We start from the raw sequence: 57,671 nt of genomic DNA, 5'->3' as shown, positions 1-57,671 counted from the left end.
TAAACGTCTAGTTGAGTTACACGGTGGTAAATTAACAATAGATAGTACACTAGGAGAACACACTACAGTGCAAGTAATCCTACCCCTAATCTCTAAAGGGCTACTCCCTTGACCAAGAACCATTTAACATCTACCATTTACCATGGACTTTATTTCCTTAAGTTAGTAGCTATCCTAGGAGAAAGAATATTCTATATTATGGAATGACTTGGGTAGGTTATATGCTTAAACCAAGAAGTGGAGGTATTTTGTTAGTTGGGTTGTAATCAGCTTAACCGTTATGGCAGGACATAGTAAATGGGCAAATATTAAGCGTCAGAAAGCGAGGGTTGACGCAGTTAAAGGTAAGACCTTTGCTAAAATCTCTCGGGAGATTATAGTAGCTGCTCGCAATGGCATCCCGGATCCGGAGGGTAATTTTCAGCTCCGGCAAGCGGTGGAAAAGGCTAAGGCAGCAGGGATTCCTAATGAGAACATTGAAAGAGCGATCGCAAAAGGAGCCGGTACCCTAGGCAATGAGAGTGACAATCTCGAAGAGATTCGCTATGAGGGGTATGGTCCAGGAGGCATTGCTATCTTGATAGAAGCTTTTACTGATAATCGGAATCGGACAGCAGCTGACCTGCGCTCAGCATTTACTAAAAATGGTGGCAATCTGGGTGAAACAGGCTGCGTTAGTTGGATGTTTGAGCAAAATGGTGTCGTTACGCTTACGGGTGATATCACAGAAGACCATTTGTTTGAAGCATCCCTTGAAGGGGGAGCTCAAACTTATGAGTTGAACGAGGATTCCGAAGGTGTAACGGCTGAGGTATTTACAGAAGTTAGCAACCTGGAAAACCTGAGTCAAATTTTGAAAAATCAGGGCTTTGAGGTCAGTGAGGCGCAGTTGCGCTGGATTCCTAGTAATACGGTGGAAGTGACTGACCCAGATCTGGCGCGGACGCTTTTGAAATTAATGGATGCCCTGGAAGACTTGGAGGATGTACAAAATGTCACCGCCAATTTCGAGATGTCTGATCAGCTGATGTCCCTGAGCATGATCTAGCAGATAGAATATTATAGACCACTATAGGTGATTTTAAATGTTTCTATCTGCCAAGACAAAGCAAAAGCGAACAGATGACCAAAAGGTCGTAATGGCTAGATGCGCAGGCATCGCTCCCCCCCGATTGGGCAAGAGGAGGGTTTTAGCTAAGTCCGGTGCTTTGTCCCAGGATGGATACAAGCCAAACCATCTCATCTTCAAGCAGTTATTAAATAACCAGCCTCTCAAACTCACGTTCAAGAATGGGCAAACAGCTTGTGCTATTCAACTGGATCATTCTGTGGACTTGTCTGCTGCCCTGAACCAAATCGGTCTTCACGGCTCCCGTCCGGTTCTAGTGGTAGTCGGGGGGGCAAGTAATATGAGTGATATGAGTATGGCTCGTCTGCGCTTGTTGTTTGTCAATGTACTAGCTCCCATTGCTGAAACCCTGGGAGCATGTGTGGTGGATGGTGGTACCGATACTGGGGTAATGCAGATGATGGGGCAAGCTCGTGCTGAGATTGCTGGCACCTTTCCCTTAGTAGGTATTGCCCCAGTGGGCAAGATTGCGCTTCCTGATGCACCCCCCTCGTATTCTGGTGAAACATCACTGGAGCCACATCATACTCATTTTGTGCTGATTCCTGGGTCTACCTGGGGTGATGAATCCCCCTGGTTGGCTCGTATAGCTACTACCCTGGCAGACGGAAAGCCATCAGTCACAGTAATGGCTAACGGTGGGGCGATTACCTTGCTAGACTTATTTGAAAACAAGAAAGCTGGACGACCATTGGTAGTTCTTGGCGGCAGTGGTCGGTTGGCAGATGAAATTACTATGGCAGTAAGCTATCCAGAACAAGAAGCACGAGAATCTGTTACGGAACTATTACAACCAAATCACTTACAACAAAATCACTTGACCTGTTATGACCTCTCACAACCATTCAGTGAATTGACTAAAATCATCATGGAGGGACTGACGAGACAGTCAAGGTACACATTGACACTCCCCGTCCGCTGAAGAACGGGGATTCTTGGCTCTACGACTCGTCTTGCTATCCCTTGCCGGAGCCAGGAAAAGTAGAGGACAAATCTCCCCGAGCGTTTAGATCATTGACCTAGGTTTCGGTGTGCCCCACCGTACCTTTTTTATATGGATAGACAGATACTTTTTCTTATCTAATTTTTTCATAGACGTTAAAGCCGTTAGACCAAATTACGCAATACGTATCTAATACATATTTTTTACGTTGTCTACTTATGATTAGATAATACCTATCTAAATATTAGTTTATTACTTATGGTTTTATTATAGCACATGGAAAAGCCGTCCTACAAGGACGGGGCGCGATTACCCAAAATTTTTGGTAAAAAGCACATAGACTAAAGCACATAGACTGCACATAGACTGTCATGACGTCAGAAGTTGAGGCTACATACTCCCCTGGGCCAAGCCCAACCCTCAAACGTGCTTGGGAACGTCAGCGTACCTATAGCAAAAATGCCACAGGGGCTCAGAAACGTTTCTTTCTGCTGCGGATAGGAATTCTGGTATTGAGTGTGTTGGCTACTTTGCTAGCTGTGGTCCACTCAATGTTGGTAGAACGCCTCACTGAGTCACACCACACGGTCAAAGTGATTCACTACGTTCTTCTACTAGTGCCAATTGCTCTAAGTGTACTACTAGCAGGTGCAGTTAAGTTCGACAAAGGTGGCAATTGGATTCTGTTACGGGGTAGTGCCGAGGCAATTAAAAGGGAAATTTACTGTTACCGTGCGCAAGTTGGGGAATACAGTGATAACACGTCCCGGGATGCTAAGCTGGCACGTAAGGTCAAGGTGATTAGTCAAAGGCTAAAGGGAACCACAGTTCACCACACTAGTTTTAGCCCCTACGAGGGGGAACTTTCCCGCAGAAAACGCTCATCCTTAAGCAAAGACAAGAAAAGCAACGACAAGAAACGTCAGGAAGCTCAACAGCATAATCAAGACGATAAGTTTTCTGACCTAACCCCCGAAAACTACCTAGTCTGGCGAGTGGAAGACCAGTTTAAGTGGTACCGAAAGCGAACTAGGAAACTTGACATACAATTGCATGGCTACCAGTGGGGAGTATATATCTTGGGTGGTGTGGGTTCATTTCTGGTGGCGCTCGGTGAAGACACCTGGGTGGCGGTCACTACAGCCTTAGCTGCGGCATTTTCTAGTTTCCTGGAATTGAAACGGGTTGAGACAACGCTGATTGCCTACAACCAAGCAGCTGATGATTTGTACGATATAAGCACTTGGTGGCATGGTCTCTCAGACCAGGAAAAATTGGAGAAATTTGAGTTATTGGTGATCAGTACAGAGAAAACCATCCAAAGCGAAAATGTAGGTTGGGTGCAAGAGATGAATGATGCACTAGCAGAACTCTATGGTGAAACCGAGCAGTCGGAGGCTAAGGGAAAAAACCCATCTCCGTCTCAGAAAGTGGATACGAAATGATATCATTAATAACCTTGACAGGTTGGCTTTATTGTGGTAATCGTTCAGCCCATGGGCAGAGCATCTGAGGTGACACCTAAATCCTGACCATTGTTCACCTGCTCCCCATCCGTTACCCATCCGTTACCCATCCATTACCCATTCGTTGCCCCTATTTCCTTCTCACAACTCTTCAAGCTTGCTCGATTTACGAAATCCAGGGTGTTACAAGTGTAGTGTTAAGTAGATCTCCTCACTTAGACCCCTGGACAAATGACTACATTTTTCGATGCCTTCATCTCTTACGGACGTGCTGACAGCAAAGCCTTTGCTACTAAACTTGACGCTAGACTAACACAATTGGGCTTAACTGTCTGGTTTGACCAGAAGGACATTCCGCCTGCTGTCGATTGGCAGCATCAGATTGATAATGGCATTGAGAGAAATCATAACTTCATTTTTATCATTTCCCCCCATGCCGTTAATTCAAAATACTGCCTCAAAGAAATTGAACTGGCTATTAAATACAATAAACGCATTATTCCTTTAGTGCATGTTAAATCCCCTCGGGATAAAATTCCTACGATTATCCGTAAACTGAACTGGATCTATTTCCAAGATAAAATCAACGATTTTGAAGCCTCCTTTAAACAATTAATGAATTCCATCCGTAAGCATGCTGATTATGTAGAACAGCATACTCGGTTTTTAGTGAAAGCTCTGGAGTGGGACAGAAATCAACAACAAACTAACCACCTGTTAATCCAATCAGAACGGATTCAAGCTGAATTTTGGTTAAAGGTGCGGTTTCAAAAAGAGCAGGCTCCTTGTGTGCCAACGGATTTACATTGTGAGTTTATTTGTGAAAGCATCAAAAATGCCAATAATTTAATGACCCAAGTATTTATATCTTATTCTGATAAAGATAAAGATATCAAGGATAAAATTTGCCAAAATCTGATGCGGGAAGGAATCACAATTTGGAAACATGAAACTGATATTAAAACCGGTATAGACTTCCAAGCGGCAATTAACCAAGGAATCGAGGAAGCTGATAATCTCATTTACTTAATTTCACCCAATTCGATTCAATCAAAATACTGTCAGCAAGAACTTGAACACGCCTTTGCTCACAATAAACGGATTATATCCCTACTGATTGAATACACGGATATCGACCAAATTCCACCAAAAATTCGCTCATTACAATTCCTAGATTTTACTAAGTATAACAATGAAGCAAACTACCGCTTCATGGCTGCTCAATTATTAAAAGAATTAAATCAAGATGCTCTCTATTACGAAGAGCATAAGCTTTTGTTAGTCAAAGCGCTCAAATGGTTGAGCCAAAACCGCAATTCTAGCATTTTATTGCGGGGTCACAATTTAAACTATTACGAAAACTGGCTGAAAGTAAATCGGCAACGTGTCGAACATCCACCACTAGGATTACATCAAGAATTTATTGCTGCTAGCACGAATCAACCAAAGGAATCTTATTTAGACGTTTTTATTTCTTATTCCCGTACTGATTCAGATTTGGCTAGGAAGTTAAATGAGGCATTGCAGTTACAGGGTAAAACGACTTGGTTTGACCAAGAAAGTATTCCTCCGGGCAGTGATTTTCAGCAGGAAATATATCGGGGAATTGAACAGTCTGATAATTTCTTATTTATTATTTCCCCTGCTTCGGTAAATTCACCCTACTGTGCTGGGGAGGTAGACTATGCTCAGACATTAAATAAACGGTTTGTGACTGTGCTTTCTACACAGGTACCAGCAACAGTGCTACATCCTGGATTAGCTAGCATCCAGTGGATTGATTTCAATAGGCATCGAGGAGATTTTTATCCCAATTTCAGTGAATTGGTCAGAACCCTTGATACTGACCGAGAGCATGTGCGCAGTCACACCAAATGGTTGCAACGAGCTAGGGAATGGCAGCAGTCTCACCAAGATACAGATTTGCTGTTGCGTGGCAGCGAATTTTCTATTGCCCAACAATGGTTGCTTGATGCCGAGACCAATGATAAACAGCCGACTGCGACATCTTTACACAAGGAATATATTGCTAAAAGTCGGGATGCCATATCGATTTTGAGAAAACAGGAAAAGCGTCGATTAGTCATCTTACGGTTGTCCCTTACTTTGATGAGTGCAGCATTTGCAGCAGCTGTTGGCTTTGGCTTGGTTGCTTTCATGCAATGGAAACGAGCAGAAACGGTAAGCGTTGGTCACATTAATGCTCTGAGTCGATATTCACTGGCTCTGAGAAAATCACATCAGGAATTTGATGCCCTGATCGAAGCAATCAGGGCTGCACGGCAACTGCAAAAACAGAGACGCAGTGTAAAACCTGAAACTGAGAGTCTGGTTAGGACAGCATTGCACGGAGCAGTGTCTTGGGTTAGAGAATACAACCGTTTGGTAGGCCATGACAGTTGGGTGACTAGTGTTAGTTTTAGCCCTGACGGTAATCTGATTGCTTCTGCTAGTAAAGACCATACTGTCAAACTTTGGAGCCGCAACGGTAAGGCACTCCAAACCTTGAAGGGACATAACGGTACCGTTTGGAATGTGAGTTTCAGCCCAGATGGCAAGACTATTGCTACAGCTAGTCAGGATAAGACGGTCAAACTGTGGAGCTTAGACGGGAAAAACCTCAAAACGTTTAAAGGACATCAGCGTGGAGTGCGGAGCGTCAGTTTCAGTCCCGATGGCAGGATGCTGGCTACGGCTAGTAACGATAATACTGTCAAGCTGTGGAGCCTCAATGGCAAGCAACTCCAAACGTTTGAGGGGATTGCGGCTGGATATCGCAGCATCAGCTTTAGTCCGGATGGCAAAATTCTGGCTTCTGCTGGAAGTAACAACACTATCAAACTCTGGCACCTGGACGGCAGAAGTATGGCAACGTTCAAGGGGCATAAGGCTGAGGTTTATAGCGTCAGTTTCTCACCCCAAGGCAAGATGATTGCTTCTGCTAGTGAGGATAAGACTATCAAACTCTGGAGCCTTGATGGTCGGGAACTGAAGACTTTTCCAAAGAAATTAGCTGGAGTCAGAAGCGTCAGGTTCAGCCCGGATGGCAAAACCCTCGCCTCTGCTAGTCGGGATAAAAGCGTTAAACTCTGGAGCCTTGATGGCTCGGAACTCCAAACCTTGCGAGGGCATCAGGCTGGGGCTTATGACCTTAGCTTTAGCCCAGATGGCAAGACTCTGGCTAGTGCTAGTGAAGATAAAACGATTAAACTCTGGCGCTTAGATGCCAAAACACCTCGCACCTTCAAGGGTCATAGGAGTAATGTCTGGAGTGTTAGTTTTAGCCCAGATGGCAAAACCTTGGCTAGTGCTAGTGAAGATAAAACTGCTAAACTATGGCATTTAGATTATACCTGTAGCAAGCAAGGATTAGGGGAGAGAAGGTCTAGTAAAACTATCAATGTGCTGGATTTTTGTTTGACTCCAAATGTTCTAGAAAACCACAGGGATGCAGTTTTTAGTGTTAGTTTTAGCCCGGATGGCAAAACTATTGCTACGGGTAGCCGGGATAGTACGGTTAGACTTTGGAGTAAGGATGGTAAAAAAATCCAAACACTCCAGGGGCATCGGGCTCGAGTCTTTAGCGTTAGTTTCAGCCCTGACAGTCAGACTATTGTATCTGGCAGTTGGGATCAAGCTGTCAAGCTTTGGAGTTTTAAAGGAAGAGAAAGCCAAAACTTGAAAAAGCTTAGGGCTGCGGTTAGAAGTGTTAATTTTAGTCCCGATGGTCTGATGATTGCTGCTGGTAGTGATGATAATACTATCAAGCTTTGGAGTCGGGGAAATTTATGTAATGGTGAATTAAAATCAGCAAAATTAAAAGCAGCAAACTTAAAAGCAGCAGTTGGATCAGACCATAACACAAATTTTTTGCCTTTTTGCTTAACTCCTACTATCCTCAAAGGTCATGATGATGTGATCTGGAGTGTCAGTTTTAGTCCCGACAGTCAGATGCTTGTCTCTGGTAGTGAGGACGAAACGGTTAAACTTTGGAGTAGAGACGGTAAAGAAATCCGAACTCTCAAAGGGCATCAGGGTAAGGTGTTTAGCGTTAGTTTCAGCCCAGATGGCAAGATGATTGCTTCGGCTAGTGGTGACAAAACGGTTAAACTCTGGAATTTGAAGGGGCAAGAAATTGAAACTCTGATTGGACATAATGATGGCGTTTTTAGCCTCAGTTTCAGTCCCGATGGCAAAATCCTGGCTTCATCTGACTCCAGTGGCAATGTGATTATGTGGAATATGGATATAAGTTTAGATTTCAATGACCTTCTGAGTCGGGCTTGTGATTGGGTAGGGGATTATCTCAAGCACAATGCTGAAATCGATGAAAGCGATCGCACTCTTTGTTATGGCATTAAACCCAAATCAAAATAGATTGGATTAATCAAAGGCAAGAGCCAAGAGGCAAGAGTTGGGTGCATCTCAAACTCGTAAATCTATGAGTAAAGTAAGTGTGGGGAGTGTGGGAAGTGTGGGGAGGGTGGGGAGATAGGGAGATAGGGAGATAGGGAGATGGGGGATATTTTTATTAAGGGGAATTGTAATAACATGATCTTAGCATTCTATTATCCTGAGTGTTTTTGCATGCATTGAGATGCACCCCAACAGTTAATCAACTATAGAGAGATTTTGGGTAATTTTAAAACTCAATTGGGTATAGAAAGGGAGAGATACTTGTGGAAAAAGCATACACAAAAGACTTTAATTACTGGACACAACAAACAGCACAGCTGTTGCGAGAAGGTCGTTGGCAAGAGATTGACTTAGAAAATCTGATTGAGGAGGTTGAAGACTTGGGCAAGAGTGAAAGGCGGGGAATTACCAAAAAATTTGGGTAATCGCGCCCCGTCCTTATAGGACGGCTTTTTTTTAAATTAAGACTTGACGGTTTTCTCGCATCGTGTTAATATAGATGAATAAAAAAAAAATAATGTTCTAGATAAACATGATCTTAAAATAAGTAGATGATGTAAAAAATAAGCTAAGAGATAAGCCTATTGCATAATCAAATCTAACGATTTGGATATCTACGAAAACATCATAAGATCAAGAAAAAGTTTATCTAACTTGTTAACTAGATTAGGTACGGTGGGGCACACCGAAACCTGGGTCATAGACCAAGTACGCTTGTGAAGAGGAGACCTCTATTTTTTCTGGCTCCGGCCTGGTTAAACAAGTCACCCCGTTGAAGCAAGAATCCCCGTCCTTCCAGGGCGGGGAGTGTCAATAGCCAATTGATTCGCCTGCTGTTACATTTGCTCAAGTGGCAATACCAGCATCAGCGTCGCTCGGATAGCTGGCTGGATTCGATTACTGACGCATTGAAGATAGTCCGAGTCTCAGGAGCTATCCAGCCCAGCAGCTGGAACAAAGCTATCAGCGGGCTCGCCGTAAGGCAGCCCAGCAAACCGGAATGCCTGTTTCGGTTTTCCCAGAGGCTTGCCCCTATTCTCTTGAATTGGCCTTAGATCAGGATTGGTTACCAGAAGCTGAAAATTAAAGCCTATTTTATGATAAAATAGGGAATATTGAATTAATTGATATTGGGGTGAGTTAAACCATAACTTGGAATGAAAAAATCAAGGCACTAGAGGCATGGGTTGATAAATTGTAAAAGAATAACTCCTCATACAATTAAGCTGTGTTTTTAAAGTTAAGTTATCATGACCCTGATCAAAACTAAGCGCTTTAGCCTAGCTGACTATCATCGCTTGATTGATAATGGTTTTCTAACAGAAGATGACCGGGTGGAGTTGATTCGGGGAGAGTTAATACAAATGGTGGCGAAGGGTACCTCCCACTCGGTTTGCAACACTAAGTTATGGCGAGAGTTGGACAGACTAGTAGGCGACCGTGGGGTGGTACGGGGACAGGAACCAATCATCCTATCCAACGACAGTGAACCGGAACCGGATGTTGCGATCGCATGGGGTCAGGCGGATGACTACTTACCAAATCACCCTTATCCAAAGGATATATTGCTGGTTATTGAGGTGTCAGATTCAACCCTGGAGTATGACCAGACCGTAAAGCTCTCCTTATATTCAGAAAACCAAGTTCAGGATTACTGGATTGTTAACCTGGTGGCTGGTCAACTAGAGTGCTATACTCAGCCCTATCAAGATACTCAAAGAAATTTCGGCTATCGGGTCAAACGGGTGGTGTTGCCCAATGAAACGGTTACCATTCCTGGCCTTGGAGATTTGTTCCTAGAGTTAAGTCGTGTGTTTCCAGGTTGAACAAAATTGGATCAGTTGATGGGTTGATCTAAAAGCGTCAAAATGAAAAAGAGTATATATTCCTATTTACCGAGACACTTACTACTATAATTATGGCGCTGGAACTGCTGATTCAAACTACCTCAGCAACCCATCAAAGTTTTGATTACGACCTAGCCATTGTCGGGGGTGGCATTACTGGTTCTACCCTGGCCTGTGCGTTGAAACATTCTGGGTTGAGCGTATTACTCATAGAAGCAAAACCGAAGTCAGTGGCAGCTGCCAGGATACAAGCCTATGCTTTGTCTATCCTCTCAGGGCGTATTTTCGCAGGTATTGGGGTTTGGGATAAAATCCTGCCGCATATTAGCACATTTCGGCAGATCAAGCTTTCCGATGCGAACCATTCCGGTGTGGTAAATTTTCTCCCTTCAGATTTAGGTACCAACGCCCTAGGGTATGTGGGAGAACACCGTCCGGTTCTAACCTCGTTGCAAGAATTTTTGACAGATTGCCCCAATGTTGACTGGCTGTGTCCAGCAGAAGTAGTGGATGTAGACTATCAGGAGTCTGGGGTGGAGATTACTGTCAAGGAGGGTGATACTCAGCATCGCATTAGGACAAGGCTAGTGGTGGCGGCTGATGGAGCGCGATCGCAAATTCGGACTAAGGCTAGGATTACGACTCGTGGCTGGAAATACTGGCAATCTTGCGTCACTGCCCGGATTAAAACCGAAAAGCCCCATAATAATACGGCTTTTGAACGCTTCTGGCCTAGTGGTCCGATGGGGGTGCTGCCCTTATCAGAGAATCGCTGCCAGGTGGTGTGGACAGCACCCCATGCTGAAGCCAAAGCTTTAAAAGAACTAGACGAAGATCAGTTTCTAGCTAAGCTGGAATACTACACTGGTGGTCTGTTGGGTCGCTTGGAATTGGAATGCGATCGCTATTTGTTTCCAGTGCAATTGATGCAGAGCGATCGCTACATTCAGTCACGATTGGCACTAATTGGTGATGCTGCCCATTGTTGCCATCCTGTCGGTGGTCAAGGACTAAATCTCGGCATTCGCGATGCTGCTGCCCTTGCCCAAGTTTTGACTGAGGCACACCAAGCAGGGGAAGATATTGGAGCCATAGAGGTCCTTAAGCGCTATGAAAACTGGCGCAAGCAAGAGAATCTGGTCATATTAGGGTTTACCGATACCCTAGATCGGATGTTTTCCAACAACTGGTTACCAATAGTGGGGATACGCCGTCTCGGCCTATGGATGCTGCGCCGTATTCGTCCAGTCAAGATTTATGCTTTGAAGTTGATGACTGGTTTAAGGGGAAATATTCCTCAAGTTGCTCAACAATAGAGCAGTGACTCTCTTACTCAATTACTGCTAGAGAGCGCTGCGATCAGAATTCTGGTTAAGGGTTCTAAATCCGTTGGTACCCGGTAGAGAGTCAATTGTTGGGTGATTAATTTATCTTGACGGTGCAGAATACCAAACTGCCAGATTGTTCCAGTTGAAACGGCTCCAAATAGTTGTGGCTGTTGCTCAACCGATGCGCATTTCTCCCACTGATCGAGAGCGATCAGTTCGACTGCCATCTGAGTGAAACCATTGGTAAGATCCTCTTGCTTTGCCTCAACTACTAACAGATTAGTCGTTGTCCTCAGCAAATAGTCCAACGCGCCTTGAAGCTGATTGCTGACCTTGATTGAATACTCAATTCGCAATTGCGCCCTTGTGTAGTGAATTAAATCTGCCATCACAGGTGCAATTAACATCTCCCGCCGGGATTGTTCGTTGCTCAGATCCAGGTAAGGTAAGATTTCTTCGAGGCGTGATTGGCGCTCCTGCAATCGATCTAACTCACCCTGATATTGCCGCAAATCCAATAAGGTACGTTCTAGTGAATAGCCATATTCTGCCAAGATTTCATCCGTCGGAGTTTTGAGTTTGGCTATTTCACTGAAGCTATAAGAACGGTTGGGGTCGAGCAGAGGCATAGGATGGAAACCAGAAATCAGCAATTAAGGGGAAATATTCCTCAAGTGGCTCTACAATCAAGCATCGCTTAAGTCAATAGAACACTTCTTTCTAGTTTGGCTTACCTCGTCAAGCCAGTAAGACCTCGACAAAAATGTTTAGTTTCGTATAGCGTTGTCGAGGATTTACTTTTTGTGTGTTAACTGACTCGATATTTTGAGCCATAAACGTCTCGATCCGGAACAAGTTTATTGATAGTTTATGATTATCAATTCTAAATATAACACAGATAGAATGTTTTTTTCGTTAATCGTCAGATAAAATTTCAACAATCTTTACACTAACTAACCGCCACACCCCCTCACCCCATTACCAGTCAATATTTGTTATGGTATTGGTTCAAAAACTATTCATTGTAATTACCTAGACAGAAAAAAATATGGAAATTCGCGGAACCGATACACCACGGTTAGACTGGACTGGCGATGGCCTAGCCATTGGGTTATTTGAGGATGCTGTAGAGCTGACTGGTGATTTAGCCGAGTTGGATCAGAAACTGGCTGGTACGATCACAGAATTGATCGAGGAAACAGAATTTAAAGGTAGCGCTAATAGTTCTGCTGTCACCCGTGTGGGATCCGGTAGCCCAATCCGTAAAATTATCCTGGTAGGATTGGGTAAACCTGATGACCTGACGTTAGATACATTGCGCCGTGGGAGTGCCACAATTGCTCGGACTGCCAAACAGCAAAAGATTACAACTCTTGGAATTAGCCTACCCGTGGTTAATGATTACCCGGCAGCAACCGCACAAGGGATCACTGAGGGGATAATCCTGGCACTACACCAAGACAATCGCTTTAAGTCGGAATCGGAGGATAAGGGCGCAAAGCTGGAACAGATTGATTTACTGGCATTGGCTGGGCAAGAAGCAGGGATTGATAAGGCTCAGAAAATCTGTGAAGGAGTAATTTTGGCACGAGAGTTGGTGGCAGCACCAGCTAATCAGGTGACACCAATTAGTTTGGCTCAGACAGCAGAGGAGCTGGCATCAGAGTATGGTTTTTCCCTGGAAATCTTGGACAGGGAAGCCTGTGAAGAACTGGGAATGGGTGCTTTTCTTGGGGTTGCCAAAGCCTCAGATCTGCCTCCCAAGTTTATTCATATGACCTATAAACCTGATGGTACTCCAAAACGCAAATTAGCGATTGTGGGTAAGGGCTTAACCTTTGACTCCGGTGGCTTGAATCTTAAAGGTGCTGGTAGTGGCATCGAGACTATGAAAATGGATATGGGGGGGGCGGCGGCTACCTTGGGGACTGCTAAGGCAATTGGCCAGTTGAAGCCGGATGTCGAGGTTCACTTTATCAGTGCGGCCACGGAAAATATGATTAGTGGTCATGCCATGCACCCAGGGGATATTCTTACTGCTTCTAATGGTAAGACGATTGAGGTCAATAATACGGATGCCGAAGGAAGACTAACCCTAGCAGATGCTTTAGTGTTTGCGGAAAAATTAGAGGTGGATGCGATCGCAGATTTAGCTACCTTGACTGGTGCCTGTGTTGTAGCATTGGGAAATGATATTGCTGGTTTATGGACCACTGATGAAACAATAGCGCAACAGTTTAAAGATGCGGCAGAAGCGGCTGGTGAAAAATTATGGCAGATGCCCATGGAAGAGAAGTACTTTGAGGGATTAAAGTCTCAAATTGCTGATTTCAAAAATACTGGACCCCGTGCAGCTGGTTCGATTACGGCAGCCTTGTTCTTGAAGCAATTTGTTAAGGAAACGCCTTGGGTACATATCGATATTGCTGGAACAGTTTGGACTGATAAAGAAAATGGTTGTAATAATTCTGGTGCGACTGGCTTTCCAGTTCGTACTTTAGTGAATTGGGTATTGAGTGAGACTTAAGGTAATAGGTAATGGGGAATGGGTAATAAGTAATCGGTAACTGACCCAACTATACTTAATATCATTACTTAAGATCATTCCTTAGTTTAGCAACCCCCTAGTAAGGCACGGCGGAAATAAAGATACCTTTCAAAAAGAGCGAAACACTTATATAATAAGTATGCAATAATTTTGAATTTTAACTTCCGCCCAGCATTACTAGCTATGGGTTTTTAAGGAAAGCCATTGGCTGAGCTAGATAATTTTATGATTTTATGGAACAGGGAATAGGTAATAGTTAAAAACTCCTGTGTACCTGATAAGTATGGAAAACTCTATACATCGAATCGAAATGAAGTTTTAGCAATTGGTGAGCGCTTTTCACATAAACAAACTGGAATCAACTTGAAAAAAAACTCCCAAGGTTTTGGCTTGATATTTGCTAATTTCTCGCTTTCCATTAACGATGTCATCAACGGTTTTTTTAGAGCCAATAATTCCCACTAAATCCGCTGGTTTTATGTCTTTTTGATCCATTAAAAAAAGTAACATAGACTGAGGCTCAGATCTAATCCCTGGTGAGTAATAGTCTTGTTCAAATTTTTCAATTAATGTAATCAGCAATTCATAAATTTCATCTTCTTCTGGTGTTCGTTTAGGTCGGTGCATCAACTCTTCTACAAAAGCTAAAGCTTTTTCATTCTCTTCTTCTGTTTTAATCATTTTAGGTTGATATTTAATTAACAGTTTTTTTATGGCTTTTGATTAAAAGTAAGGGTCATTCTTCCAGTTATTATAGTCGTATTCTGCGTGATTCAGAATATACTTGATGTAAATTAAATGCTTTTCATAATCTATACTTACAATTAAGCGGTACTTATTCCCCTTAATATTAAAAACTGTAAAATTTCCTACTGCTTCAGCTTTTCTAAAAACTGATTGTACCTCAACTAAGTTAGACCAAGTAGCCTGATTGGCAATCTTATACCAGTTATCGAGAGCATCATGGCAATCAGCGTGTTTTTCACTAAATTCCCGCAAACGTCGATAGCTGATCACATGCATTTGATATCCTCTTTGGTGCCCTGAACCTAGACACAACTCTGATTTCCTGTCTTGATGCAAAGCGCGAGTGGGGGAAACCACGGCAAAGCGCGAGTGGGGGGAACCACGGCAGTCGCTCATGGGGGAAACCCCCAAGACCGCGCTGCCTCCCCAAGACCGCGCTGCCTCCCCAAGACCGTAATGGTGCGTTTTCCGCATTAAGAATGAAATTCGCCACGGGTCGCACCTCTGCATCGCTTTATTTTGAAACCAAAGGGAATAGAGCTATTCCAAGTTATGTTAACTAGCCCAATCAACTTTTGCGTAATCGGATTGCCTTGAATGGGACTGGTCTTGAACTGGGGCAATAAAAATGATTGATAACGCCCAAATTTATTAAACCTGGGAAATCCATATTATCTGGTGTTAAATGCTTCTATGGTCTTGTGCAGTGGTTTAATCACATCCTGAGTTACCTGAGAGTGAAATGCTTTTTGGGGCTTGAAGCTCGAAGACAGATAAAATTATTATTTTTAAGGCCACAGTAGTTCTGACTTTGAATACCAACCAATGATCAGCATATCACAATAATGGTCATGGTCACAGAGAACGTAGTGCGTTCGCGAAGCGTGGCCTACGGCCAATCGCGAAGCGTGACATGCACGGGCTTTGCCCGACGCTGCGCGAACGGTCAATCGCATTTTGGGAAGTCTGTAGGGTGGGCATTGCTGGGCAAATCCCAAACCACTTCCAACGAAGCCTAGCCACCAATGCCCACCAACTAAGGTTTTTCATTCCCAACTGTTTGAGCCATGGTTTGAACCATCTCAGGCCAATGGGGTGCTTGTCACCATCAGCTAACCGTAAGTGATAGGTTAAAACAGAAGCCATCATTCTCCCAATTGACACTTGAAACCCCACTCTAGTTACTGGCAACTGCGACCTTACCTTCGTTCCCAACGCTTAACTCTGGCTCAGACATTGGTTTGTACATTAGTATTCACCGTCTGCTGGCCCCTACTCCTTTGGCTATCTGAGCCCTTTTTTGCTGTGGTCGGACAGGGAAAACTGGTCAGGAGTCTTCAGCTAGCTGGGTTAGCTGCTGTTGTATTTCTGACCCAGAAAATAGCGCAGTACTGTTTATATACCCTATCAGCAAAAGCTTCACTACAGATTGCCCTCCATTTACGCCAAAACGTTTTTAACCATTTGCAGCGCCTCAGTATTGGTTACTTTGAAGCTGCTAGAACTGGTGACCTTACCTACCGACTCACCGAAGATCTCGATCGGATTGGGGAGGTGATTTACAAAATTGTTCGTGATTTTATTCCTTGTGTCTTGCAACTGATTGTAGTACTAACTGCTGTCATCTATATTAATCCAGAACTGACCTTAGCCATAGTAATTATTGCACCATTGATGGGCTTGTTGATTGGTTGGTTTGGGGAACAGATCCGGAAATTCTCCCATCGCAGCCAAAATCGGATATCGGATTTGTCCGCAATGCTGACGGAAGTGTTTAGCGGGATTCGGTTAATCCAAGCTTTTGCCGCAGAAGACTATACCCTGGAAAAATTTAGCCAAGAAGCGGAAAACAACCGCAAAGCCAAGTATGCTGCTGAACGCCTCAGAGCAATTCAGTTTCCAATAGTTGGTTTTCTAGAAGCGTTGTGCTTCTTGTTACTATTATTGTTGGGAGCATGGCAAATTGCTGAAGGTAACCTCACGGCTTCCAAGTTTGTCAGCTACGGTATCGGTGTTGCCATGTTGATTGATCCGATCAACATCTTAACCCAAAACTATAATGAGTTCAAACAGGGAGAAGCATCCATAGACCGCATCTTTGAACTATTTGCCCTTGAGCCAACGGTAATGGAAAAGCCAAGCGCTATAGTTTTACCCCCAGCGACGGGTAGGGTGGAATACTGTAATGTCAGCTTTGCTTATCAACCTGGTGACCCTGTACTGAGAAATTTGAATTTAGAAATTGCTCCAGGAGATGCGATCGCATTAGTAGGCGCTTCTGGTGCTGGTAAAACTACTTTGGTTAATCTCCTGCCCCGCTTCTATGATCCGCAATCTGGAGAAATCCTAATTGATGGAATTAATATTCAAGATATTACCCTCAATAGTCTACGCCGTCAGATTGGCATTGTTCCCCAGGATACCACTCTCTTTTCAGGTACTATTGCTCAGAATATTGCCTTTGGTCAATTAAAACCTGACTTTAAAGCTGTTCAGGAAGCGGCTAAGATTGCCAATGCTCACCAATTCATTATTAAACTATCCCAAGGATATCACACTTGGGTAGGGGAGAGGGGAATTAATTTATCGGGAGGGCAACGACAACGGATTGCGATCGCACGAGCGGTACTGCTCGATCCTAGAATCTTGATTCTCGATGAAGCTACCTCCGCTTTAGACTCAGAATCAGAAGCCTTAGTACAAGAAGCCTTAGAACGGATTATGAAAGACCGCACTGTTTTTATTATTGCTCACCGATTAGCAACAGTGCGCCGTGCTGACCGGATTCTGGTTGTAGAACAAGGACGAATTGTTGAATCGGGAAACCATGAAGTACTGTTAGAAAAAGGTGGTCGTTATGCTCGGTTTTATGCTCAGCAATTTAATTGATTTAATTGCTCTAGTAAAGGGAACAGGGAACAGCGGAATCGGGAATCGGGAATCGGGAATCGGGAATCGGGAATCGGGAATCGGGAATCGGGAATCGGGAATCGGGAATCGGGAATCGGGAATCGGGAATAGTAGACAATAATTGTCACAATTTATTTAGGATTTATATCTAGTCATTACTCTTGAAATAATCAATCATGAATTATAGCAATTTGCAGATATTTTGATTATCAAAATTGAACAAAAAATATTGATTAAATTTTTCAATTGGCAATAATAAATCACTTATATTGAATGCTAAATAGTTTTTCCCTGTTCCCTGTTCCCTGTTCCCTGTTCCCTATTCCCTGTTCCCTGTTCCCTGTTCCCTGTTCCCTGTTCCCTAAAAACTTAGAAATATTTACTTAGTAAAGTCGCCAACCGCTATATGAACAATGAACCTATTTTCAAAGTGCGTGACGTGACTAAAACCTATCAGATGGGGGAGGTGAATGTTCAGGCACTAAAATCAGTTACTATTGACCTCTATGGAGGAGAATTTGTAGTATTGCTTGGTCCGTCTGGAAGTGGCAAGTCCACTCTGCTGAATATTCTCGGAGGACTTGATGTTCCCTCCTTCGGACAAGTCAAATTCTATAATCGTGATTTATCAAGTGCTGATGATCGTGCTCTTACCCGCTTCCGTCGGGAGTGCGTGGGTTTTGTGTTCCAATTCTACAATTTGATTCCCAGCTTGACGGCTCAGGAAAATGTTGCTCTGGTGACCGAAATTGCTCCTCGTCCGATGCGTCCTCGGGAAGCTTTAGGACTAGTGGGACTGGAGCATCGTCTTAACCATTTTCCGGCTCAATTATCTGGGGGTGAACAACAACGGGTTGCGATCGCTCGTGCTATTGCCAAACGTCCTCAAGTGCTCCTATGTGATGAACCAACCGGAGCGTTAGACTTTCAGACCGGTAAGCTAGTATTGAATGTATTGGAGCGAGTCAATCAGGAATTGGGAACAACTACTGCTGTAATTACTCACAATGCTGGAATTGCGGCTATGGCAGATCGGGTGATTACCATGCGTAGTGGTGAGATTATTAGTGTACATGGTAATCAGACTAAGATTGCTCCTGAGGATTTAGAGTGGTAAGTCAACGATTGAGTATATTAAGAATTGAATCAAATTACCTAGCTCGATAGAAAACCGGAGGTATAAAAGAACTAGAGGGAGTCACAAAGTAAAAGACTTCCCAAGGAGTTGAGCTATGATAGCAATATTATTAACAACTTTCTTAGTTTGCTGTCTGTTCGGCTTGACATTAGTTTGTGAAGCTTTGTTTTATACAGAAGAAGAGCAGTTATAAAAAATCGAGCGTTGCTTAATAATGGAATGATTTTAAGAGTTTTTAGGTGCGCTTTCCGTATTAAGAATTAAATTCGCCACGGGTCGCACCTGTAGAATGGGCATCTTGCCTGTTCCTGACATTTTCGGTTGGTCTTAGACTTCCATGAATTCCCTAGACCGTAAACTCTTACGTGACCTATGGCAATTACGAGGTCAGGTGATTGCGATCGCATTAGTAGTAGCCTGTGGCATTGCTAGCTTCGTCCTAGCCAGGAGTGCCTATAGCTCTTTGCGACTAATCCAAGACACATATTACAACCGCTACCATTTTGCCCAAGTTTTCGCTTCCCTCAAACGCGCCCCAGAAAGCCTCAAATCCCAAATTGGTGCTATTCCCGGTATTGCCCAAACCCAAACTCGGATTGTGGTTGATGTCACCCTTGATGTGCCTGGTTTAACAGAACCAGCCACAGGAAGACTAATCTCAATTCCTGAGCGTCGTAAGTCCAAACTCAACGACTTATTTATTCGTCAAGGTCGCTATATTGAACCAGGACGAGGAGATGAAGTACTTGTCAGTGAAGCCTTCGCCCAAGCCAATCAACTCAACTTGGGTGATACCATGGGTGCCATTATTAATGGACGTTGGGAAAAATTGCGAATAGTAGGAATTGCCCTATCACCAGAATACGTTTATGAAGTGCGAGGTGCTGGAGAAATCTTCCCAGATAATCGGCGATTTGGAGTGGTTTGGATAGGTCGGGAAGCCTTGGGTAAAGCCTTCGACCTTGATGGTGCCTTTAACGATGTCAGCCTTTCCTTAATTCCAGGGGCTCAAGAAAGGGAAATTATTAGCCGTTTGGATCGATTACTGGAACGCTACGGTGGGTTAGGTGCTTATGGAAGGGAAGATCAGCTATCCCATCAAATTCTAGCAGATGAACTCAGCAGTTTGGAAGTCTCTGCTACTTTTATGCCTTCGATTTTTTTAGCGATCGCATCTTTCCTACTGCATGTTGTCCTCTCTCGCCTAATCGGAACCCAACGGGAGCAAATTGCTGTGCTCAAAGCCTTTGGTTACAGTAACCTAACCATCGGTATCCATTATCTTAAATTTGTCCTTGCCATTGTCAGTGTAGGAGGTATCCTTGGCACCCTAGTTGGTCTTTGGCTCGGCAATGGACTAACCCAACTTTATGCTGAATTTTTTCGCTTTCCCCTACTACGCTATGACGTCAGCTCAGACTTAGTCGCCACCGCCATCTTAGTCAGCTTTACCGCAGCAGCAATTGGTGGACTAATGGCGGTACGTCGGGCAATTTCCCTTCCTCCAGCCCAAGCCATGCGTCCCGAACCCCCAGCTCAATTCAAACCTATCATTATTGAACGGCTAGGTCTACAGCAGTTTTTATCCCCTGCCGGTGGTATTATCCTCCGTAATTTGGAACGCAAGCCCATCCAAGCCTTCCTATCCATTATGGGAATAGCTGTTGCTGTAGCAATTCTCCTGACTGGGTTGTACATCGGAGATGCACTGACATACCTGATGGATTTTCAATTCCGCCAAGTACAACGGGAAGATCTCACCATTATCTTTAATCAACCCCGTCCCGCACGTACCCGTTACGAAATCACTCACTTACCAGGAGTGATTCGTTCCGAACCATTCCGCATCGTACCAGTACGTTTACGCTTTGACCATCATACCTATCGCAGTGCTTTAACTGGAATCGACCCAGCCGGAGAATTCCGCCGTCTGCTAGACAAGAATTGGTACACCGTGCATCTACCCCCAGACGGAGTTGTCATGACTACCAAACTAGCCGAAATCCTAGGTGTTACTCCTGGAGATACCCTAACCGTGGAAGTCCTGGAAGGAAGCCGTCCCGTGCGTCAAGTTCCTGTAGTCGGCTTGGTGGATGAACTCTTCGGTGTCTCAGCATATATGGATATCCATGCCCTCAACCGACTGATGCGAGAAGGACAAACTATTTCTGGTGCTTACCTCTCCGTTGATCCTCACCTTGCTAGTCAGCTTTACTATCGCCTCAAACGTCTACCGGCCATTACCGGTATTGCCACCCGTGAAGCCAACCTAGAAAGCTTTGAGGAAATTAGTGCTAAACTTCTGCGAGTCTTCACAGCAGTACTAGTAATTTTTGCCTGCATTATTACCTTCAGCGTAGTCTATAACTCAGCACGGATTGCCCTATCAGAAAGAGGACGAGAATTAGCCAGTCTCAGGATTATGGGATTCACTCGTGCTGAAATTGCCTTTATTCTCCTAGGTGAACAAGTTATTCTTACCCTACTCGCCCTTCCAATTGGTTTTGGACTCGGATACGGTTTAGCTGCTTTAATGTCTGTTGCCTATAATTCTGAACTTTACCGTTTTCCCTTAATTATTACTAAAGATACCTATGCTTTTACATTTGTTATCGTAATAGTAGCAGCATTATGTTCTGGGTTAATTATCCGCAGAAAGCTGAATCGTCTGGACTTAATCGCTGTTTTGAAAACCAGGGAATAAGCATCAACATGGTGATAGTTACATCAGTGCGGAGCCTGCTGATTCCTTTGTATTCAGCTTAGTTTGCATGTTGTAACTAAGGGTGCATCTCACTTTTAGAAATGTTGCGTAGGGTGCGTTAGGGGCGGGCTAGCCCTGATTTTCCGCCTCTTCGTTCCTGGTTGAAACAGCCCGCCCCGTAACGCACCATCAGGTCAAACAGCTTTTAGGAGATGCACCCGTAACTAACACAAGCTATGGAACAGTAAAAAAGTAATAGCAGTAATTAAATAGTAGTAATTAAATAGTAGTAATTAAATACTGTTGCGATCGCAAAATCAATTCCGCGATTTTAGACACTTCATGAAGCACCTTCCTCAACGGCTAACTTACCTTATGGTTGGAGTTGGCATCATCACAGTAGTTGTCCTAGCATTTCGTCCTGCACCGATTCGGGTTGATCTAGCCGAAGTTAAACGCAGTAGTTTGCAAGTAACAGTGGATGGAGAGGGAAAGACCCGTATCCGCTCCCGCTTCGTAGTTTCAGCTCCTGTTGCCGGTCGGCTGGCGAGGATTAAACTAGATGAAGGAGATAAAATTAAACAAGGGGCAATAATTGCCCAAATTGACCGCCTTCCTCTAGATGCAGACGTCCGAGAAGCTCAAGCACGGCTAAGGCAATGGCAAGCAGAGCGTGATGGGGTAGCAACCAAGCGACCAAAACCAGAAGCTTTATTCCAGGCTCAAGCCCGGATCCGGTCAGCAGCAGCCCAACAGCAAGAAGCTCAAGCTCGGGTCCAGCAAGCATTAGCAGCACTAGAGCAAGCAAAACGCGATCGCCAACGCTCCCAACAGTTATACATTGATGGCGCAATCTCTCGTAAAGACCTCGAAACAGCTCAATTGTTAGAAACTACCCGCCAGAGGGAATTAGAAGCAGCACGACGGGAAGTGGACAGTGTGGCCGCTGAAGTAGTAGCAGCCAAAGAAGCCCGTGCCATTCTCCAAGCCGAACAGAGAGACCCTGACTATTTACTTGATGTCTACAATGCTCGCATTGCCAGTGTTCAAGCTGAACTTGCCAAGCTAGCCGATGAAGCAGCCCGTGCCGAAATTCATTCCCCAATTGATGGTTATGTCCTACGAGTCCTAGAAGAAAGTGCTCGATATGTAGAAGCCGGAACTCCCCTGTTGGAACTAGGAAATCCTGCCGACCTAGAGATTGTCGTTGATTTGCTTTCTACTGATGCGGTCAAAGTCAAGCCAGGAGCAAAAATGTTCATTGAACATTGGGGGGGAGAGCGCACCCTAAACGCTCAGGTGAAGTACGTCGAACCCTCAGGTTTTACCAAAATTTCAGCTCTTGGGGTAGAAGAACAGCGAGTGAATGCGATCGCTAATTTTGTAGATTCCCCAATTCCTTTAGGTGATCGCTACCGAGTAGAAACACGGATTGTAGTTTGGGAAAGCTCAGATGTGCTAGTCGTTCCCTTAAGTGCCATTTTCCGCTGCGACTCACAACAAAATAGCTCCTTGGACCCGATTGCACAAAATAGGGATGATTTGTCCGTGTCTGCAACAGGGGGAACACAGGGAAGTAACCAATTTTCAGATCATCAAGGGAGTATCCAGCGCTCCAACTTCCAGACTTGGTGTACGTTTGTGGTGGAAAACAACCAAGCGAAGAAACGTCAGATTATAATTAGTCAGCGCAGTAATCTTGAAGCAGTGATTCAACAAGGACTTCGAGAAGGAGAAATAGTCATCTTGCATCCCACTGAGCAAATTCAGGAAGGAAAACAAGTTGCACCCCGTTGACTAGCTATCCGTTGACTAGCTATAATATATAATTCGAATTTGAGATGTGAAACTTAATTGATAGCAAAAGCGATGGGCGTTGCTGAATTCAGGTATAACTTCAAGTTAGTGATCGCTAAATCAAAAATCAATTAGCAACGCCAAAAATGCTATAAGTCAAGCAACAGTTAACTGGCATATTTTTTATTCAACCTTCAACCTTCAACCTTCAACCTTCAACCTTCAACCTTCAACCTTCAACCTTTAACCTTTAACCTTTAACCTTTAACCTTTAACCTTTAACCTTTAACCTTTAACCTTTAACTTTCAACCTTTAACCTTCAACCTTCAACCTTCAACCTTTAACCTTCAACCTTCAACCTTTAACCTTTAACCTTTAACCTTTAACCTTTAACCTTTAACCTTTAACCTTTAACCTTTAACCTTTAACCTTTAACCTTTAACCTTTAACCTTCAACCTTCAACCTTCAACCTTCAACCTTCAACCTTCAACCTTCAACCTTCAACCTTCAACCTTCAACCTTCAACCTTTAGTTACAATTGTTCCAGGTAACTCAACAGGTCTGCCATATCTCTAGTTTGAGGTTGAAACTTAGGCATTGGTGGTGTTCTACCACTAATCACTTGCTGAATCAGACTCACGTCAGACTTTCTCTTAGAGATACTCACTAGACTTGGTCCTACATGACCATCCCCTTTGGCTCCATGACACCCGGCACAGTTGATTTGAAAAATGGCATCACCTCGGACTGGATCACCGTTGAGGGACAAAACCTTTTGTACATAAGGATCCCAATCCTGCATCATGGGAATTCCGATCAGGCTAAGACTTATAGCAAGCAAAGCGACTAGTACTATCAAGGTGACTCGCCGCACTAGAACTCTAGGTTGGACAAGCTGGTTTTCCAATGGGTCTCCTGTCAAGTTGACTATCAATAAAGCGCTTGTAATCTCGATAAAACTGAACCATTGATTAAGTTGTGTTAAGCAATGATAAGTAAATACTTAGACTAAGTATTATTTTTGTTTATAAACATAGCTTAAAATTTATGGAGTCATTAATCAAGATCTTGTCGTGTATTTGTATTATATGCTACACTATGTCTTAACCATATACCTGATACTAGCGGAATAGATCGATGGTATACATTTTGGTATATAAGCTGGGATATAGGTAAAAGTATTCAACCCAAGTCAGGGCTTAGGTCATGAGGTCAGAACCTCCTGAGTGTGACTGAGCAATCTCAACCCATGGAACTCAGGATGGTTGATAAATAACTGTTTCACCACCAGCAGCACCCTAAGGTTGATCAGAGCTAGTAATATGAGAAACAGGTAAAAAAACTTAATTAGGAGACTTAGTGTGGTAGAACCGTTGCTTGTTGGGATTGTCCTTGGCTTAATACCTGTTACTCTATTGGGACTGTTTTTTGCTGCCTATATGCAATACCAACGGGGTAATCAACTTGGGGGTTAGTTTTTCCTTCCCAGAGCTGATCAACCACTGACCATTACCAAACCCCTGACCTAAACCAATGGGCAATAGAAGGTCAAGGCAGTATTGCCATAGACCTTCTGGCGACAAATTTCTAAATTGGGGATTGGTTTTGGTTGCCAGTAGTTAGAGCTATGCTCAACAGCTAACTCACCATGGGTGTCGAGGAGCTGGTATTGAGCGATCGCATCTAACACTGGCTGGTACAAATCACTAGCGTAGGGGGGGTCAAAATAAATGTGGTCAAACTGCTGAGGAGCCAAGGTTTTCAATCGCCTGACCACATCCCCTTGCAACACCCGAAATTCTTGCTGCGGCTGAGCCATCTGTTGCCAGTTCTGACGAATAATTGAACAAGCTTTTGCCCATTTGTCAATCCCTACCACCAAAGCAGCTCCCCGACACAGAGCCTCAGCCCCCATTGAACCACTACCAGCACATAAATCCAGCCATCGGCAATTCCCTACACTGCCTTGCCAAATATTAAATACTGCCTCCCGCACCCGTGCTGGTGTCGGGCGGGTAATTTGTCCTGGCAAAGTTTTCAGTTGGCGATTGCCGTAAATTCTCATCCAAACACAGGACAGTGGGGAGCGTGCTGATTACATCAGTAGTAGTAGCATAATTTTAGAATAAGAATAATTTTCAGGCTTTGGTGACAAGTGTACGATCATGGCAGTAACTCTTGACCTGAGCCACGAAATTAGACAAAATTTGCAGTCCTGTAGTAGAAGACTTTTCCGGGTGAAACTGTACTGCTACGACATTATTGTAAGCGATCGCAGCCGTCACGGTTTGACTCCCATGAGTAGTAGTTGCGGCTCGAATCATAGGGTCAACTGGGTCAACATAATAAGAATGGACAAAATAGACTCGCGGATTGCCTGATAAATGCTGCCAAAGGGTACAATCCGGTTGAGTAAACTCTAGCTGGTTCCAACCCATATGGGGAATCGTAATACTTGGTTCTCGACGAAAGCGCCGCACTGTCCCAGGCACAATCCCTAATCCAGGTTCTGTGCCTTCTTCACTTGCCTCAAACAGAATTTGTAAACCTAGACAAATACCTAAAAAGGGTTTACCGCTGGCAATGGCTTGTTTAATCGGTTGCTCCAGGTTACGCGATCGCAAATGTTGTATCGCTGGGTCAAACGCCCCCACTCCCGGTAGTACCACCGCATCCGCCTGTTCTATATCTGCTGCTAAATCTGTCACTTTGGTAGTTGCACCAGCTTTCTGTAACCCTTTACAGGCAGAGTGCAGGTTCCCCATGTCGTAGTCTACAACCGCAATTACTGGCATTAACCTGCTTTCCCTTACATTGAACTATTGAAGCTCTTTTTATTCTAATTGGTTCTGTTGGATGAACAAAAAAATCCTCTTGACATCCTTTCAAACCTGGTTACCCGATCAGGTATCTAACTCCTCTGATGATTTATTAGGGAAAATTGCTCAAACCAATGATTTATCTGCTTCCCTGACTTTTCTAAGACAGTTGCCCGTCGATATTGCCGAAGCTAGTGCTCAGGTAATTGCCACAATTGATCAAATACAACCCGATGGGATTATTTGTTGTGGAATGGCGAGTAAGCGGCACAAATTAACTGTGGAATCCTGTGCTACTCGTGAAGATGCCTGCCTTCAAACCCCAGTGAACTTAGAGCAACTAGTAGCTGCCTTGAGTGGATGTGAGATTAGCCATGATGCTGGTAAATTTGTCTGCGAAGGACTCTATTACGAAGTGTTGAAGTATCTTGGAGAGCATCACCTCAATACTTCTTGTATCTTTGTTCATGTCCCTGTGCTGAATCCAGAGAATTTGCCTGGTATCTTGGCTGATTTTAGGATAATTTTGGAACAAATGGCACAATAGACTTTGCCGCATTTGTCGGTAACTTCAGATCCGGGAACTTCCGATCAGCACAGAATAATTGAGAAAAACACTATCACGAAAGCAATGCAGCGCCTTAATGAGAGGGTTTCCCCCACTCGCGCTTTGCATCAAGACAATACATTGACAAGAAGCCTAATCAAGACAACCTTCAACCTTCAACCTTCAACCTTCAACCTTCAACCTTCAACCTTCAACCTTCAACCTTCAACCTTCAAATTTCAACCTTCAACCTTCAACCTTCAAATTTCAACCTTCAACCTTCAACCTTCAACCTTCAACCTTCAACCTTCAAATTTCAACCTTCAACCTTCAACCTTCAACCTTCAAATTTCAACCTTCAACCTTCAACCTTCAACCTTCAACCTTCAACCTTCAAATTTCAACCTTCAACCTTCAAATTTCAACCTTCAACCTTCAACCTTCAACCTTCAACCTTCAACCTTCAACCTTCAACCTTCAACCTTCAACCTTCAAATTTAAACAAATACAAACTCTTGTTAAGAAATATTGATGCTTATAGCAGTATATATTAATACAGGTAAACAGAGCTTACGCAATTCAGCCATCGACACACTACCTGTATGGGTTAAAGGGTAACTGTTAACACCACCTGTAGAGTTCTTGCGTAAGCCCTGCATCAGCTGTTTCGGTGCTCAATATTGATTATAGGACTGATTGAAAAACTTTTCCCTCGGCAATATTACTGAAGTTGGTTACGCTAATTAGCTCAAGTCATCTGTCTTAAGTTAGGGTTAGCTCCTCAAGTCCCTTCCTGGCTTAAGTTCTGATCTTGATTTTTCAATAAATATTGACAATATTGGTTCAATCAGACTATAATCATCAGATTTATAGAAAAAGATATCCACAGGGAACTTAGGCTCGCGCTCTACGACTCCCGCTGTGCTACTCGCTCTGTGCGACGCTCACTAGCTAGTACTCACTAGTAGAATCGCGCTTGTAATTGTACTTGTGTAGATGCTGTAGATGCTAAGCAATTACATTGGTGGTACTTAGGGTAGTACTTCTGGTGGTACTTCCAATGCAATTGCTCCGAGTAAACCCTTACGAAAATCCCCCAATAGTTGCCGCGCTGTACGTTCGATGTTTCCCTGATAGCGATAGTCGGCTAAACCATGTAAGTAATCTTCAGCGGTCAATGGGTTTGGGTCTAGTTGGTACCGCTTTTCTAAAGAAGACTTTAATAAAAGAGTGTACTCCTTCATCTTATCTAAATCTTTCAGGAATGCAACCAGTGCTGTTGCTACCCGTTGGTTGTCGTAAGATGCTTCACCAATGTCATCACAGATAGCTAACTTGAGCGCCTGCTGCTGATTGTTTAACTTGGCAGGAATAACACCAGGAGCATCAAGTAGTTCAAGTTGGTCAGAAATACGTATCCAACGCAATTGGCGTGTCACACCGGGACGACGAGCACTCTCTACCACACGACGTCCCAAAAGTCGATTAATTAAAGCAGATTTACCGACATTGGGAAATCCAATCACCACAGCTCGGACAGGACGAGGTCGCATTCCCCGTGAGCGCCTACGTCGATTGATTTCCTCCCCAGCTGTCTGGGCTGCTTTAGCCACAGCTCGGATACCCTTACCCTGTTGAGCATTAGTGAAATAGGGGATATCCCCTTGCTGTTGAAACCACGATTCCCAAAGTTGGCGCATCCTTGGATCAATCATATCCACCCGGTTGATCACTAACACCCGAGTTTTATTACCCACCCACTGGTCGGTTTGAGGATGATGGGTAGATAGGGGAATCCGAGCATCCCGCACCTCTAATACCACATCCACTCGCTTCAACTGTTCTTTGAGTTCTCGCTCAGCTTTGGCAATGTGTCCGGGATACCACTGGATTGTCATTAGTCATTAGTCATTGGTCATTAGTCATTAGTCATTAGTCATTGGTCATTAGTCATGGGTTAATTGAAAATTGACCATTGACAATTGACAATTAGCAAGCAAGCAATTTTATTAGACCAATGACTAATCACAAATTAGGGAACAATCAAAACTGGGCAAGGGGACAAATTAATCACTCGATCGGCCACGCTATTAGGTATACCTTCCTCTGTCAAGCCTGGCCCCCGAGAGACCATCACAATTAAATTTGCCCCAATTTCGTCAGCCACATCGCAGATCACGAAGGCAGGCTTTCCTTCCCGCTCCAGGGTTTTGGCTTCAATGCCTTGCTGAGCAAATAGTGCTTTGGCACCGTTAAGCAGTTCTGTTACTACTTCAGGGGATTTCATTGCATCGTGAGCAGCTGCTGTAGCCTGGCCAGGGTCAGGTTTTTCAACCACTGACAGCAGATATAGATTGCTGCCGTACTTTTGCACTATGTTCCCAACAACCTCAGCAGCTTCACGGCTTTCTCGACTTGAGTCAATGGGAAATACAACGGTATTGAACATATCACAGATTTCCTCCAGGATCCGGACTCCGGTAAAATGTGAACGGTCTTAACAAAAGAATACCTTTTGTCCTGGTCATTCAGCTGGTGATTTACCAGTTAATGTACAGCGAACTCTCTGAGGTCAAATCATCCGGCAAGACGGCTGATAGTCAGGGATTAGCAGGCAATAGCAATTAGGAGATTAATACTGTGTCCAAGAAAAGTGTAGCCAATTTAAGTGAATCAGATTTAGCCGGAAAAACGGTATTGGTCAGAGCAGACCTGAATGTACCCCTGGATGACAATGGCTCCATCACCGATGATACTCGCATTCGTGCTGCTTTACCCACTGTTCAAGATTTACTTAAGAAAGGGGCAAAGGTAATCCTGTGTAGCCACTTGGGACGACCCAAGGGACAAGTGAAGGAAAGCTTGCGTCTAACCCCCGTTGCTGAGCGTCTTTCAGAACTTCTGGGTCAACCGGTGACCATGTGTAAAGACTGTGTTGGAGACGAGGTGGCTGCCCAAGTTGGTGCTTTGGAAAATGGTCAGGTGGCTTTACTGGAAAATCTCCGCTTCCACGCTGGAGAGGAAAAGAATGACCCAGAATTCACCAAACAGTTGGCATCCCTTGCTGATTTGTATGTCAATGATGCTTTTGGCACAGCCCACCGGGCTCATGCCTCTACTGAGGGAGTCACCCATTACCTGAGTCCTTCTGTAGCTGGCTACTTGATTGAGAAGGAACTGCAGTATTTACAAAACGCTGTAGAAAATCCTGAAAAGCCTCTAGCTGCAATTATTGGCGGCTCTAAGGTGTCCAGTAAGATTGGGGTGATTGATACTCTACTGGAGAAGGTCGATAAACTGCTAATTGGCGGTGGGATGATTTTTACCTTCTACAAGGCCCGTGGTATGAGTGTGGGTAAGTCCCTGGTGGAAGACGATAAGCTGGATTTGGCGAAATCTTTAGAAGCTAAGGCAAAAGAGCGCGGTGTAGAATTGCTGTTGCCCACCGATGTGGTCATCGCAGATAATTTTGCCCCTGATGCTAATTCCCAGACTGTCAGTATTGAAGCTATTCCCGATGGCTGGATGGGTTTGGATATTGGTCCAGATTCTGTGAAGGTGTTTCAGGACGCTTTGGCAGATTGCAAAACTGTAATCTGGAATGGTCCGATGGGAGTGTTTGAGTTTGATCAGTTCGCTAAGGGGACAGAAGCGATCGCAAACTCTATGGCTGAGCTGACCAAGACAGGTGCATCTACCATCATTGGTGGTGGTGACTCAGTAGCTGCCGTGGAAAAAGTTGGTGTTGCTGACCAAATGAGCCACATTTCCACCGGTGGTGGTGCCAGCCTTGAGTTACTCGAAGGCAAGGTTTTACCTGGAATTGCTGCTTTAAATGATGCCTAACTAGAGTTTTTTAAACCATTGTTTTAAATCCTAGTTTTACATAGGGAGATAGCATTGCTGTCTCCCTATTTAGCATTGTCTTGATGGGAAGATTGTTTGGTTTACGATCAATCAGCATTGGTTTTTATGATCTATTTGGAAATGCAAGATTGGGACTAAAGCTGATAGCTGATAGCTGATAGCTGATAGCTGATAGCTGATAGCTGATAGCTTCAATTAAACCTATTCCCAACTTTGGAATTGATTCATCCAAGCTGTAATCTGATCACGGCGAGTTTCAAAGGTAGCGGCAATCCAGATAAACCCAATTCCCACAAACAGCGCTACCACCCATTTAGAAAATGGATAATCAAAGCTAAAAATCAGTAGTTGGTAGATCGCATTAATTAAAAATGTTCCAGTCCCAACATAAAGAAATGCTCTTACTTTCATCGCTAATCCAGCAAAAATTAGCACTACACTAATTCCCCCAGTTAATAACCCAAGCCATTGAGCAGTCCAAAAGGAAACTAAACAAATAATACTAGTCCCGATTAACCGGAGATTGTGACGTATTTGTTTTTGGGGGGGTTCACTTAGATAGGGATCGACTTGGGCAATATAGAGTAAGGATAAACTCAAGGGGAGAACATACCAAAGAGCAGCAGTTAAGTGTAGTTGTCCAAACCAACGGAGCAACATCCAGTCAATTACTACTACACTGATAAAGGTAAACCGAATTTGCTGATTAACAATAGCGAGAATAATATAGAAAGCTGCGATAATCACCAAACTAGCTAAATTACCGCTATAGGGATTTTCTGCAATGGCAATCAAGGGGATTAAGAAAGCAGCGATTTGCCAAGGACGTTTTGACCAACCCCAATTTTCCCAAGGTAGGAAATACAGAAAGTAAGCGACTAAGGATGCGATCGCACCTTTCCAAGGCACTAATGGTCCGGATAACAGACGCGCCACAGGGGTATTTATCCAATACAGCCGCATCCCCCATGCTTCAGCAAAACCTAAATAAACCCAGATTTCTCCAAGCTGGCGATTGGAGCGATTCCGTCCTTGAGAAATAGCATAGATAACTAAAAACGCGCCAGTACTAAATCCCAGCATCATCCCGGATTCAATCGACTCAGTTGTTGCTGCTATTAACAAACAACTACTCCATACCCAATGGAGATGGGAAATAACCTTTAGTTCTTTGGGGGTAAAATGTAGATATCCTTTCAGCCAAGGAGACAATACCCGATAGGCGTACATGATACTAGTCCCAAGCACTGCCATTATAATCAATCCATCCCCTTTTGCTCCTCCTCCTAACTGAGATAATTGATAAAATAACAGTTGATAGGCAGAAACCGATACCCCAAATAGCGCAAGGTAAATTAGAGGTTTAAATTCTGCAAGGCGACGCCCTACCCCAATGGCAATTGTTGCTAGGGCAAAAGAGTATAAACCAGTCCAATTGGTAAAGCTTCCCCAACTTAAGACCGGTCCTAAGCTACCGTATAGTAGGGGAATAATATGCCAGCTACTAGGTATTTTGTCGAGATTAGATCGGCGTCGCCACCAATCTCCTAAAAGTTGAGCAATTAGTCCTAATACTGTATTGGCAACGGCTAAATTGATCAGTGGATGGTCTAATAAGCCCAGGGCTTCTGTAGTTAACAGTTCCACACTCCAACCCATCCCATAAATAGCCCAGTTGGATGGATAAGGAAAACTGCGATACGCGATCGCTCCTAAGGTCACTGCATTTACAATGAGCATAAACCATGTTGGTGACCCAAACCCAATGTAGACTATCAGAGAATAACAAGTCAGCAGAATTAGCTGAAAAATAAACAGTGCGATCGCCCACCCATCCATTGCTTGTGCATACAGTTTTGGGAGGTTAGTTTGTTGAAGGTTAGTTTGTTGAAGGTTAGTTTGTTGAAGGTTAGTTTGTTGAAGGTTAGTTTGTTGAAGGTTGGCTTTTTGAAGGTTGGTTTGTTGATTTGAAGTTTTAAATTGTGATTGGTTATCCTGTATCTTGCTAACACGAAGTAACCAGCTTCGCGATAACCATAAGGTTAAAATAGCGATCGCTCCAACAACCCACCAATCTTGTCCGGACGGTTGGGGAAAGCTAGGGATGCCATCCCAAAGCAAGAATCCGATTAAGCTGATGCCGCATCCTACGGTAATTGCTGCTGATGTTAATTGCTTTAAATAGCGGGTGTTAACCAACATCAGTGCTGTAGCGGACGCTAAACTGATTAACCGCATTCCTGGTATTCCTAGGATCAGCAATTGGGATAAGATGACAGCAACTACACTCAACTGGATTACAAACTTGTCTTGAGGGGGTTGCCAACTGCGATAACCACGTGCTAATCCAGTCAGAGATAATGGAGTGATTAGCCACAACAGACCCCATGCTCTCAGGTAACTATCTGGGTTAATGTCGTAGGCACTATAGTTGACACACAATAATAGATAACTCAGACCAGCTAAACTTAAACCTAAGTGCCAAGCACTCTCTCGCCAGATCTTGACATAGTCAGAAGTAGCGGGCATCTTTAAACTCAAGCTCCATTCTGCTACCATCAGGGCTAATAAAATTGCTGAAAAGCCCCCTAGATGTAGGTTGGGAAAAAGATAGTTAATGGCACTGATAACGGTTGCGATCGCAGTACTGTGGGTTAGGTAGACCCTTAAGCGCAGATGAGGCTTAATCCCTAACCTATCCCGTCGCTGAGTCACAATCCCTAAAGTTATAGCAGAATTAATACCATTAATCGTGAGTAATAGGGGATTGGAAAAACACAGAGTAGTCAGATTAACTCCTATTCCTAGAGCAATGACTTCTGCAAATTCTGCCAGATCATGTTTTTTGCGCTGATATAACCAATCTGCTAACCCAACAATTAAAACCAGATAGGGAAACAGTACTAAACTCAACAATACATAGGGAGTTTCTTGGGAATGGGTTAACGTAGTTGCTGTTTCCAGTAGCCAGGTTTGTATTGATGGGGGAATCAATCGCCATGAAAGCCAAACCATCTGTAAACCAATGGCTAACATGGCGGCTAAATCGGAACGTCGCCAAAATTTTAGTAAACGATTGACAAATAACCAGACCCCCAGCCCACTGACAATCATGGCTTGCCAAGGAAACTCAGCTGCTACACAAACTAACCAACCCACCACCAGCAAGCTACCCCCTAACCAAATCATAGGGAGACGGGGAGACGGGGAGACCGGGAGAGATGGTGCCTGAGGCTTTTGGTATAGCCAGTAGAGAAACCAACCACACATCCCAATCGCTAACCCCAGTTGTTCAATATCGACACCTATGACAAAAATTGCTCTAAATAGCAGGATGCCGATGCCATAAACTAAGATGCGGAAGCCAGCAACATCAAAAATAATCGCTGAATTTTTCTTTCTGGATTCTATATATAAGGTAGCGATGGTGCTACCGATGCCCAAATAAACTGCTCCTATGGGAAATCCAGGGATACCCCAACCCCAGTTTAGGTAACTCAGACCTAAATAATTAATAATCGGTAAGGGGAATGATTGTTGTTGTCGTAATCGTAAAAATCCGTTCCCGTAGCCGCGACCTAAGAGTATCGAACTTAGTACTATCGCACTTAGTGCTACTGTCGCCACTGCTACCACTAGCCAATTTAAGGGATGACGCCACAAGCCAAAGCCATCCATTGCCCAAAAATTGACTGGGATCAGCAACAGACTGACAACTCGCAAGGTTTGGGCTGTTAACGGTAAATTCCCTTGTTTCGTTGTCCAAGCACTAATCCCCCAAAAGCTCAAGGTATAGGCCAGCAATACTCCATACTGTCCAGCAGCTGGGAAATTGTCCCATTGACTAGCAGCCAGTACCCCAGAGGATACCACCACCATAAACATACCCAGAAACAGCAACCAGCGGACACTGAATTCTGCTTGAAGGGATTGCCACATTTGAGCAATCCAGTTGGGTTTCTTAGGTTTGGGTGTCTCCGGTGCAAAGTCATTACTAGCTAAAGGTGACACTAGTTGAGGCGCTGGTTTCGCGACTGATAAAGCAGAAACCTTTGGAGTTACACTAGGTTCTGGTAAAGCACAGGTAAGATGTTCTCGACACAACCGTTTAACAAAGGTTTCCTGAAGCAAACCCAAACGTAACCAAGCATCTAATCCCTCTAAAAGAGCGGGATGGGATGCTTTAGTTTTAAATATGATGTCGATGCTAGTCTCAGAAAGTAAACCTAACTCTTGCCATAGGGCTAAAGCTTCTAACAGTTTAGACTGAGAAGTATTGGTCTTGAGGGCAATAGTGATAGAACCCTCCCGTGGCGATGACATAAGCAATATTCCTAGTTAAATAGGAATGCAAGGGGGGCTGATTTAGGATACAGGTAGTTACTATTGTCCACTAAAGAGCCGGAACCTTGCTAGATACCACATTCCACCCTGTCAACTGTCACAATAGAATCTTAAGGTTGGCAGTTATGACCCTATTAAGCCTTGATTATCAGCACTATTGCACGTCTTGATCAATAGTCGTTAACATAATGCTTCCTGATTAATTATTGCGATTACCCTATACTATTTACTTAGATGTAAAGAATTGTAAATGCTGCTCAATGGCTCAACCCCTCAACCTTTTAACCTTACCGAAATTGCTCAATAAATTATTATCTTTGCTCCCAGCATTAAGGCAGGAGATTTGGATTCTGGCAACCGGTCGATTGTTATTGCACATCGGTCAAGGGTTTACTTTAGTTTATGCCTCGATTTTTTTTGTTAATCAGATTGGTTTATCCGCCACCCAAGTTGGGATGGCTCTAGGGAGTTCTTCAATTTCTGGAGTATTAGGACGCTTGATTTCAGGGACTTTGGCTGATTCCAAGTTTTGGGGACGCAAGAAAACTTTGCTACTCTCGGCAGCTGTTTCTGCTCTAGCAAGTCTTTGTTTAGCGTTTACCTATAATTTCCCAACTCTGGTTATTGCTAACTTACTGATGGGTTTAGGGATTGGTCTATATTGGCCGCCTACTGAGGCAGTTGTCACCGATCTAACCACTCCTGTTCAGCGTAATGAAGCCTTTTCAGTTACTCGTTTAGCTGATAGCTTAGGACTAGGATTGGGAGTTATTGGGGCAGGGCAGTTAATTGCTGCTTCTGGCAGTTACCGTACTTTATTTGTGCTCAAAAGTATTTTTTATGTGATTTTCTTCGTTGTCATTTATTTAGCGATCGCAGAAACAAATAACGTTCAAGAGGTGCCTCAATCCCCTACCCAATCCTGGAAACAAGCACTAAGCGATCGCTTTTTGATGATTTGGTTACTAGGGAATACTCTCTTCACTACCTATGATGCTCAACTCAATAGCATTATGCCCCTCTATTTTGCCAATTTTGTTCCAGGAGGAGGAACAGAAACCGGATTAGCTCCAGAAACGATTAGTCTTATTTTCTTCTGGCATGTCGCCTTTGGTGCCATTTTTCAACTACCTGTTGCCCGCTTTCTAAACCAGTTTCAACGCACCAATGTTCTGATGGTTTCTTTACTACTGTGGTGTGGAGGATTTGTGTTAGTTTGGCTCACAGGAGTTGTTTCTAAGTTGGCAGTTATTCCAGCACTTTGTGCTTTGTTACTATTAGCTTTTGCTAAGGTAATTTATCTCCCTTCTGCCTCTTCTTTGGTGGGGGATTTAGCTCCACAATCGTTGCGAGGAGTTTACTTTTCCCTTGAATCTCAGTGTTGGGCAGTAGGTTACTTTATTGGACCGTCTTTAGGAGGTTGGGCATTGGATCAATCTCCAGAATTTACCAGTGGTTTTTGGTTAGTGACTGCTAGCAGTGTGGGCTTAGGTCTTGGGATTTTGTCCTATCTGGGCAAGAAGAGTCATGAGGTGATAGGTGTTAGGCATCAGGCTTGAGGCAAATGGTGTTAAGTGTAATCTTGCCAACTAATTGAGTATTAAAGCAGCATAATTAAGTGTTTATGCATCAAAATAATTAAATTATGCTTTATTAATGAAGTTTAAAACTTTAATAGTGAAGCATTAAGCATCATATTGCTTGGGTTAGGATTAGGCTTGATGTCCTAAAACCCGACACCTATGACCTATGACCTAACACCTAACACCTATCATCTGTAAGCATTCAGCAGTCAGGCGTCAGCCGTCAGCTTATTTTATTCAAAGGTGCGCTCTTACCATTAAGAATTAAATTCGCCACGGGTCGCACCTAAAAGTACCGATTGCGCTACGCGCACGCTGCGTGAACAGTAGCGTGGCACAGGCTTATAACCTGTGACTTTCCTCATAAACTGTTCGCTTAGGGTGGCCTAAGGACAATGGCTGATAGCTGATAGCTGATAGCTGATAGCTGATAGCTTACTATCATCTTTATTTTCCCATCAAGAGGTCAGGTTTTCTGGCCTTATAATTGGAGGATAGCCAAAAGTAGATACTTTGCCAAAATCAAAGCATCTACCTTTGGAAAGAGTGTTGTTGTCTTCCCTGTTGAGAGAGTTGAACTGACCTTGCTAGCTTTGCTAAAAACCCTTATCGACATTATCAGGCATTGGTGGTCGGAGTTTACCCTCCAGACCAAGCTAATGGCAGCAGCCACTCTGGTTGTCTCATTGCTCATGAGTGGCTTGACCTTCTGGGCGGTGAATACGATTCAGCAGGATGCTAGGATGAACGACACTCGCTTTGGTCGTGATCTCGGTCTCTTGCTGGCTGCCAACGTTGAACCTCATGTTGCGGCAAATAATTTCGACGAACTAGCTCGCTTTTCCAGCCGCTTCTACACTAGCACCTCCAGTGTGCGTTACATTATCTATGCTGACGAGGATGGGGAAATAATCTTTGGTATTCCTTTCTCCGCAGCAGAAGTAAAGAATTCTTTAACCATTAAGCGTCGGATTGAGCTACCCGAGGGCTACGCCAAAAACTCTGATCAGCCCATGGCACGGCAGCACCTGACTCCTGATGGTCAAGTCACTGATGTGTTTGTTCCCTTAATTGACGAAAACAAATACTTAGGGGTTTTGGCTGTGGGCATTAACCCTAACCCTACGGTGGTGGTTTCTTCCAATTTAACAAGAAATGTTACCATTGCTGTGTTTATCTCGATCTGGGTGATGGTGATTTTAGGTGCAGTGGGGAACGCCTTGACTATCACTAAGCCCATTAAAGAACTACTAGTAGGGGTGAGAAATATTGCTGCTGGTAATTTCAAGCAGCGGATTGAGATGCCTTTGGGAGTAGAACTGAGGGAATTGGTGTCTAGCTTCAATGACATGGCAGAGCGTTTAGAACGCTATGAGGAGCAAAATATTGAAGAACTTACCGCAGAAAAAGCTAAGTTAGAGACTCTAGTTTCCACAATTGCCGATGGTGCTGTACTGATTGATACCAATTTTCAGGTAATGTTAGTCAACCCGACAGCACGGCGGATTTTTGGTTGGGAGGAGCAAGACATTGTCGGTAAAAATGTCCTATACCATCTCCCTGATGTGGTCACAATGGAACTAACACGACCGCTGTATCAAATGGCTACAGCGGAGAAACAGACAGAAACAGAACGGGAATCCCGCGAAGGTGAAGAGTTTCGTATTACTCTGACCAAACCGGTCTCTCGCACCGTTCGCATTCTCCTAAGTAAGGTACTCAACCAATACCGGGAAAATATTAAGGGAATTGCTATCACTGTTCAGGATATCACCCGTGAGGTGGAACTTAATCAGGCAAAAAGCAATTTCATCAGCAATGTTTCCCACGAACTCAGAACACCTCTATTTAACATTAAATCATTTATCGAAACCCTCCACGACTACGACGAAAAACTTAGCGAAGCTAAGCGCAAGGAGTTTCTTGACACGGCTAATCGGGAAACTGACCGACTCACCCGTCTAGTTAACGATGTCCTAGATTTATCACGGCTGGAATCTTGTCGAATTTATCAACTTGAACCCTTTGACATTGTTCGACCTATAGAGCAAACCCTGCGCACTTATCAGCTCAACGCTCGTGACCAAACTATTGAACTGGCTCAGGAGATTGAACCAGATTTACCACCAGTTATGGGTCACTACGATTTGTTGCTCCAAGTCTTGGCTAATTTAGTGGGCAACTCTTTGAAATTCACTGAGTCTGGTGGACGAGTGGTAATTCGTGCTTATCAATTAGAACCCGAACTCAATACCAAAGAAGGAAAAGACAGGGTGCGAATTGAAATCTCGGATACGGGAATTGGCATTGCTCCAGAAGACCAACAGGCGATTTTTGACCGATTTTTCCGGGTAGAAAACCGAGTTCATACCCTGGAAGGGACGGGATTGGGGCTTTCAATTGTCAGAAACATTATCGAAAGACATCATAGCCGAGTAAACTTAGTCAGTGAAGTGGGAGTTGGGACAACATTCTGGTTTGATTTAGAGGTGTGTGAAGAACAAAAAATTACGGTTAAAGAACATTTGCAAGTAGACACCTCACAGACCATACCAACCGACTCACCCGCTACTAGTAATCTGTCAATTTCGTAGCGCTTAGTACTATCATGTCTAGTGAATTCAATTTTGACGGAGTACTAGCTTGTAGGGTGGGCAAAAACAGTTTGTTTCTTTTGATTATTCTAAATAATATTACTTTGCCCACCCTACTTTAATTGGTATTTTTTTTACACGCAAGTCCCTTACCTCTTTTATTCAAAAGCACCTCAAGTAGCGTGCCCATAGCCCATAAGCTGATACGCGACACGCTGATAGCTGAATGCTTACGTCAATTCAATTTTGACGGAGTACTAGTTGACTTTAACTAGTGGCCATCAGGGCTAGCAAAAAGCTAGCAGCGATTAATACCAATAGACCTAGTAAGGCTGGGTTCCTTTGACCCCAAAGCCTGACGGATTCAAGTAAGCCACGCTGGGGATTATAAATCTGCTCAGGCTCTGAGGTACTTTCGGAACTATCCTCGTAAAGGGTACACTGCTTAGCATAGGGACGTTGGGGAAAGGTGCAGGTATCATCAGCATGATAGGTACAGGTTTCACACAAGGGGGTATCTCCTGTGGTTTGGTGTAAGGTAATCCCCGGATGACCATAGGCTTTCAGGATTGCTCCACAATGGGGACAGGTAATCACCTTCCTATTGATAGGTTGATGGCATTTGGGACAATTGATCATTAGTCAATAGTCATTTCTCAATAGTCATTTCTTCATCTTAACTGTCTTGCACATCCAGCTGATTTCCCTTCTTTGCCTCTTTAGCGTTTAACAAAACTCGCGGAATTCCCCACCCTCTTCCAGGGTGTTGAAGTTACCGTAAGTAGAGTGGAGCCTTTATGGTTGGTCGGCTATGGGAAAAAGGGTTAAAACTGTTTGATTAAGGCTCCACTCTACTAAGGCGCGCGTCTCTAGGATGGATAGCGAGACAGAAAATTTATTTTATCCCTTGACACCTTACTGTGAAATACATATAATATTAAGCATGGTCGAGTTTGAAGTTACCGTAAGAATAAAGAAGCCTTAATCACAAAGATTTAACCCTTTTATGCATAGCCGACTAACCATAAAGGCTTCTTTATTCTAAGGTTTCATCTCCAACAAGTTTGAGTGCAATGAAACATAAAGCCGTCAAAGTTAGAATTTATCCCACACAAGAGCAAATTCAAGTGTTAGCTCAGCATTTTGGATGCGCTCGTTGGTGGTGGAACTATGCTTTGAATCAGTGCATAGAAACCTACAAAGAAACTGGCAAGGGGCTAAAACAATCTGCACTCAACTCTATGTTGCCAAAGCTCAAAAAACAAAAAGAGACTGAATGGCTAAAAGATTGTTACTCTCAGGTTTTGCAATCCGTGAGTCTCAATCTTAGTCGTGCATATCAAAATTTCTTTGAGGGTAGGGCTGAATATCCTAGGTTCAAATCATATCATCATCGCCAATCAATTCAGTATCCCCAGAACGTAAAACAAGTTGGCAACTACTTGAAGTTCCCTGGAAGATTAGGCATTATCAAAGCAATAATCCATCGACCACTAGATGGAGAAATGAAAACTGTAACCGTTAGCAAGACTCCATCTGGAAAATATTATGCTTCTGTGTTAATGGAATATGAGCCGGATGATTTGCAGCCTTCCACAAAAGGAAATGTGATCGGAATTGATTTGGGTATTAAGGATTTTGCTATTACCTACGATGGCGAAAAAACTTCCAAGTTTGGGAATCCAAAGCACTTAGCCAAGTCCGAAAAGAAACTGACTAAAAAACAGCGTATCGCTGCCCGAAAGAAAAAAGGCAGCAATGGACGCAAAAAGGCCAGAAAGATTGTAGCCAAGGTATACGAACGGATTGGAAATGTCCGCCAAGACTACCTGCATAAACTATCTAGAAAGATAGTTGACAACAACCAAGTGGTGGTAGTCGAGAACCTAAATGTCAAGGGCATGGTATGCGCTACGCGCACGCTACGCGAACGTAACCATAAATTAGCTAAAGCAATATCTGATCTGGGTTGGGGAACCTTTGTAAACTTCCTGTCTTATAAGTGCGAAAAAGAAGGAAAGGTATTAGTTGAAATAAACCGATGGTTTCCTAGTTCCAAAACCTGCTCTAATTGTCATTACCGAATCAAGGAGTTGCCACTGGATGTCAGGGCTTGGACTTGTCCAAGTTGTGGAACTCACCACGACAGAGATGGTAATGCGGCAAAGAATATTAGAGCAGAAGGGATCAGAATGCTATCCTCCTCTGGGACGGGGGAGGTCAACGCCAGTGGAGAAGAAGTAAGACCAAGACGTGGACGCCCGTCCAAGTTAAGGCATTCTTCCGTGAAGCTGGAAGCCCCGACTTCAACGAAGTAAGTCGGGGTAGTTCACTCATGTCCCCCTACTTAATTATTTGCCCCGGTATCCATGAGCCCCAACTGACCCAGGATTTTTTAGCAAGTTTGGATCTATCAAGTTCCTGGACTGAGAAAATCTTAATTTTTCCAGCTCAGGACTACCCAGCTTATTCAGCTATTCATATTTTAGAGTTCTTGCAACGTCACATTGGTTTGGTGAAAACTCCCATAGTCTTGATCGGTTTCAGTGCTGGGGTAGTGGGTGCGATCGCAGCCGCTTGGGGTTGGCAGCTACTGGGAGGAAACATCCAAGCATTGATTGCTATTGATGGCTGGGGTGTCCCTCTGTATGGCAATTTTCCCATCCACCGGATTAGTCACGATTACTTTACCCACTGGAGTTCAGCGCTATTGGGGGCAGGGGAAGACAGTTTCTATGCAACACCCGCAATAGGCCATTTGGACTTGTGGCGATCCCCTGGTCAGTGCCAAGGCTGGTGGGTTCAGGTGCCTAGAGGTGAGCAACCACCACAACGAATTTATATCACTGCGGCTGAGTTTATTATCCAGTTATTAGCTAGATAGTAGAATTTGGTTGAGTATCACCAGCTTGAACTATTGTGGAAGATCACGAAATAGTAACAATTGCTGAGTATCAAGCAACAGCAGAATCTTTCCGGGAAGGCACGTGGAATCACGATGTCTCTCAAAATCGCAACGCCTTGGTGGATGCTATGCCCCGTAATCCAGGCAAGATTCTGGATTTAGGTTGTGGTCCTGGTAGAGACTTGGTTGCCTTTAAAGACCAAGGTCATCAAGTAATTGGTCTCGATGCTACACCAGCATTTGTGAACATGGCGCAACAGGTTTCAGGATGCGAGGTTTGGCAGCAATCGTTTCTGAACCTCAAGCTGCCACCAAAGAGCTTTGATGGGATCTTTGCCAATGCATCCCTGATTCATATTCCCCGTGCTTCGATGGTTAGGGTACTTAAGGACTTAAAGGGATCGCTTGTTACCAATGGTGCCATAGTTATGTCAATGATTCGTGGTGATCATGAGGGTTATAGTGTTCGTCCAACCGGCTATCGCTATGTTGTAGGTTGGGAATATCAAAGCTTGGCTCACTGTGTTGAACAAGCAGGATTTGAGATTTTTGATCATTACTACCGCCCACCTGGTTTACCCTGTGAGCAGCAATCTTGGTTAGTAATTGTCGCCCTTAACCGAGTGTCATATTCACTAGTGTCAGATTCAATGGTAGATGTGACCCAGAGCTAGCGTACGCTTCTCGCCAAAAAGTATCGGTAATTCTAAAAACGTCTCTAGCCACTCTTGCTTAGCCTTACCATAGGTCTCGATCCCAACAAACCCATCTGCACCAACAGAGCACTGCTAAAACCGCAATTGTGACCATTGACACGCCTAGGATGATCTTTACGGCGACCCACTCTGGGATCTTGAAGATCCTGAAAATGTTTGAGAACACTCTTTTTGAGAGCTGATTTGTAAACTCGCTGTAATCCTTGTAGGATAAGGCTTGCATCAATATAGTACATTTGAACTATTTAATAACCATAAGACAATCATAGCAACGCTTTCAGGCTTCTTAATATTTACTTTACAAATTAGCTCTGAGAATCAATGCCTCTCGTTCTTGCTTTAGAAAGCAGAATAGGTTTTCCAAAACCTTTTGACATGATCACTGCCCTTGAAATACTTTTCTTAGCTCATTCTTAGGTTAACTGCTTGCACTTTTGAGAGACAACCTTGACAGCAGAAACACTTTTGAACTTTATAAGCCGCTCTTTGTCAAGTGCAATTTATACCAAACTCAATGGGATTACCCTGGTCTAAACTCTAGGTTGTAATACTCAGCAAGTTTCATTATAATTTCAGTGTTCTTATGGGATATTAAATATGAGAAGATTCAAAACAATTACTTTAAAACCGATGGTTGTGCCGAAGACAGGCTATGCAGAGACATTCCAGGATAATGTCTGTCGTTCAAGCCACTTGGTCTGAAAATTTTTCCAAAAAAATTATTGATGCATCCGATTTTCCTTGTCAAGGGAAGTTGGTACATACCTTACTGCATATTCTAAGGTATCTTGTTGTATTAGCTGGATTTTTATGACAATCACATCTTCAGTTCAGAATTCCGAGAACTTTGTCTTTCGCTTTTTACGCCTAAGCTTCATTAGTACTCTAGCTAATATGACTGTTCCGCTAGCGGGTCTTATTGATGCTATCTTTCTAGGACATATTGACAACATCAAAGTGTTAGCAGGGGTGACTTTGGCTACGATTATATTTGATTATCTCTACAGGATTTTACAATCTTTGAGAGATAGTACGAGCGCTATAACAGCCCACGCTTTAGGCAGTTCAAGGCAGCAAGAAGAAATACTTTTAGCTATTTTGCAGGGTGGGTTTGTTGCTCTAGTTGTTGGTCTAGTTATTTTGCTACTACAGTATCCCCTACAGATTCTCGGATTTGCTATCCTCAATGGCACGCCAGATATTGAAACTCAAGGCATGATTTATTTTCAGGCTCGGATCTGGGGTGCTCCTGCTGTCTTATTAATCTATGTATTGACGGGTTGGTATCTTGGGCAGAAGCAACAAAGAACAGTTCTGATTATGTCTTTAGTCGGTGTTGCAAGCAACGTCATGCTTGACTATGGGATGATTGGAAGGTTAGGGTGGGGTGCCTTTGGAGCAGGTCTAGCAACCGCACTAAGCCAATATATTGCTCTCAGTGTTGCCCTTGTCGGAGTCTGTCTTCAAATTAAATGGTCAAAACTACAGCAAGTCTCAAGTTTAGTTTTGCGATGGAAAGCATTGAAGAAAATTCTCGCATTAAGTGGTAATATTACGGTTCGATTTTTAGTCTTAATTTCGGCTTATGCTATTTTTACAAATTTTAGTGCAACCCAAGGCAATCTGACTCTAAGTAGTAATGGTTTACTGTTGCAATGGATTTTAGTTGGTGCTTTTGCTATCCATGGAATCCGACTGACAAGTCAAACTTTCATAGGGAGTTTTGCCAGTAAAGGAGCAGATGAGTTGGTTTTAAAGAGCTTATATTTATCAATGCTAACAAGTATACCAATCGTTTTTGGGTTTGCAGTATTACCACTATTCTTACCAGTTAAGATGTTTAGGTTACTGACTAATCATACAGAACTCTACCCGATTATGCAGGAAACCCTAATCTGGCTGTTTCCTTTTATTCTCGCCCTTGCCAGCGCATCAATGTTAGAAGGATACTTCATTGGTTTAAAACGGGGTGTAACATTGCGAAATGCAGCTTTAGCTGCATTTATAGTCATGTATCTACCAATATCTATTACGGCAAGATATCTTGAGAATGTTAATCTGCTTTGGGCTTCATTGGTTGTTTACATGGTAGGAACAGCAATCTACCTAGCTAGGTGCGTTCTGGCAGAGCGAGTATTTGAACAAACCGTTGACACTCCCCCGGATGAATCACGGAGTATTCTAACCAAGGTTTAGCCTGCCGTCAGGCATAATTGCTACAACGTAGATTGAAGTTGAAGAAAAAAGGTTCTGCCAACTAAACGGGCAAGGGGTCTCCCGTTAAATCAAAGATTATAACGGGAGACCTTGCTCTCAAGGTGTGGAACTGAATTCCGCACACAGCCCCACCCTACGGCAGGGCCGTTTCATTCTCCACCCAAAAATTTGGGGTTAGCTAGTTCGCGAGAAGCCCCGCGCCTTACCCTATAGGGTAGGCGTCGGGATGACAGCGAGGCAATGGAGTAAAACGCAATTGCCAACTAAGACTCTTTTGGTTCAGGGAAACGAGCTATTAAACTTCTTATCAGCTCAGAGCTAGTCATTCCTCTGCGTTCGCGTAGCGTGGCCTACGGCCAATCAGCTTCCTGTCTTAATTGTCTTTTTTCAAAGTCGGTTAATCTGATCATCAAGTTTTTATCTTTCATCATGCATTGACATTTGTAAATACTCCTGTTATTATTATAATAGGTCGAAAAACAGGAGGTAGCAACAATGAGAGCAGCGTATCAGTATAAGTTAAGATTGACTAAATCTCAAAAAGCTGAAGCAGAAAAATGGTTGGATATGCTTCGCTATCAATACAACTACTTACTGGCTGATAGGTTTAACTGGTACGAACAAAATCGTTGTGCTATAAACTCCTGCCCTCTTGTCTGCTACATTCCCGAGCCAAGAGATAATCCTGACTATTTTTCGCAAAAGAAAAGTTTACCTCAACTAAAAAAAGAAAGACCTTGGTATGGAGCAATCCACTCTCAAGTCTTGCAAGATTGTGTTAAACGTGTTGACTTGGCTTTTAAGCGATTCTTAAAAGGAGATTGCAACGGAAAAAAGAGCGGAAGACCTAGATTTAAAAGTCAAAGCAGATACAAGTCTTTTACTTTTCCATCTCTGTCTAAAAGTCCTATAAGTGGGAACATCTTGACTCTTCCTAAGTTCGGAAAAGTTAAGATGATCTATCACAGGCCAATCCCTGAAGGGTTTAAAATCAAGACAGCTACGATAACTCGTAAAGCTGATGGCTATTACGTTACGCTTTCGATCCAAGATGACACCGTTCCGGAAATCTTGCCAATAGCAAGCGTCACAAATCCTGTTGGGGTAGACATGGGACTCAAGTCTTTCTTAGTTAAATCTGATGGATCAGAAGTCCCAATTCCTCAGTACTACCGAAAAGCCCAGAAGCGATTAAAGAAAATCCAAAAAGCAGTTAGCCGTTCCAAAAAGGGTAGTAAAAACAGGAAGAAGGCAATCGCCCTATTGGGGAAGGCTCATAAAAAAGTATCTGACACCAGGAAAGATTTCCATTTCAAGACAGCAAAAAAACTACTAGACAACCATGACTTGGTAGCTCACGAAAAGCTAAACATCAAAGGACTAGCTAGAACCAAACTTGCTAAGTCTGTATTAGATGCTGGGTGGGGGCAATTTCTCTCTATACTGTCGAACAAAGCCGAAAATGCTGGTTTGATAACGAAAGCAGTGAATCCTCGAAACACCAGTCAAAACTGTTCTAATTGTGGACAAAAAGTTCCGAAAAAGTTAAAAGACCGCATTCATTCTTGTCCTCATTGTGGATACACAGCGGATAGAGACGTGAACGCGGCTAAAAATATCTTGAATTTGGCGGTGGGGCATCCCGTCAGCAGTAAAGCTTGCCGAGCAACCGAACCGTTAGGTGGTGTTGGCAAGAAGCCCGCGTTGTCCCGTTAGGGCAACGTCGGGAGTATGTCACGGATCTAAAAGCCTTTCATACTAGGCGATCGCATCATTTTTTTCTAAGATTAGACATTTTCAGAGAAAAAAAGAGATAAAACTGTCTCCAGTTCTGAGTTTAGGCGATCGCAAAAATTTAGAATCTGGAGTTTAGACTAACTGACTCCAAGGACTTGACCCCTAGTTCGTCAGGATGAGAAGATAAAAACTTTATAGAACTTTCCTCAAGTCCTGATGAAACTGAAACGATTACGAGAGTTTCGCCAAAACGTCTATAATCAGATGGGAACTGCAAAGGATGCTGTTTTTGAATTGATGGATGCTGCGATCTTGACTCTTCGTCCAAGTTGTTTGGCGGAATTGTCTCTATCTTCTGTCTTTCGTAGAGAGTGGCACTCAGCCTATGAAGCACTGTCTGATTGTAGACCTCACTGGTCAAATTTGCTGAAACTTTTTATACTCGAAATACCTCCAATCATTCAGCCAATATTAGTAGCTGACCATTCACCTTATTCCCTCCCGGATGCGGTGACTCTTACTGAAAAAACATACGAGTATCAAGCGTCTTCTGTGTCAGTAAATCGTCCAGTGGGCGTGGGGTAAGGGTACTCGACAGTTACTTATCTCCCTGAAAACAAAGGGAGTTGGGCGTTACCATTAAGCCATGAAAGAATCACTTCTGAACAAACTCCCATTGAAAAAGTAGCCACTCAACTGAAATAAATTTGTTATCTTTTAACTCAACGACCCATTGTACTGTTTGACAGTCAATATGGTTGTGCAAAATTACTCTTATAAATCGCAAATATCTGGTGTGACAAATTAATGCGATTGCGTTCTAATCTTTGTCTATATGGATTTCCACCAGGTTATTCAGGTATTGATCGTCCCCAAAAACATGGTCATAAATTCAAGCTGAATGACTCAACGACTTGGAATGAACCGGATGACATAGCGGAAGTTAATGACCCTAAATTTGGAAAAATCAAGTTGAAAGTCTGGCACAACTATCACTTCAAAGAATCCGCTTCACATTCAATGTCTATTGTACGAGTTGAACAACTTGACTCGAAAAAGACCAAGCCGTTATGGTTAGCTTGGGTTGGGTTTGAAATGCCATCTCTATTGGAAGTTTTTAAGTTATACCAAAGACGTTTTACTATTGAGCATTGGTATCGGTTTGCCAAACAGAGACTCCATTGGACATTACCGAAATTGGGAACAAAAGAAGGGTGTGACCGATGGAGTCAATTGATGCCTTTAATGACTTGGCAGTTGTGGTTAGTCCACAAAGAAATCACAGATAATCCTTTACTTTGGCAAAAACATCAAACTCAATTATCCCCCGGAAGAACCGCAGCAGCTTGGAGCGAAGTAATGTTTGCGATTGAAGTAATGTTTGCGATTGGTACACCTACTCGTTCACCCAAACTGCGTGGAAAATCCCCAGGCTGGCAAAAAGGCAAAAAGAGGAATAAGAAACTAAGGTGTCCTATTGTAAAAAAGGGCAAAGGTACCTTTAGCTAAAATAAAACGAATAAATTGAAAAAATTACCCTGATTTTTATAGAAATTTCGCAACGATTTCAGTTTGAATTTCCCCCAGAGATTGACTCATTCTTCAAGCTTTAGTCTAAACTCCAGTGGACTAGTAGAAGCAATGGCAGAAAGTGGAGGAGGTCCGGAAGTCATTGACGAAATTGCCAGGACTTTCCAAGCAATTAATCGGCTATCTTCCGAAGAAGTGGCTGCCATGCTAGCTGAGATGAAGGAAAATTCGTAAAAGCCTATGACGTTTCAAGTTGTTTATAAACCCATAAACTTTATGAAACTTACAACAGAAAAAATAGACGAATATAACAATCATGGATTTCTGTTAATTCCTGATTTATTTTCTCAAGAGGAAGTCTCGCTGATACAAGCACAGCTACCCGGTTTAATGGCTGAAGATGTACCAGGGCGAGTGCTATAAAAAGATCGTAAGACGGTTCGCGCTTTACACGGTTGCTATCTGTTTAACAAGGTTTTCCACAACTTAATCCGAGAACCGCGCTTGCTCGAACCTGCCCATCAGCTTCTTGGCAGTCAGGTGTATCTTTACCAATTTAAGATTAATTTAAAAGCAGCTTTTGGTGGAGATGTATGGCCTTGGCATCAAGATTTTATCTACTGGCACAAGGAAGATGGAATACCACTACCGAAGGTTATTAGACTAGCAATTTTATTGGATGATCTGAATGAATTTAACGGACCGATGATTTTTATTCCAGGTTCCCACCAACAGGGGATGCTCGATGTATAAGCATCGGTAGCACAAACTGAAGCTAATCCTGAAACAGCAGATTGGAAAGTGAATGTTAGCGCAAATCTTAAGTATTGTCTTCCCCCACAAACTGTTACACAATTAGTTAAAAAATTTGGAATTTTAGCCCCGAAAGGTACGGCTGGGTCTATAATGTTGTTCGATAGCAACGTGGTTCATGGCTCGGTTACCAACATTTCTCCTTTTCCCCGCCGACTTATGATTATTACTTACAACAGTGTCGAGAATCTTCCCGTTTCTGTCGATCGGCCCAGACCAGAATTTTTGGTTAGTCGCGATTATAAGCCACTGAAACCTCTAGCTGATTCTGAAAGCCTCTTGTCTGGTCAATAAAAACAATAAAAATTAGGAATGGGTTCCAAAAAATGGATAAGTCTTCGTCAGATCGTTTTTTACCTACAGACAAACAAGAACTCCTCAAACTCCTGCTCCATAAAAAAGGCTTGCGTCAAGGGTCGGCCAAAACGATAACTCGCCGAACCGATGCTGGACCCATACCGCTTTCCTATTTTCAGGAACAACTGTGGTTGCTCGCACAACTCAATCCCAAGGTTCCTTTCTATAACGAGCCCGCAACAGTTCATATTCGGGGTCAATTAGATGCGATCGCACTAGAGAAAAGCCTGAAGGAAATTATCCGCCGTCACGAAGCTTTACGAACTAAGTTTATGATTGTGAGCGGACAACCCCTTCAAATTATTGCTCCACCACCTGATTTTAAGTTGACAAGGATCGACCTGCGGGAATTTCCGAAAAACAAACGGGAAACTGAAGCGCGACAACAGGCAACTTTAGAAGCTCAAAAACTATTCGATCTGACTGCTTCTGGGCTACTAATGCGAGCCCTCTTGATACAGCTAACAGACCAAGAGTATCGGTTATTTCTGACCTTCCATCATATCGCCATTGACGGAGTTTCCCTGTATGGTATTTTTCTGAAAGAATTGGCAACCCTCTACCAAGCCTTTTCCTCAGGTCAGCGATCGCCCCTTCCCGAACTCCCCCTACAATATGCAGACTTTGCCGTGTGGCAGCGACAGTGGATGCAGGGCGAAGTGTTGTCCCAGCAAATTGACTATTGGAAACAAAAACTCAGTGGCGAACTGCCCATACTTCAGTTACCCTGCGATCGTCCCCGACCTCCAGTACAGAGTTTTCGAGGTGCAAAGCAAAAGTTAACCTTGTCTAAAAGTCTGAGTGAGGCACTCAAAGCCTTCAGTCAGCAGGAAGAAGTAACGCTATTTATGACATTGTTAACAGCCTTCAAAACCTTGCTCTATCGATACACACAGCAGGAAGATTTGATGGTTGGCACGGCGAGTTCAGGTCGCCATTCCCCAGAAATTGAAAACCTGATTGGCTACTTTGTGAATATGCTGGTGTTGCGGACAGATTGTTCGGGCAATCCCAGTTTTCGACAGTTGCTCGATCAGGTGCGAAAAGTCCTGTTAGAAGCCTATGCTCATCAAGATATCCCCTTTCAAAAACTTGTGGAGACACTCCATCCCGTACGCGACCTAAGTAAAAATGCTCTGTTCCAGGTGATTTGTACGATGGAACCACCACCACCAGCCTTTGATTTAGACTGGACTGTCAGCCGGCAAGATGTGGATAACGCTACGTCAAAGTTTGATTTATTTCTAAATCTAGAAGACAGACCGGAAGGAATTATTGGTTACCTTGAGTATAGCACAGATTTGTTTGATGCTGACAGGATACACCGGATGCTTGGTCATTTTCAGACTTTGCTAGAGGGAATCGTTACCAATCCTAACCAAAGCATTTCTGAATTACCTCTGTTAACCGACAAAGAGCGTCATCAACTGTTAGTGGAGTGGAATAATACTCAGGTTGACTATCCCCAGGATAAGTGCATTCGTCAATTATTTGAGGAACAGGTGGAAAAAACACCGGATGCAGTTGCGGTGGTATTTGAAGACCGACAATTAACCTATCGGGAGTTGAATTGTCGGGCTAATCAATTAGCACATTATTTACAATCGGAGGGAGTCGAACCAGAAGTTTTGGTGGGGATATGTGTTGAACGTTCTGTTGAGATGGTGGTGGGATTGTTGGGCATTATCAAAGCCGGTGGGGCTTATGTTCCCCTAGACCCAGGTTATCCGATTGAGCGGTTGGCTTACATGATTGAAGATACTCAAGCTTCAGTGCTATTAACTCAAAAAAACTTGGTAGCTGGATTACCGGAAAATAAAGCGCAAATCATTTGTTTAGATGCTGACTGGAATCTAGTTAGTCAACAAACTGACTTAAATCCCAACTGTACTGCTGATCAGGAAAACTTGGCTTATGTAATCTACACTTCCGGTTCTACAGGTAAGCCTAAAGGTGTAGGAATGAAGCACCTGGCCTTGAATAATCTGATTTTGTGGCAACGGTCAAACACAACAGTTTCAACCAGGGCAAAAACCCTGCAATTTGTACCAATTAGCTTTGATGTCTCTTTTCTAGAAATATTTTCAACCTGGTGTGGGGGTGGAACCTTGGTCTTAATCTCAGAAGAACTGCGACGAGACCTTGTTGCTTTACTACATTTGGTAAGAGCAAAACAAGTAGAAAGACTGTTTCTTCCTTTTGTTGCTTTACAGCAGTTAGCAGAAACCGCTCAAACTTTGGGATTGATGCCCACAAGTCTGCGGGAAGTAATCACAGGAGGGGAACAGTTGCAAATTACTCCAGCGATCGCCAGCTTTTTCTCCCAGCTAAAAGATTGTTCCCTTCATAATCAATATGGACCATCAGAAACTCATGTTGTAGTTACAGTATTTACCTTAACCGGTTCTACTGACACTTGGTCAGCACTACCACCTATTGGTCGTCCCATTGCTAACATTCAGATTTACATCTTAGATCGATTCGCACAACCTGTACCTGTGGGAATTCCTGGTGAGTTGTACATCGGTGGAGTTTCCCTAGCTAGAGGTTATCTCAACCGTCCTGAGTTGACCGCAGAACGATTTATTGCCAACCCCTTTAGTCAAGAAGAGGGGTCCCGCCTTTACAAAACTGGGGACTTAGCCCGTTATTTACCCGATGGAAATATAGAGTTTCTCGGACGTATTGATAATCAAGTAAAACTTCGAGGTTTCCGCATCGAACTCGGAGAAATTGAAGTAACACTCGCTCAACACCCCGACCTGCGGCAGACTGCGGTGATTGTCCGAGAAGACCAACCAGGGGATAAGCGCTTAGTGGCTTATGTTTGTCCAAATGAGGGGCAAATCCCGACTTCGGGTCAACTGCGCCGCTTTCTCTGGGAAAAGTTACCAGACTACATGGTGCCCGGAACGTTTATCATTCTGGAAGCTTTTCCCTTAACACCTAGCGGCAAAGTCGATCGCAGGGCTTTACCCATCCCTGATGCTTCAAGTTTGGTTGGTGAAACCAGTTTTGTTGCCCCCCGGGATTCTGTAGAACTGCAACTAGCTCAAATTTGGTCAGAGATTCTGGGTGTTTCTCCCATTGGAGTTCACGACAACTTTATTAAATTAGGCGGAGATTCCCTGTTAGCCACCAAAATTATCGGGCTTGTGTGCGATCGCTTCCAGGTAGAACTAGGGCTAAATTACTTATTCGAGTGTCCTACAGTAGCAAAGTTAGCCAAAATTGTTACCCAGGTAGCTCAAGAAGAGCAATCATATTGTTTGCCATCCCTGGAACCCATTTCACGACAGCAAACCATTCCTTTATCCTTTGGTCAAAAACAATTGTGGTTTATCACCAAATTAGTTCCCTCTGAACCAATCTACAATGAAACCTTTACCATTGATTTGGGTGGGGATATTAATATCCAGGCATTATCAAACAGTTTGAAAGAACTCATCCGCCGTCACGAAATTCTGCGGACTACATTTAGAGTCGTCAACGGACAGCCAGTTCAGGAGATTCATCCCCCATCACGTTTGACTTTACCCGTGGTTGATTTGCGCTTCTTGCCGGAAACGGAACGAGAAACCGAAGGGTTGCGAATTGCCACCGAACAGCTTCGCACCACTTTTGACCTAACCCGAGGTCCCTTGCTGCGAGCCACTCTGATTCAGCTTGGAAAAACAGATTATCGGCTCTACTTGGCAGTGCATCATATTGTGGTGGATGGAGAATCCCTCACCAGTATATTTTTTCCGGAATTGGAAACCCTTTATGGGGCATTTTCTCAAGGCTTACCCTCACCTCTGCCGGAGTTAACCATCCAATATGCTGACTTTGCCGTTTGGCAGCGACAGTGGTTACACGGAGAAATTATTTCCAATCAGCTTGCCTTCTGGGAGAAACAACTGGAAAATTTACCCCAGTTACAACTTCCCACTGACCGTCCCCACAACCCACAAACCACTTTTGCTGGTTCGCGACTTTGTTTTACACTCTCAAAAGATTTAACCGAAAAGCTCAAAACCATCAGTCGTAAAGAAGGTGTCACTTTATTTATGACCCTAGCAGCAGCTATCAAAGTTTTGCTTTATCGCTATTCATCCCAAGAAGATATTGTCATTGGCACTGTCAGCTCCCAACGCAACCGACCAGAGTTACAAGGGGTGATGGGAGACTTTCTTAATACTTTAGTTGTGCGTAGCGACCTCAGTGGAAATCCCAGTTTCCCAGAACTGTTAAAGCGAGTCCGAAATGTCATTTTATCCGCTTACGCCAATCAAGATCTGCCGTTTGAACAGGTGGTCAATGCTCTTCATCCCGATCGCCACGTCAGCCAAAATCCCCTGTTTCAGGTAATGTTTGTGCTTCAGCCCCCTTTAACTGATGATAAGCTGGGATGGAGGGTTAGCCAGTTAGAGGTAGATTCGGGCTGCTCGAAGTTTAACCTCACTTTTAATTTAGAGGAACGACCAGAGGGAATGATCGGGGCGATCGAGTACAATACCGATTTGTTTGATGCTGCAACTATTGACCGGGCGATCGGACATTTGATGACTTTACTAGAGGGATTTGTTGCTGATCCGGAAACTTCCATTGCTCAATTGCCGTTGTTGACTGAAAGTGAGTGTCATCAGTTGTTAGTGGAATGGAATAATACTCAACTTGACTATCCCAGGGATAAGTGCATCCATCAGTTATTTGAGGAACAGGTAGAAAAGACACCAGATGCAGTGGCAGTGGTATTTGAAGAGCAAAAATTAACTTACCATCAGTTAAATTGTCAAGCTAATCAACTGGCACATTATTTGCAAACTCTGGGGGTCGGACCAGAGGTATTAGTGGGCATCTGTGTTGAACGTTCTCTGGAAATGGTAGTGGGATTGTTGGGGATTATGAAAGCAGGTGGAGCTTATGTGCCGTTAGACCTGAATTATCCTCAAGAACGAGTTGACTATATTTTATCTAATTCAGAAGCCAAAATCCTGATTACTTCTAGTCAGTTATTTAGTTCCTTACCCAACAATGAAACTCAAGCGATTTGTTTGGATACAGACTGGGAGATTATTTCTAAGTCAAATCAAGCCAATCTTGAAAGCACGGTTAAACCCAATAATTTATCTTATGTCATCTTTACCTCTGGCTCAACAGGAAAACCGAAGGGCGTACAAATTTGCCATCAATCTTTGATGAATTTTATCAATTCGATGAAGCATGAGCCGGGGTTGAGTAGTCGCGATCGCATCTTAGCAATCACCTCAATTTGTTTTGACATTCATACCCTGGAAATTTACCTGCCCTTAACAGTAGGTGCCACAATAACTTTAGCAAGTCCAGAAGTAGCGATGAACGGGAAAAAATTGGCAGAAAAACTAGCCAATGATAGAGTGAGTGTGATGCAAGCCACCCCCGCTAATTGGGGAATGTTACTGAATGCAAACTGGTCAGGTTGCCCTGAGTTAAAAGCCATTTGTGGTGGAGAAGTTATGCCACAATCTTTAGGCGATAATTTATTAGAAAAAGTCGGCGGTTTATGGAATATATACGGTCCTACTGAAACTACCGTTTGGTCAACAATTAGAGAGGTAAAACCTAACCGCGCCAGTCTTCACAAAGATGCCCCTGAATCCATAGGTCGTCCGATTGCCAACACCGTTATCTACATCCTAGACTCTCATCTCCAAGCCGTACCCATTGGTGTACCCGGAGAACTGCATATTGGTGGTGCGGGTTTAGCCCGAGGTTATCTCAACCGTCCGGAACTGACAGAGGAAAAGTTTATCCCTAACCCCTTTAGCAATAAACCAGGTTCTCGCCTCTACAAAACTGGTGATTTAGCTCGTTATTTACCCGATGGAAATATTGAATATCTTGGACGTATTGATAATCAAGTAAAAATTCGAGGTTTCCGCATCGAACTCTCAGAAATTGAAGCAGTACTTGCCCAACATTCCAAGGTGCGAGAAGCTGTAGTCATCGCCCGCGAGGACATTCCAGGAAACAAACGGCTTGTTGCTTATTTAACTACTAATGACGCAAAAACTACGATCAATGATTTGCGTTCTTTCCTCAAGACTAAGCTACCCGACTACATGATTCCTGCTGGTTTTTTCTTTCTCGAAGCAATGCCCCTGACTCCTAATGGTAAAGTCAACCGTCGTGGCTTACCTGTCCCCGATGCTTCAAGTTTGGTTCGGGAAAGCAGTTTTATTGCTCCCCGGGACTCGGTGGAATTACAACTAGCCCAAATTTGGTCAGAGATTCTCGGTGTTTCTGCCATCGGAGTCCGAGATAACTTCTTTGACCTCGGTGGTCATTCTCTGTTAGCAGTGCGTCTGATGGTACAAATTGAGAAAGAATTTGGCAAAAATCTATCTTTAGCCGCCCTTTTCCAAGGAGCAACGATAGAACAATTAGCCATTCTACTGCGCCAAAACACTGATACTCACTCTTGGTCTCCCTTAGTTGCCATTCAACCCCTTGGAAACCACCCACCTTTCTTCTGTATGCCTGGTTCCGGTGGCAATGTGGTGTACTTCCACCAACTCGCCCGTCATCTGGGAAATGATCGACCTTTTTATGCTTTGCAACCTCCTAGTTTAGATGGGGTGTCGGAACCCTTTAGTAGTGTGGAACAAATAGCTGCCTATTACCTGAAAGCTATCCAAACCATTCAACCCTCTGGTCCGTACTTCCTCGCAGGTCATTCTTTTGGGGTTTTGGTTGCTTTTGAAATGGCACAACAACTACAAAAAAAGGGAGAAACAGTTGCCCTACTTGCACTCTTCGACCTTCCGGCTCCAATTCCTGGTCGTGCCCCAAAACAGCTAGATTGGGATGATACCCGATGGCTAACGAATATTGCCCATATCCTAGAAATGTTATCTGGGAAAAATCTCGGCATTTCCTATGAAACCCTCAAACCTCTAACTCCATTAGCGCAATTAAATTATCTCAAACAGCAGATGGAAACCGTCAATCTGTTGCCACCTAATTCAGGAATTGACCGAGTTCGTGGGATTGTTCAAACGATTAAAGCTGATGAATTGGCTTTTATGAGTTATCTCCCACAAGGAGGTTATCAAGGTCGGATTACCCTGTTCCGCACTAGGGAAGTTTATCAGGATGAATTGGGAATGCTTGATGAAATTCCTACGGATCCAACTTGGGGATGGAACCAGTTTTCTAGCCAAACCGTGGAGGTTCATGTAATTCCTGGAAATCATACTACTATGTTGAGTGAACCTCACGTAATGGTATTAGCTGAACTGTTGAAACTTTGCTACCAACAAAGCTCACCTGATTTTAAATTGTAGTTACGTCTTGAAAATAAAAAACCAAACCTATGAAAATTAAAATTATTATTCCCATAAATAACAGCGATTTCAACGATGAAATTTCCCAAGCCGTTGAACCCGTCCTGACACCTGATATGACGGTAGATGTGGAAAATATTTCAGAGGGGACTCGTTCAATTGAAAGTCGTTATGATTCAGAAATCAATGCCCCTTATGTGATTGCACAAGCGGTGAAAGCCGAACGAGATGGCTTTGACGGGATTTTTGTATCGGACATGGATTACTGTGGAGTTGAAACAGCTCGAGAGGTCATTGACATTCCAATTGTTGGAGGGTTCCGACCCAGCGCCTATACAGCAATGATGCTTGCTCAAAGGTTCTCAATTATTACTATTGTGAATTCAGTTGTAGCAATGCAACGGGAGCATATCAGGAAGTTTGGAATTTCCCCCAATTTTGCTTCCATTCGTTCCGTGCATCTTCCGGTTTTGAGCTTACATGACAAGCAAGTTGCCGTAGAAAAAGTCTATGCCGAAAGTGTCAAAGCGATTGATGAAGATGGTGCTAATGCCATAATTTTTGGTTGCACTGGCTTTTTAGATATGGCTGATGCTGTTGCTCAACGTCTAGCCGAAGCGGGAAGAGGAGTACCTGTTGTCGATCCAAATCGCGCCGCCATTTCATTTTTGGAGTTGTTGATTCGGAACAAGCTTTCCCAGAGTCGGTTAACTTATTACAAGCAAAATTACTGGTAAAAACAGGACTAATACCAATTTAATCAGAACAAATAATGGCGATCGCCCTTGTCTTACCCAGTATGGTAATTACTATACAAAAAAAAATTAATAAAACCTGGAATTAAAATAATGAATTATTTTCAAAATCACAATAATGATTTAATCTCTAATCCAGAAATCAGTTCTGTTTATCCTATGTCAGAGGGGCAGAAAGGGTTATGGTTTATCCACCAAATAGCCCCTGGCAATAGCGCTTACAACGAGTATAATGCGGTAAAAATAAATTCACCCTTAGATATAGAAACCTGGAAAGCAACATGGCGAAAAATCGTAGAACGTCATGGCATTTTACGAACCACTTATGGAACGGATAAAGAGGGCGAACCTGTGCAAATTGTTCATCCTATGATGAATGTACCCATGCAGGTGATTGATGCTAAGGATTGGAGTGAAGAACAGTTAAAGCAAGAAATTTTCGCCTGTGCAGATGTTCTCTATGATTTAGAAAAAGACCCTGGGGGGGCGACATGAGAGCTAAAAAGTAGACTGTATAAGCTTCATAGCTCTCATACCTCGTAAATAATGATCGAGCTTATGACGACTTAAATGCATCAAATTTTCAACTAATCCCCAACATTTAT

43 protein-coding genes and 3 pseudogenes (1 of these 46 running past the window's edge) are annotated in these 57,671 nt (G+C 43.5%); 33 read left to right on the top strand and 13 right to left on the bottom strand.

The genetic code is table 11. The features are described from left to right. The 9 genes and pseudogenes from F6K63_RS09535 to F6K63_RS09500 form a co-directional block, all read left to right on the top strand. Positions 1–112, top strand: partial view of a sensor histidine kinase gene (locus F6K63_RS09535; protein WP_287311862.1) — the final stretch only. 314 nt of this gene lie to the left of the window's left edge; 112 of the gene's 426 nt are visible here — the last part of the coding sequence; its start codon lies beyond the left edge, outside the window; it ends in the stop codon at positions 110–112. A 168-nt stretch (positions 113–280) separates the two neighbouring features. Then, positions 281–1,048 (top strand): YebC/PmpR family DNA-binding transcriptional regulator, encoded by a 768-nt coding sequence (locus F6K63_RS09530; protein ID WP_071106475.1) that lies wholly within the window; start codon positions 281–283, stop codon positions 1,046–1,048. A gap of 37 nt (positions 1,049–1,085) precedes the next feature. Next, positions 1,086–2,051, top strand: coding sequence for a TRP family putative cation channel (locus tag F6K63_RS09525; protein ID WP_229420203.1), 966 nt, complete (start codon positions 1,086–1,088; stop codon positions 2,049–2,051). A 392-nt stretch (positions 2,052–2,443) separates the two neighbouring features. Next, positions 2,444–3,517, top strand: a complete 1,074-nt coding sequence (locus F6K63_RS09520; protein WP_071106476.1) for a DUF4231 domain-containing protein — start codon at positions 2,444–2,446, stop codon at positions 3,515–3,517. A 252-nt stretch (positions 3,518–3,769) separates the two neighbouring features. Beyond that, a complete protein-coding gene (locus tag F6K63_RS09515; protein ID WP_071106477.1) occupies positions 3,770–7,915 on the top strand; it encodes a TIR domain-containing protein in 4,146 nt (1,381 codons plus the stop codon). A gap of 302 nt (positions 7,916–8,217) precedes the next feature. Continuing rightward, a complete protein-coding gene (locus F6K63_RS09510) occupies positions 8,218–8,379 on the top strand; it encodes a DUF29 family protein (protein ID WP_008189554.1) in 162 nt (53 codons plus the stop codon). Positions 8,380–8,766: 387 nt separating this feature from the next. Then, positions 8,767–9,041 (top strand): annotated as a pseudogene (locus tag F6K63_RS37150) (DUF29 domain-containing protein); the annotation flags it as partial. A 163-nt stretch (positions 9,042–9,204) separates the two neighbouring features. Continuing rightward, positions 9,205–9,780: a Uma2 family endonuclease gene (locus tag F6K63_RS09505; protein ID WP_071106478.1), complete on the top strand. Its 576-nt coding sequence runs from the start codon at positions 9,205–9,207 to the stop codon at positions 9,778–9,780. 92 nt (positions 9,781–9,872) lie between these two features. Next, positions 9,873–11,117 carry an FAD-dependent hydroxylase gene (locus F6K63_RS09500; RefSeq protein WP_071106479.1) on the top strand — a complete coding sequence of 415 codons (1,245 nt, stop codon included), beginning with the start codon at positions 9,873–9,875 and terminating at the stop codon, positions 11,115–11,117. Positions 11,118–11,134: 17 nt separating this feature from the next. Here the strand turns inward: F6K63_RS09500 and F6K63_RS09495 are convergent, their stop codons facing one another. Beyond that, positions 11,135–11,758, bottom strand: coding sequence for a hypothetical protein (locus F6K63_RS09495; protein ID WP_008189561.1), 624 nt, complete (start codon positions 11,756–11,758; stop codon positions 11,135–11,137). 419 nt (positions 11,759–12,177) lie between these two features. On the opposite strand from F6K63_RS09495, the gene F6K63_RS09490 reads away from it, so the two are divergent. Continuing rightward, positions 12,178–13,656: a leucyl aminopeptidase gene (locus tag F6K63_RS09490; RefSeq protein ID WP_287311856.1), complete on the top strand. Its 1,479-nt coding sequence runs from the start codon at positions 12,178–12,180 to the stop codon at positions 13,654–13,656. Between the two features lie 360 nt (positions 13,657–14,016). Here F6K63_RS09490 and F6K63_RS09485 read toward each other — a convergent pair whose 3' ends face one another. The 3 genes from F6K63_RS09485 to F6K63_RS09475 all read right to left on the bottom strand — a co-directional run bounded on the left by F6K63_RS09485 (position 14,017) and on the right by F6K63_RS09475 (position 15,573). Continuing rightward, on the bottom strand, positions 14,017–14,358 hold the full coding sequence (locus tag F6K63_RS09485) for a helix-turn-helix domain-containing protein (RefSeq protein WP_271968504.1): 342 nt from the start codon (positions 14,356–14,358) through the stop codon (positions 14,017–14,019). A 42-nt stretch (positions 14,359–14,400) separates the two neighbouring features. After that, positions 14,401–14,700 (bottom strand): type II toxin-antitoxin system HigB family toxin, encoded by a 300-nt coding sequence (locus F6K63_RS37730; RefSeq protein ID WP_008189566.1) that lies wholly within the window; start codon positions 14,698–14,700, stop codon positions 14,401–14,403. A 579-nt stretch (positions 14,701–15,279) separates the two neighbouring features. Then, entirely contained in the window at positions 15,280–15,573 is a 294-nt protein-coding gene (locus tag F6K63_RS09475; protein ID WP_229414750.1) for a hypothetical protein, read from the bottom strand. A gap of 15 nt (positions 15,574–15,588) precedes the next feature. Here F6K63_RS09475 and F6K63_RS09470 point away from each other — a divergent pair, with 15 nt between their 5' ends. Beyond that, on the top strand, positions 15,589–17,313 hold the full coding sequence (locus F6K63_RS09470; RefSeq protein ID WP_287311853.1) for an ABC transporter ATP-binding protein: 1,725 nt from the start codon (positions 15,589–15,591) through the stop codon (positions 17,311–17,313). Here F6K63_RS09470 and F6K63_RS09465 read toward each other — a convergent pair. After that, positions 17,298–17,462 carry a hypothetical protein gene (locus tag F6K63_RS09465; protein WP_287293467.1) on the bottom strand — a complete coding sequence of 55 codons (165 nt, stop codon included), beginning with the start codon at positions 17,460–17,462 and terminating at the stop codon, positions 17,298–17,300. The genes F6K63_RS09470 and F6K63_RS09465 overlap by 16 nt on opposite strands. Before the next feature lie 278 nt (positions 17,463–17,740). On the opposite strand from F6K63_RS09465, the gene F6K63_RS09460 reads away from it, so the two are divergent. The 3 genes from F6K63_RS09460 (at position 17,741) to F6K63_RS09450 (ending at position 22,973) form a co-directional block, all read left to right on the top strand. Further along, complete coding sequence (locus F6K63_RS09460; RefSeq protein WP_502708293.1) at positions 17,741–18,451, top strand: ABC transporter ATP-binding protein; 711 nt, start codon at positions 17,741–17,743, stop codon at positions 18,449–18,451. A gap of 358 nt (positions 18,452–18,809) precedes the next feature. Then, the gene (locus tag F6K63_RS09455) at positions 18,810–21,176 is read left to right on the top strand and encodes an ABC transporter permease (RefSeq protein ID WP_008189576.1); all 2,367 of its coding nucleotides are present in this window, start codon (positions 18,810–18,812) and stop codon (positions 21,174–21,176) included. Between the two features lie 342 nt (positions 21,177–21,518). Next, positions 21,519–22,973 (top strand): efflux RND transporter periplasmic adaptor subunit, encoded by a 1,455-nt coding sequence (locus F6K63_RS09450; RefSeq protein ID WP_287311849.1) that lies wholly within the window; start codon positions 21,519–21,521, stop codon positions 22,971–22,973. Positions 22,974–23,507: 534 nt separating this feature from the next. On the opposite strand, the gene F6K63_RS09445 is transcribed toward F6K63_RS09450, so the two are convergent. Beyond that, the gene (locus F6K63_RS09445; RefSeq protein ID WP_044495179.1) at positions 23,508–23,882 is read right to left on the bottom strand and encodes a c-type cytochrome; all 375 of its coding nucleotides are present in this window, start codon (positions 23,880–23,882) and stop codon (positions 23,508–23,510) included. A gap of 454 nt (positions 23,883–24,336) precedes the next feature. Between F6K63_RS09445 and petG the strand changes: the two genes are divergently transcribed. After that, the gene (gene petG, locus F6K63_RS09440) at positions 24,337–24,450 is read left to right on the top strand and encodes a cytochrome b6-f complex subunit V (RefSeq protein ID WP_070395274.1); all 114 of its coding nucleotides are present in this window, start codon (positions 24,337–24,339) and stop codon (positions 24,448–24,450) included. A gap of 50 nt (positions 24,451–24,500) precedes the next feature. Here the strand turns inward: petG and rsmD are convergent, their stop codons facing one another. After that, complete coding sequence (rsmD, locus tag F6K63_RS09435; RefSeq protein WP_008189583.1) at positions 24,501–25,040, bottom strand: 16S rRNA (guanine(966)-N(2))-methyltransferase RsmD; 540 nt, start codon at positions 25,038–25,040, stop codon at positions 24,501–24,503. A gap of 73 nt (positions 25,041–25,113) precedes the next feature. Beyond that, entirely contained in the window at positions 25,114–25,770 is a 657-nt protein-coding gene (gene hisH / locus F6K63_RS09430; protein WP_008189584.1) for an imidazole glycerol phosphate synthase subunit HisH, read from the bottom strand. Between the two features lie 61 nt (positions 25,771–25,831). Here hisH and F6K63_RS09425 point away from each other — a divergent pair, with 61 nt between their 5' ends. Together F6K63_RS09425 and F6K63_RS09420 are read left to right on the top strand one after the other, a co-directional pair. Then, entirely contained in the window at positions 25,832–26,341 is a 510-nt protein-coding gene (locus tag F6K63_RS09425; protein WP_287311847.1) for a pyroglutamyl-peptidase I family protein, read from the top strand. 84 nt (positions 26,342–26,425) lie between these two features. Continuing rightward, the gene (locus tag F6K63_RS09420; RefSeq protein WP_287311845.1) at positions 26,426–26,842 is read left to right on the top strand and encodes a hypothetical protein; all 417 of its coding nucleotides are present in this window, start codon (positions 26,426–26,428) and stop codon (positions 26,840–26,842) included. Positions 26,843–27,372: 530 nt separating this feature from the next. Here F6K63_RS09420 and ylqF read toward each other — a convergent pair. Further along, positions 27,373–28,239: a ribosome biogenesis GTPase YlqF gene (gene ylqF / locus F6K63_RS09415; RefSeq protein ID WP_287252962.1), complete on the bottom strand. Its 867-nt coding sequence runs from the start codon at positions 28,237–28,239 to the stop codon at positions 27,373–27,375. A gap of 134 nt (positions 28,240–28,373) precedes the next feature. Next, a complete protein-coding gene (locus F6K63_RS09410) occupies positions 28,374–28,790 on the bottom strand; it encodes a universal stress protein (RefSeq protein WP_287252960.1) in 417 nt (138 codons plus the stop codon). Positions 28,791–28,981: 191 nt separating this feature from the next. On the opposite strand from F6K63_RS09410, the gene F6K63_RS09405 reads away from it, so the two are divergent. Next, positions 28,982–30,187 (top strand): phosphoglycerate kinase, encoded by a 1,206-nt coding sequence (locus F6K63_RS09405; protein WP_287252959.1) that lies wholly within the window; start codon positions 28,982–28,984, stop codon positions 30,185–30,187. A gap of 222 nt (positions 30,188–30,409) precedes the next feature. Here F6K63_RS09405 and F6K63_RS09400 read toward each other — a convergent pair whose 3' ends face one another. After that, positions 30,410–34,531 (bottom strand): pentapeptide repeat-containing protein, encoded by a 4,122-nt coding sequence (locus tag F6K63_RS09400; RefSeq protein ID WP_287311843.1) that lies wholly within the window; start codon positions 34,529–34,531, stop codon positions 30,410–30,412. Positions 34,532–34,812: 281 nt separating this feature from the next. Here F6K63_RS09400 and F6K63_RS09395 point away from each other — a divergent pair, with 281 nt between their 5' ends. After that, positions 34,813–36,111, top strand: a complete 1,299-nt coding sequence (locus F6K63_RS09395; protein ID WP_287267579.1) for an MFS transporter — start codon at positions 34,813–34,815, stop codon at positions 36,109–36,111. 608 nt (positions 36,112–36,719) lie between these two features. Further along, the gene (nblS, locus tag F6K63_RS09390) at positions 36,720–38,729 is read left to right on the top strand and encodes a two-component system sensor histidine kinase NblS (protein ID WP_287311841.1); all 2,010 of its coding nucleotides are present in this window, start codon (positions 36,720–36,722) and stop codon (positions 38,727–38,729) included. Between the two features lie 267 nt (positions 38,730–38,996). On the opposite strand, the gene F6K63_RS09385 is transcribed toward nblS, so the two are convergent. Continuing rightward, a complete protein-coding gene (locus F6K63_RS09385; protein ID WP_287267581.1) occupies positions 38,997–39,368 on the bottom strand; it encodes a zinc ribbon domain-containing protein in 372 nt (123 codons plus the stop codon). A 434-nt stretch (positions 39,369–39,802) separates the two neighbouring features. Between F6K63_RS09385 and F6K63_RS09380 the strand changes: the two genes are divergently transcribed. The 13 genes and pseudogenes from F6K63_RS09380 to F6K63_RS09315 all read left to right on the top strand — a co-directional run bounded on the left by F6K63_RS09380 (position 39,803) and on the right by F6K63_RS09315 (position 57,561). Beyond that, positions 39,803–41,047, top strand: a complete 1,245-nt coding sequence (locus F6K63_RS09380; protein ID WP_008189604.1) for an RNA-guided endonuclease InsQ/TnpB family protein — start codon at positions 39,803–39,805, stop codon at positions 41,045–41,047. 17 nt (positions 41,048–41,064) lie between these two features. Continuing rightward, positions 41,065–41,613, top strand: a complete 549-nt coding sequence (locus tag F6K63_RS09375) for a hypothetical protein (RefSeq protein WP_287311839.1) — start codon at positions 41,065–41,067, stop codon at positions 41,611–41,613. Positions 41,614–41,648: 35 nt separating this feature from the next. Beyond that, entirely contained in the window at positions 41,649–42,308 is a 660-nt protein-coding gene (locus tag F6K63_RS09370; protein ID WP_287311836.1) for a class I SAM-dependent methyltransferase, read from the top strand. Positions 42,309–43,160: 852 nt separating this feature from the next. Next, positions 43,161–44,546: an MATE family efflux transporter gene (locus F6K63_RS09365; RefSeq protein WP_287311834.1), complete on the top strand. Its 1,386-nt coding sequence runs from the start codon at positions 43,161–43,163 to the stop codon at positions 44,544–44,546. Between the two features lie 516 nt (positions 44,547–45,062). Next, a complete protein-coding gene (locus F6K63_RS09360) occupies positions 45,063–46,283 on the top strand; it encodes an RNA-guided endonuclease InsQ/TnpB family protein (protein ID WP_071106563.1) in 1,221 nt (406 codons plus the stop codon). Positions 46,284–46,520: 237 nt separating this feature from the next. Then, positions 46,521–47,813 (top strand): annotated as a pseudogene (locus tag F6K63_RS37725) (NF041680 family putative transposase). Between the two features lie 132 nt (positions 47,814–47,945). Then, positions 47,946–48,068, top strand: coding sequence for a hypothetical protein (locus F6K63_RS09345; RefSeq protein WP_271968479.1), 123 nt, complete (start codon positions 47,946–47,948; stop codon positions 48,066–48,068). Between the two features lie 42 nt (positions 48,069–48,110). Continuing rightward, positions 48,111–48,257 carry a hypothetical protein gene (locus F6K63_RS09340; protein WP_158026741.1) on the top strand — a complete coding sequence of 49 codons (147 nt, stop codon included), beginning with the start codon at positions 48,111–48,113 and terminating at the stop codon, positions 48,255–48,257. A 39-nt stretch (positions 48,258–48,296) separates the two neighbouring features. Continuing rightward, positions 48,297–48,587: a phytanoyl-CoA dioxygenase family protein gene (locus F6K63_RS09335; protein ID WP_334220040.1), complete on the top strand. Its 291-nt coding sequence runs from the start codon at positions 48,297–48,299 to the stop codon at positions 48,585–48,587. Between the two features lie 48 nt (positions 48,588–48,635). Then, positions 48,636–48,941, top strand: coding sequence for a phytanoyl-CoA dioxygenase family protein (locus F6K63_RS09330; RefSeq protein ID WP_287311830.1), 306 nt, complete (start codon positions 48,636–48,638; stop codon positions 48,939–48,941). 32 nt (positions 48,942–48,973) lie between these two features. Further along, on the top strand, positions 48,974–56,311 hold the full coding sequence (locus F6K63_RS09325; protein ID WP_287311828.1) for a non-ribosomal peptide synthetase: 7,338 nt from the start codon (positions 48,974–48,976) through the stop codon (positions 56,309–56,311). A 29-nt stretch (positions 56,312–56,340) separates the two neighbouring features. Next, entirely contained in the window at positions 56,341–57,048 is a 708-nt protein-coding gene (locus F6K63_RS09320; protein ID WP_287311826.1) for an aspartate/glutamate racemase family protein, read from the top strand. Positions 57,049–57,159: 111 nt separating this feature from the next. Then, the gene (locus tag F6K63_RS09315; RefSeq protein WP_353812988.1) at positions 57,160–57,561 is read left to right on the top strand and encodes a condensation domain-containing protein; all 402 of its coding nucleotides are present in this window, start codon (positions 57,160–57,162) and stop codon (positions 57,559–57,561) included. On the opposite strand, the pseudogene F6K63_RS09310 reads toward F6K63_RS09315, so the two are convergent. Further along, a pseudogene (locus F6K63_RS09310) lies at positions 57,545–57,671 on the bottom strand (IS4 family transposase); the annotation flags it as partial. The gene F6K63_RS09315 and the pseudogene F6K63_RS09310 overlap by 17 nt on opposite strands.

Source organism: Moorena sp. SIO1G6 (assembly GCF_010672795.1).
Lineage (GTDB): Bacteria > Cyanobacteriota > Cyanobacteriia > Cyanobacteriales > Coleofasciculaceae > Moorena > Moorena producens.
The sequence above is the reverse complement of the archived record's forward strand: the minus strand, read 5'-3'. Positions and strand labels throughout refer to the sequence as shown.

Excerpts from the sequence above, each read along its gene's own strand:
- F6K63_RS09485 (WP_271968504.1), bottom strand. The coding sequence starts at position 14,358 with ATGATTAAAACAGAAGAAGAGAATGAAAAAGCTTTAGCTTTTGTAGAA.
- F6K63_RS09360 (WP_071106563.1), top strand. The coding sequence starts at position 45,063 with ATGAGAGCAGCGTATCAGTATAAGTTAAGATTGACTAAATCTCAAAAA.
- hisH (WP_008189584.1), bottom strand. The coding sequence starts at position 25,770 with ATGCCAGTAATTGCGGTTGTAGACTACGACATGGGGAACCTGCACTCT.
- F6K63_RS09505 (WP_071106478.1), top strand. The coding sequence starts at position 9,205 with ATGACCCTGATCAAAACTAAGCGCTTTAGCCTAGCTGACTATCATCGC.
- F6K63_RS09500 (WP_071106479.1), top strand. The coding sequence starts at position 9,873 with ATGGCGCTGGAACTGCTGATTCAAACTACCTCAGCAACCCATCAAAGT.
- F6K63_RS09525 (WP_229420203.1), top strand. The coding sequence starts at position 1,086 with ATGTTTCTATCTGCCAAGACAAAGCAAAAGCGAACAGATGACCAAAAG.
- F6K63_RS09410 (WP_287252960.1), bottom strand. The coding sequence starts at position 28,790 with ATGTTCAATACCGTTGTATTTCCCATTGACTCAAGTCGAGAAAGCCGT.
- F6K63_RS09395 (WP_287267579.1), top strand. The coding sequence starts at position 34,813 with ATGGCTCAACCCCTCAACCTTTTAACCTTACCGAAATTGCTCAATAAA.
- F6K63_RS09315 (WP_353812988.1), top strand. The coding sequence starts at position 57,160 with ATGAATTATTTTCAAAATCACAATAATGATTTAATCTCTAATCCAGAA.
- F6K63_RS37730 (WP_008189566.1), bottom strand. The coding sequence starts at position 14,700 with ATGCATGTGATCAGCTATCGACGTTTGCGGGAATTTAGTGAAAAACAC.
- F6K63_RS09340 (WP_158026741.1), top strand. The coding sequence starts at position 48,111 with ATGAAACTTACAACAGAAAAAATAGACGAATATAACAATCATGGATTT.
- F6K63_RS09490 (WP_287311856.1), top strand. The coding sequence starts at position 12,178 with ATGGAAATTCGCGGAACCGATACACCACGGTTAGACTGGACTGGCGAT.
- F6K63_RS09425 (WP_287311847.1), top strand. The coding sequence starts at position 25,832 with ATGAACAAAAAAATCCTCTTGACATCCTTTCAAACCTGGTTACCCGAT.
- F6K63_RS09520 (WP_071106476.1), top strand. The coding sequence starts at position 2,444 with ATGACGTCAGAAGTTGAGGCTACATACTCCCCTGGGCCAAGCCCAACC.
- F6K63_RS09385 (WP_287267581.1), bottom strand. The coding sequence starts at position 39,368 with ATGATCAATTGTCCCAAATGCCATCAACCTATCAATAGGAAGGTGATT.
- F6K63_RS09325 (WP_287311828.1), top strand. The coding sequence starts at position 48,974 with ATGGATAAGTCTTCGTCAGATCGTTTTTTACCTACAGACAAACAAGAA.
- F6K63_RS09420 (WP_287311845.1), top strand. The coding sequence starts at position 26,426 with ATGCAGCGCCTTAATGAGAGGGTTTCCCCCACTCGCGCTTTGCATCAA.
- F6K63_RS09450 (WP_287311849.1), top strand. The coding sequence starts at position 21,519 with ATGAAGCACCTTCCTCAACGGCTAACTTACCTTATGGTTGGAGTTGGC.
- F6K63_RS09375 (WP_287311839.1), top strand. The coding sequence starts at position 41,065 with ATGTCCCCCTACTTAATTATTTGCCCCGGTATCCATGAGCCCCAACTG.
- F6K63_RS09475 (WP_229414750.1), bottom strand. The coding sequence starts at position 15,573 with ATGATGGCTTCTGTTTTAACCTATCACTTACGGTTAGCTGATGGTGAC.
- F6K63_RS09455 (WP_008189576.1), top strand. The coding sequence starts at position 18,810 with ATGAATTCCCTAGACCGTAAACTCTTACGTGACCTATGGCAATTACGA.
- F6K63_RS09345 (WP_271968479.1), top strand. The coding sequence starts at position 47,946 with ATGGCAGAAAGTGGAGGAGGTCCGGAAGTCATTGACGAAATTGCCAGG.
- F6K63_RS09460 (WP_502708293.1), top strand. The coding sequence starts at position 17,741 with ATGAACAATGAACCTATTTTCAAAGTGCGTGACGTGACTAAAACCTAT.
- F6K63_RS09320 (WP_287311826.1), top strand. The coding sequence starts at position 56,341 with ATGAAAATTAAAATTATTATTCCCATAAATAACAGCGATTTCAACGAT.
- F6K63_RS09530 (WP_071106475.1), top strand. The coding sequence starts at position 281 with ATGGCAGGACATAGTAAATGGGCAAATATTAAGCGTCAGAAAGCGAGG.
- F6K63_RS09380 (WP_008189604.1), top strand. The coding sequence starts at position 39,803 with ATGAAACATAAAGCCGTCAAAGTTAGAATTTATCCCACACAAGAGCAA.
- F6K63_RS09495 (WP_008189561.1), bottom strand. The coding sequence starts at position 11,758 with ATGCCTCTGCTCGACCCCAACCGTTCTTATAGCTTCAGTGAAATAGCC.
- F6K63_RS09365 (WP_287311834.1), top strand. The coding sequence starts at position 43,161 with ATGACAATCACATCTTCAGTTCAGAATTCCGAGAACTTTGTCTTTCGC.
- F6K63_RS09400 (WP_287311843.1), bottom strand. The coding sequence starts at position 34,531 with ATGTCATCGCCACGGGAGGGTTCTATCACTATTGCCCTCAAGACCAAT.
- rsmD (WP_008189583.1), bottom strand. The coding sequence starts at position 25,040 with ATGAGAATTTACGGCAATCGCCAACTGAAAACTTTGCCAGGACAAATT.
- F6K63_RS09515 (WP_071106477.1), top strand. The coding sequence starts at position 3,770 with ATGACTACATTTTTCGATGCCTTCATCTCTTACGGACGTGCTGACAGC.
- ylqF (WP_287252962.1), bottom strand. The coding sequence starts at position 28,239 with ATGACAATCCAGTGGTATCCCGGACACATTGCCAAAGCTGAGCGAGAA.